Source organism: Tenacibaculum profundi (assembly GCF_057162725.1).
This window is the reverse complement of record NZ_CM169894.1, coordinates 1,499,460-1,557,130: the sequence shown is the minus strand read 5'-3', so window position 1 is coordinate 1,557,130 and position 57,671 is coordinate 1,499,460. Positions and strand designations below refer to the sequence as shown.

Genomic DNA, 57,671 nt, shown 5'->3' with positions numbered 1-57,671 from the left:
AAAGACACTTATTTTTAATTCGAATCCATTATTATGGCAAGAAAAAACGAAAAATACACTGTTAAGAAGTTTAACAAAATTTCAATAGGGTTAGCTTCTCCCGAGTCTATTTTAGAGGCTTCAAAAGGAGAGGTTTTAAAGCCCGAAACAATTAATTACCGTACCCACAAACCAGAAAGAGATGGATTGTTTTGTGAACGTATTTTTGGTCCTGTAAAAGATTATGAGTGTGCGTGTGGTAAGTATAAAAGAATCAGATATAAAGGAATTGTTTGTGACCGTTGTGGTGTTGAAGTAACTGAGAAAAAGGTTAGAAGAGATAGAGTAGGTCATATTAATTTAGTGGTTCCTGTAGCACATATATGGTATTTTAGATCATTACCTAACAAAATGGGGTACTTATTAGGGTTACCTTCTAAGAAGTTAGATATGATTATTTACTATGAAAGGTATGTTGTAATACAACCTGGTATAGCAAAAAATTCAGAAGGAGAACCACTACAAAAAATGGATTTTTTAACTGAAGAAGAGTATTTAGATATATTCGATGAACTTCCTCAGGATAATCAATATCTAGAAGATAGTGATCCTAACAAGTTTATTGCAAAAATGGGAGCGGAGTGTTTAATCGATTTATTAGAAAGAATCGATTTAGATGAGCTTTCTTTCCAATTACGTCACAAAGCTAATAACGAAACCTCTAAGCAACGAAAGAACGAGGCTTTAAAGCGTTTAAATGTTGTAGAGGCGTTTAGAGATTCTCAAAAGAATCGTGAGAATAAACCGGAATGGATGATCATGAAGGTTGTTCCAGTTATTCCACCAGAATTACGTCCGTTAGTACCACTAGATGGAGGTCGTTTTGCTACCTCTGATCTGAATGATTTATATCGTCGTGTTATTATTCGTAATAACCGTTTAAAGCGTTTGATGGAGATAAAAGCTCCAGAGGTAATTCTACGTAACGAAAAACGTATGTTACAAGAATCTGTAGATTCCTTATTTGATAACACACGTAAAGCTTCAGCAGTAAAAACTGAATCTAACAGAGCATTAAAATCTTTATCTGATAGTTTAAAAGGTAAGCAAGGTCGTTTCCGTCAAAATTTATTAGGTAAACGTGTTGATTATTCTGCTCGTTCAGTAATTGTTGTTGGACCTGAATTAAAATTATATGAATGTGGATTGCCAAAAGATATGGCGGCTGAATTATATAAGCCTTTTGTAATTAGAAAGTTGATAGAAAGAGGTATTGTTAAAACAGTAAAATCTGCTAAAAAAATTATAGATAGAAAAGATCCTGTTGTTTGGGATATCTTAGAGAATGTAATTAAAGGACATCCAGTTTTATTAAACCGTGCCCCTACCTTACACCGTTTAGGTATTCAAGCATTCCAGCCAAAGTTGATAGAAGGAAAAGCGATTCGTTTACATCCATTAGTATGTACGGCTTTTAACGCCGATTTCGATGGTGATCAGATGGCGGTTCACTTACCATTAGGGCCTGAGGCAATCTTAGAGGCTCAATTATTAATGTTAGCTTCTCACAATATCTTAAATCCAGCAAATGGTGCACCAATAACGGTACCATCTCAGGATATGGTATTAGGTCTTTATTATATGACTAAAGAGCGCAAGTCGACTAAGGAAGTGCCGATAAAAGGGGAAGGGTTAACTTTCTATTCTCCAGAAGAGGTAACAATCGCATATAATGAAGAAAGAGTAGACTTAAATGCTGGTATTACTGTAAGAACTAAGGATTTAAATGAAAATAAAGAATTAGTAACTAAGTTAATAAAAACCACTGTAGGTAGGGTATTATTTAATGAAGTTGTACCTAAGCAAGCAGGATATATTAATGCAGTACTTACTAAAAAATCGTTACGTGACATTATCGGTGGAATTTTGAAAGTTACAGACATTCCAGCGGTAGGTAAGTTCTTAGATAATATCAAGAATATGGGATATAAATTCGCCTTCCAAGGAGGATTATCGTTCTCGTTAGGTGATATTATTATTCCTGAAGAAAAATATAATATGATTGCAAAAGCCAACGAAGAGGTTGATGGGATCATAATGAACTATAATATGGGTATGTTAACCCAAAAAGAGCGTTATAATCAGGTAATTGATATTTGGGGTAGAACTAATAATCAATTAACCGAGCTATCTATGAAACGTTTACGTGAAGATCAGCAAGGATTTAATTCGGTGTTTATGATGCTTGATTCTGGAGCCCGTGGATCGAAAGAACAGATTCGTCAGTTAACTGGTATGCGTGGTCTAATGGCGAAACCAAAGAAATCGACAGCAGGTGGTGGAGAAATTATTGAAAATCCGATTTTATCGAATTTTAAGGAAGGGCTTTCAATTTTAGAATATTTTATTTCAACCCACGGTGCTCGTAAAGGTTTAGCAGATACCGCATTAAAAACCGCAGATGCTGGATACTTGACTCGTCGTTTAGTAGACGTATCTCAGGATGTTATTGTAAATGAGGATAATTGTGGCACATTGAGAGGGTTAGAAATTACGCCACTTAAGAAGAATGATGAAATTGTTGAATCAATTAGCGATAGAGTTTCAGGGCGTACTACATTATACGATGTATATTACCCTAATTCTGATGAACTGATCATTGCTTCTGGAGAATTAATAACTCCTAAGATTGCTGATGTTATCGAAGGCGCTGGTATAGATAAAGTAGAAGTTCGTTCACCTTTAACATGTGAATCTCAAAGAGGTATTTGTGCAAAATGTTACGGGCAAAGTTTATCGACAGGCAAAAAAGTTCAAATTGGTGAAGCTGTAGGTGTTATTGCAGCGCAATCAATTGGAGAGCCAGGTACTCAGTTAACATTACGTACTTTCCACGTAGGAGGTGTTGCTAGTAATACATCCTCTGACAATAAACTAATAGCTAATTTTGATGGTAATGTAACAATTGATGATTTAAGAACTGTTACAAGCAAAGATAATGCTGGAAATACAGTAGATATCGTAATATCCCGTACAACAGAAATTAAAATCATTGACAAAAAGACGGGAGTAACGTTGAGTACTATTAACATTCCATATGGTTCTATTATTTTTGATAAAGATCGTACAGAAATAAAAAAGGGTGATGAAATTTGTGAGTGGGATCCATTTAATGGTGTTATCGTTTCAGAATTTGGTGGTAGAGTAAAGTTTGATAACTTAGAACAAGGAATTAACTATACAGTCGAAATTGATGAACAAACAGGTAAGCAAGAAAAAGTAATTACAGATTCTAAAAATAAAAAGATTATCCCTTCATTGATTATAGAAGATGCTGATGGTAATGCGTTAAGATCATACAGTTTACCTGTTGGTGCACATTTAATGGTTAATAATGGGGATAAGGTTGAAGAAGGTAAAACTTTAGTAAAGATACCAAGAAAGGCAGGTAAAGCAGGTGATATTACTGGAGGTCTTCCTCGTGTAACCGAGCTATTTGAAGCACGAAACCCTTCTAACCCAGCTGTTGTAGCTGAGATAGACGGAGTAGTTTCTTTTGGTAAGATTAAAAGAGGTAATCGTGAGATTTCAATTGAATCTAAAACAGGTGATATAAGAAAATATCTAATAAAATTATCAAATCAAATATTAGTTCAAGAGAATGATTTTATAAAAGCAGGTATGCCTTTATCCGATGGAGCTATTACTCCTGTAGATATTTTAAATATCAAAGGGCCTTCTGCAGTTCAAGAGTATTTGGTAAATGAGATACAAGATGTATATCGTTTACAAGGAGTAAAAATTAATGATAAACACTTCGAAGTTGTTGTTAGACAAATGATGCGTAAAGTCAGAATTATAGATTCAGGAGATACTTTATTTTTAGAGAATCAGTTAATTCATAAGAATGATTTTGTCCAACAAAATGATGATATTTACGGTAAAAAAGTGGTTGAGGATGCAGGAGATTCTCAAAAACTAAGATCAGGACAGATGATAACAGCTCGTCAACTTAGGGATGAGAATTCAGCTTTAAGACGCGCAGACAAGGATCTAGTTGTTGCTAGAGATGCTGAGCCAGCTACAGCAGAACAGGTATTGCAAGGTATTACAAGAGCATCTTTACAAACCAGATCTTTTATATCTGCTGCATCGTTCCAGGAAACAACTAAAGTATTAAATGAGGCTGCTGTAAGTGGTAAAGTAGATAGTTTAGAGGGATTAAAGGAAAATGTAATTGTAGGAAAAAGAATTCCTGCAGGAACAGGTATGAGAACCTATGACTCTCTAGTAGTTGGACCTAAAGATGAAATAGAGAGAAGTTTATAATTTTTGTTTTTTTAATAAACAAGGAAATAATAAAAAGACCTCTACTTTGTAGTAGAGGTCTTTATTTTGTAATAATAAATAACTTATGGAAGATAGTAATAATAATAATAATAAGGAGCCTCAATTAAATATAGAGTTAGATCAAGATGTAGCTGAAGGTACATACAGTAATTTAGCTATTATTAATCATTCAACTGCTGAGTTTATAGTAGATTTTGTTAATATAATGCCAGGAGTTCCTAAAGCAAAAGTAAAGTCTAGAATAATTTTGACACCCCAGCATGCAAAAAGGTTGGCGAAAGCTCTTGCTGATAATGTCAGAAAATTTGAGCAAGTACACGGGGAAATAAAAGATTATGAACAACCACCCATCCCAATGAATTTTGGTGGGACTACAGGAGAAGCTTAATTTATTATTAACGAAATAAAGAAGAGAAGAAATATTTTAAATATTTCTTCTCTATACTACCTATTAAAACGAACTTTTAAATTAAAAAGTTTTAAAAGCCCTCTAAATTAGCGATAAAAGTAGTATGAAATTAAATATATTAGTTAATAAGTATAGTTTCATAGTTCAATTAAAAATATCAATCTATAAAGTTCCCTGAATAAAAAAAGCTCCCGAAGGAGCCGATAATACAAAGGGGAAATATCATTGTAGTGTTTATAAAACAAATATTATGAATCTTTCCCTACTAAATTAGAGTAGTGAAAAAGATAAAAAAATCTTAAAATTTTTTTATCTTTTTAAGATGTCTATTGGAATTAAGTATCAAATATTTAATTAAAAACAAAAATTCTTTTTGCTATAAAAAAAATCTATTTGACTTATATAGATTCTAAATACCAATACTTATCCTTTTTATACCGTGTTAAAACGGGATTTATTTATTATATAAATTAATCTTAGGCATAGAAATTATAGTTTTTTCCAAATTAAATATTCAAGATTATCCACACTTTTTATTGCATAAAAACCCATATGAATATAAAATAAATATTCTAAATTGAAATTTAGCTTTTAAAGCTAAACCTTTCACATAAGTATTACTGTGATAGTGTTAATACTACTTTAGTTAATAATTATTTTAGTCTTTATTGTCTGTTTTATCAGTAACGCTCAACTAAAGCTATAAAAAAATACCATAACAAAATATGATATTTATCAACTTTTATATTTTTATGCATCTCCAAAAATTAAAGTATGAGTCGTAAATGCGAACAATGTATCGCTAGTAAACTAAATTCTTTAAAATCATTGTCAAAAGAAGAGCTATTCAGAATATCAAATTGTAAAAAAACAAAGTTTTTAAAGAAAGGAGGAATACTATTTGATCAAGGAGTCCATATAAATGGAATATACTGCATTCAAAAAGGAGTATGTAAGGTTTCAAAAATGGGCGATAATGGAAGAGATCAGATATTAAATTTTGCCAAACAAGGTGATCTGATTGGTGAAAGAAGTTTAATAAGTAACGAGGTCTCCAATCTTAAAGCTATTGCTGTCAGTAACATGGAAGTTTGTTTTATACCTAAAGAGGAAATTATAAGAGATCTAGAAAAAAACACTAATTTTTCAATGTCAGTTTTAAAGAAAATGGCATTATCATTAAAAAAATCAGATGATATCATTGTTGATATGGCTCAGAAAACTGTAAAGCAACGTCTTGCGTCTATATTATTATTCTTAGAAGACCAATTTACAAAAGATGAAGAGGGAGAAGATATAGAAATAAACCTCTCACGTGAGGATATAGCTAGTATTGTGGGAACAGCTACCGAATCAGCGATTCGATTATTATCTGATTTTAAAAAGAAAAGGTTAATTGAGCTAAGAGGTAGAAAAATATTTGTCATTAATAGAAAAGGACTCCATAAATTAGCAAGAGGACTTTAGCCTATTTTGAGTAAACGCACGAATCTACTAAGGTTATTATCGTTTTGGTAACTATGCAAAAGTGTAATTAAACTTCTAAGTAGTTTTAATCCATAAGATAAGTTCAAAACTTTTTAAAAAGTGTTTTTTGATTTATAAAAATATACTTAGGTATATTTTTTCAATTTTTTAACATATGGTTCTATAACTATATTTTGATCTTTTAACCAATTATCATTATAATAAGTATTAAGGTAGCGATCACCATTGTCACATATCATGGTAACAATGCTTCCTTTTTGTTTATTTGCGACTAATTCTTCCGCTAAATTAAGTGTAGCATATACATTTGTACCTGTAGAACCGCCACATTTACGACCTAAAATTAACGATAACCACCTTAATGTAGCAATTGATTCAGCATCTTTTACTTTGATCATTTTATCAATAACATCGGGTTGAAAAGAGGGCTCAACTCTTGGTCTACCAATACCCTCAATTCTTGATCCTATTTTAGAGGTTAAATGTTTATTTCGAGTTTGGTAGTATTCAAAGAAAACCGAGTTTTCAGGGTCAGTTACTGCTAATTTTGTATTTAAATTGTATGTAGGATTATATTTTATATAACGACCAATTGTTGCTGAAGTTCCACCAGTACCAGCCCCAACAACAATCCAAGATGGAATTTTATATTCTTCTTTACTCATTTGTTCGAATATACTTTCCGCTATGTTGTTATTACCTCTCCAATCAGTAGCTCGTTCTGCATAGGTAAATTGGTCCATATAATGCCCGTTAATTTTACGAGTCAAAGATTCAGCTTCAGTATATATATTAGTTGAAGGTACTTTGATGCATTTTCCACCATTAAACTCTATAAGTTTTATTTTTTCTTCAGAAGTAGATTCTGGTAACACTGCAATAAATGGTAGTCCTAGTAATTTTGCAAAGTAGGCTTCTGATATTGCCGTACTTCCCGATGATGCTTCAACGATCGTTGTATTAGAGTTAATTTTACCATTACATAATCCATATAAAAATAATGATCTTGCTAAGCGGTGCTTTAAGCTTCCACTAGGATGTGTTGATTCATCTTTTAAATAGATATGTACGTCTTTAAAGTAAGGTAAATCTAATTTAATCAGATGCGTGTCTGCTGATCTATTATAGTCCGCTTTTATTTTATTTATTGCTTCACATACCCATTTTTTATGTTCCATTTCTATTTAATTTAATAGATTTAATATTTTAACTAGTAATTACAACTCTTACAGAAGAATAGATCTATGTACCAGATATCCAACTCCTTGATTTTGTAAATGTAATAAAACCTTTTTTTAATTCAATACATATCTAAAAATGAGGGGAACTTTATTACAATAATTTAAATTGTATAGGCTTTTTTATGCTTATATAAAAAAGAAGTTTCATGAAGTAATTAACCTGTATTTAAAACCATGAAAATTATAAGGCTATAACTTTTTTATTATTTCTTTTTCTTACTCATGTTTATCTTTTGTATTGAAAGAATTAAAAGCATATAATTAAATGAGTAACTAAAAAACAACCTGATGGGCTGTTTTTATATTAATTATTGGGAATAACGAAAGTTTATGTTATTTGGAAAATCCATTTATTTTTCATTACTCTTTACTTTATCAATAAAATTCTGTAATTTTTTTCCATAGTCAGAAGATTTTACTCTATTTGATAAACTATTGTTTATAGTATCTAGTAACTTAATATTTGCATCATATAATTCAGTAAGTGCAATATAAGGAGCGGCTTCACTGTTAGAATTTGCAATTGCAAAATTTGTAGCAAATAAAAATCTTCTTCGGATTATTTTTTTTCTTTCTTTATCTACTTCATTAAGTAATAGTTCATCATTATTTTTCTTAGCTTCAAATTCTTTTTTAATTAATTGTAATTTTTTATCATTAAATTTTTGATCAATTTTTCTAAACTTGTCCATTATGATTTGATTTTTAGATCCTTTTATAATAGGTCTAAAACCAAATTCATTTACCTTGTCTATTATCGAAATTTCTCCTTTTTCACCGAAAAACAAAAGTCGCTTATCGTTTGTATTTCCATCAAATGTCAAGTAGTACATTTCAGGATTATCGATATTATCAGTTAAAGTAAAGGTATCCTTACCTAAAAGAGAGATAGAATCTACAGTTACAAGTAGGGTGTCTTTCATTTTTTGTAAGTATAGCGTTCCTTTTTTTAATCCTTTAATTTGTCCCTTAACAATCATATTTCCTTTTTCTTTAGAAGAGCAACTAATAATTAATAATGATGTTACAAACGTTAAAATTAATTTTTTCATGTTTTGTTGGTAGTTTTTTGTATTTTGAGTTGACTTTTTATTAAATAGTTTGGCTACAAATATGCATAAAATTTACGGATTTTATGATAAATCAATTGTAGCATCGAAGTAAGTTGTTTTATTTATTTAGATAAAAATGAGTAATGTTTAGAAGAATTAACTTACCCATTTCATCATCAAAGCACAGGCAAAAGCTCCGTAGGTCCCCAGAGCATATCCTAGTACTGCAAGAAGGACACCAACCGGCGCTAGTGAAGGGTGAAAAGCACCAGCAACAACTGGAGCTGACGCTGCTCCACCGATATTTGCTTTTGAACCAACTGCTAAAAAGAAGTATGGAGCTTTAATAATCTTAGCAACCACAAATAGTAAAACAACATGAATAATCATCCAGACAAAGCCTATAGCAAATAAACTAATATTTTCGACAATGGCATTCAAATTCATTTTCATACCTATAGAGGCTACTAAAATATAAATAAAAACAGAACCTATTTTACTAGCACCAGCACCTTCGTATTTTCTTATTTTAGTAAAAGAAAGAAGAACGCCTATGGTAGTGGACATAATAATTAGCCAGAAAAAAGAGCTCCCTAGACCGAAGTCTACTAAAAAAGATAGATTATTTTTAATCCACCCACCAAAATTATCTCCTATAAAATGTCCTACAGAGGTTACCCCAAATGCAATTCCTAGTAAAATGATCAGATCATTGAACGTTGGTATTTTTGAAGATTCAGTAGTGAACTTTTCCATTTTATTTTTAAGATTAGTGATAGAAGAATTATCAGCTTTAAACCATTTATCAATAGCATCTGAATTAGCAACTCCCAGAAGCAAGAAAGCCATCCATACTTCAGCTACTAATACATCAACTACAGCCATAATACTAAATAAACTGTCTCCGACTTCCCATTGCTCTTTCATGGCTAGTTGATTAGCGCCGCCGCCGATCCAGCTACCAGCCACTGTTGAAAGACCTTTCCATAATTCAGTCCCTTCAACATTAGTTAAAATATCAGGAGCAATACTACTTAATAATAATATTGCTATGGGACCACCTATAATTACACCAATCGTGGCAGTTAAAAACATAATTAAAGCTTTCGGTCCTAGTTTAAAAACACCTCTTAAGTCTATGCTAAGTGTAAGTAATACTAAAGAAGCGGGAAGTAAAAATCGTGACGATATATAATAAATTTTACTACTACCAATAAATGAACTATACTGTTCAAAAGGTATATTATTTGATAAAATAAAATTCTTTAATCCTTTTAAATCATAAATTCCATTCATATTGTTGTATGTTTTCTTTAAATGAGCAATAGTCTCACTTACATCAATCCATTTGTCTGCTATAATATTTAAAGAACTAAAAATAGATGGAATAAAATAACATAAAAGTAATGCTGGAACAATTCTATAAAATTTAGTAAAACCATTAAGGTTTGATGTATAGAAAATTGTGGCTAAAATAATGCATAATATGCCAAATATCATGGTGTCGTTTGCAAAGAAGGGAATATCATTATTAATTTCAGAAATACTCATCAATAAAAAATTTAGGCTAATTTATATAAATTATTTAGTTATTTGGGTATTGAAAATTACTCCTATTTGAATTCTATTTAGTTTTATTGTTTTATCTGATATATGCATATAACCAGCTTTTAAATTTATAGAATTTGATAGTTTGTAAGTCAATCCCCCACCAACCCAATTTTGGGCATAAGTTTCATTTGGGAAATGAAAAAATATTTCGTCAAATATAAAAGCATTAATATTTTTTGTCAAAGGATAACTAAGTCCTATTTGGTATCGAATCCAATGTAATATGTCACCTGTGAAAAATCGATGTTCTATACGTAACCGATGAGCTAATTTTAATTTTGAGATTTTATGGTTGATGTTAAAGTCCTCATATATCCTGTGTTCATCTATATTACCACCATTTTCTTGAAAAGTATGGTCAGTATTCAGATAAGCGTAACCACCAGTAAAACTTATTTCTTTATTAAGTATTAAGTTAGCTCCAACACGAAAAAGATACTGTTGTAAATCATTAGTAAAGTCAAACATTCTAAAGTGGGCTAGCGATTTTAACTTCCAATTTTGCGAGAGTTGAAAATTACCACCGTACATATACCACACACCTAAGGAATTTTCAGGATTCTTTTGACTTAGTAAATTGTATGAACTAAATAAAAGACACAAAAACATTAAATTTTTCATTGTACTCAATTTATATTAACCTTTTATCATTAATCTAATTATTGACTTCTATAAGATGATCAATAATTTGAACGTCGTTTGTTATAGGCTAGTAATAACAAGTATTAATATAAGTTAATTTAATGAGAAAGATTTAGTTTTTTTAAATGGAGAAATTGTTATCTTTTCTATTTTTAACTTGTATTTATTCCATTCTTTAGAGAAAAAATTATTTGTTTTTTGTATTGCTTTGTCAAGGCTATCTTCAAGTTGATCAATTAATTGGCTTTCAGTTTTCGTTTGATTTCCCGGTCTACTTTCAATATACCTATTAGCCATATTTAACCTTTGATAAATAGAAATATTTTGATTCCTTGTTATCCCTTGTCTTTTATCAACTTTTCCAATATAAAAAATAAGAAGAGTATCTATTTTTTTTAATATGGATTTTGAATCACTAATAAGATTCTCATACTTTTTATCTTTTTCCTTAGCTAACTTATTTTCGTAATCAACTGTTATTTTTCTACTTTCGTTTAATTGATTTACAATTTCAGAGATCTTCTTTTTATACTTTTCTATTTTTTTTAAAGAAGTATATTTATCTTCTATTGCTTGTTTTGAAAAAGATAATCGTGGATCGTATTTGACATCTATATCTTGAATAGATATGTTATCACCATAAAACATCTTAATCTTATAGGTACCTGGCTTTACTGTAACACCAGAAGGTTCTATTTTAGAATTTTTTATTTCTCTTGAAGGACTTTCAACTCCTTTTTCGTCTAGAAACCAATTAATTTTATGAACACCATTTTCTTTTGGAGTTTTATTTTTGAGAGTCCTGATAAGATGATTCTCAGCATAAATCTCAAATTTTATGCTATCGAATTTAACTTTGATTTCCTTTTTCTCTAGATTTTTGCCTTTAATCTTTTTAGAAACATCTTCTTTAGGAACATTTAAAAAGTAAGAAATAATAGCTCCGTATTGTTTATTTTCTCCATTAAATTCAGCATCACCACCAAAACGACTTCCTGTTGGCTGTTGAAAAAAAGAGTTATAAGCTGTTTGAGGTTTAAACAAAGTTATATTACTTTTTAAGAGCTCTTTGTTTTTAGCTATTTCTCTAAGGGGGGTTATATCGTCTAGAATCCATGCTGCTCTTCCGAAAGTTCCTATTATCAAGTCATTTTCACGTGGTTGAATAGCTAAATCTTTTACAGGAACTGTAGGGAAATCATTTGTCCATTTTGTCCATTTTTTTCCTGCGTTTATGGAAACATAAAGTCCATCATCAGTACCTAAGAATAAAAGGTTAGCTGTGATTGGGTCTTCAATAATACAAAGAGCGTAGCTTTCTACATCTCCTTGTTCAACTATGCGCTCCCATGTTTTACCGTAATTTTTTGTTCTAAACACATAAGGTTTGTAATTAAAACGCCTATAATCATTTGCTACTAGTAAAGCTTCACCGCTATTTTTATTAGAAGCTTTTATTTGTGTAATCCAGCTGTTTTTCGGAAGTTCTTTAATATTGTCCGAGATGTTAGTCCAGTTAGTTCCTCCATCTTTTGTATAACTTATTTGACCATCATCTGTTGCTACCCATAACATATCTTTTTCTAGAGGAGAGGGTTCAATCACTAAAATTGTACAATGATTTTCTGCACCAGTAGCATCCATAGTTAATCCTCCACTTTCCGATTGTTTTAATTTGTTTTTATCATTAGTTGTTAGATCAGGAGAAATAATTTCCCAAGTCAAGCCTTTATCAATAGATTTGTGAACAAATTGACTTCCAAAATAGATAGTGGAATTGTTAAAAGGATCAATATTAATGGCAGCATTCCAGTTAAAGCGAAGCTTGGTATTTGGATCTGGATGAGTAGGGCGAACAGTGAAATTATTACCAGTAATATAATCATACCTTGAAACAAAACCTTGCTGACTCATGGCCCAACCATAACGTGAATTATCTTTGTCAGGCACAACATCAAAACCATCTCCAAAAGCTATTTCTTGCCAGTAAGAATTCCTAATTCCTTGATATTTCCATACGTAGGCAGGTCCTCTCCATGAACCGTTATCTTGCATGCCACCATAGATATTGTAAGGGAAATCATTATCAAAATTTATATGATAAAATTGAGCTACAGGTAAATTACCTATGAATCTCCATGATTTACCATAATCGTGAGTTATATTAAGGCCTCCATCATTACCGTCAATCATAAAAGAACCATCTTTTGGATGAATCCACCAGGCGTGATGATCAGGATGTATTCCATTTGAAACTCCATACGCAGGCATTAATTGTTCAAAGTTTTTTCCTCCATCCTCTGATACATTTACATATGTAAATATTGTATATAGTCTGTTTTCATTTTGTGGATCTACATAAATGTCTGAATAATAAAAAGGACGATTTCCAATGCCTTTTTTATCATTTATTTTTTTCCATTTAAATCCACCATCTGTACTTTTGAATAGTGCATTTTTTTTTGATTCTATTAAAGCGTAAATAACATTTGGATTTGAAGGGGATATAGCTATGCCGATTCTTCCTAGAGCTCCTTCAGGAATTCCTTCTTCGGAAGTTATTTTTTTCCATGAATCTCCTCCATCGTGTGTTATATATAATCCACTTCCTTTACCTCCTGATTTAAAAAACCAAGGGTCTCGTTTATGCTCCCACATTGCAGCGATTAGTTTGTTTGGGTTTGAGGGATCCATTACTAGGTCAGCTGCCCCAGTTTTATTGTTTTCAAATAAGATTTGTTTCCACGTTCTACCTCCATTTGTCGTTTTGTAAACACCTCTTTCAGAATGTACTCCCCAAGGAGAGCCTATTGCAGCTACGTAAATGATATCGGGGTCATTAGGGTCAATTATAATTCTGTGAATATGTCTTGTTTTTTCAAGCCCCATGGACTTCCAAGTTTTTCCTGCATCTAATGATTTGAATATACCAAACCCTCCGTTCAAACTATTTCTTGGGTTTCCTTCTCCAGTTCCAACCCAAATAATGCTTGGATTCGATTGTTGAATTGCTAAAGCTCCAATAGAAGCAGTCACTTCTTTTTCAAAAATAGGATTCCAGTCAATACCTTTTGAGGTAGACTTCCATACCCCTCCAGATGCGGTACCAACATAAATTATATCTGGGTTTTTCAAGACAACATCAATGGCTGTGATTCTTCCGCTCATACCCCCAGGCCCAATGTTTCTTGGTTTCATATTTTTAAATAATTCCAAGTTTAGTTCCTGAGATTTTGATATATAGCTTGTTATTAAGAGAGCAATAAAGAGAAGTTTTTTCATAATGTTGATTTTTATTGGTTTGAATTCAAAAATGATTGATAGCAAAAAATCCATTAAAAGTACAAATAAAACTTCTTAAAAGAAACATACGTTATTAGACAAAACTAATTACTAGTGCTTATTTTTGATAGATGAACTTTTTTTAATAAAACTAGTCCTGTTCTTTTTTAGGTTCTCTTTTTGCATCTTTCAACGTTTTCATTAACATCCATTCAATTTGTCCATTCGTAGAGCGAAATTCGTCAGAAGCCCACTTTTCAATTGCTTTGAGCATTTCTTCATTTATCCTTAACGCAAATGCCTTTTTCTTTGCCATGATTATTGTTCTAAGATGTTATTTTCTAATTCTTTTGAAATAAGCAAGCTTATGATCATTTTTTAATTCTTGTTAGAGCAGATGATTGAATGTATAGTGACTTGTTTCAATATGAAATTTCTTAACAAAAAAGTAATGAAATAATTATTTGAAACTAGACTTTTAAAAAGTAGGTCTAACGATTCTTATCTCTCTCTAAAATTATTCTAGTGGATTGCTCAGCAATATTAATAACTTTCCATCCTTTTTTTGCAAATGAGTTTAGGGTGTCTTCAAGTTTTTGATTATTACCACTTAATCCTATTTTCCAACTAATTACTTTATATTCCTTCATGATTATTTATTAATGGTTTAAAGTACCTGTGTTTACTACAGGAGAGGCTTCTTTGTCACCGCACAGTACTACCATTAAATTACTAACCATAGCAGCTTTACGTTCTTCATCCAATTCTACAATTTCTTTTTTACTAAGCTCCTCTAATGCCATTTCTACCATACTTACAGCCCCTTCAACAATTTTATGTCTTGCAGCTACTATAGCGGTTGCTTGTTGTCTTTTTAACATAGCACTAGCAATTTCCTGCGCGTAAGCCAAATAGCCAATCCGAGCTTCTAAAACTTCAATACCTGCTATTGCTAGACGTTCTTCTAGTTCTTTTTCAAGGGTATCACTAACCTCATTTAAACTGGACCTTAATGTAATATCTTCCTCGTGATTTTCATCTGCAAAGTTGTCATAAGGGTACATGCTAGCTAATTTCCTTACTGCAGCGTCTGTTTGAACACGTACAAAGTTTTCATAATTGTCAACATCAAAAGCAGCTTTATAGGTTTCGGTTACTTTCCATACTAAAATAGTGCTAATCATAACAGGGTTACCAAGTTTGTCATTAACTTTTAATCTTTCGCTGTCAAAATTACTCGCTCTAAGTGAAATTGTTTTTTTTCGATAAAGCGGGTTTGCCCAGAATAAACCATTTTGTTTGATTGTGCCTACATATTTTCCAAAAAAAAGAATCACTTTTGACGAGTTTGGGTTTACAAGAATAAATCCAAAGAAGAGTATGAAGCCAATAATTGTAGCTAGTAAATATATTGGATTACCTGCTTTTATGGTCATGAATATACCAGTTGTAAATAAAATAATGGCTATTAAGAATAATAAATAACCGTTTGCGGGTTTGATAATTTTTTCTGTTTTCATTTAGTAGTTGATTTATTATGATATCAAATTAATATTACAAATATATTATTATTTTTTGTTTAATATAATTTTTTATAGTTTGGGATTTTATAAATTTGCTAAAAATAAATTTAATGAGGAAACAGTTTTTAGTTGGGGTAATAAGTTTTTTTGCAATATTTAAAGCCTATTCATTCGAAGTTTGGGGGCCAACAGGGCATAGAGCAACAGGTGAAATAGCTGAAAAATATTTAACAAGGAAAGCTAAAAGAAATATTAATAAATTGTTAAAGGGGCAAAGCTTAGCTTTTGTATCAACATTCGCAGATGAAATAAAATCAGATAAAAAATATAATGAGTTTTATGCATGGCATTATATAAATATGTCAATTGATAAGACTTATGGTATAAGTGTGAAGAATAAAAAAGGAGATTTAGTAACAGGGATACAGAGTTGTATAGATGTTCTTAAATCTAAAAACAACTCGGTTAAAGAAAAAGCTTTTTATCTAAAAATGTTAGTTCATTTATTAGGAGATTTACACCAACCGTTACACATAGGTAGAAAAATAGACAAAGGAGGGAACTCTATTCGGTTAAAATGGCATGGTGAAGAAACTAATTTGCACAAAGTTTGGGATGAAAATTTACTTGATAAATGGGGTATGAGTTACTCAGAAATAGCCGATAATACGAAAAGATTAAATAAAAACCAACTAAATGAAATACAGAAAGGAACGGTTAAAGATTGGGTTCATGAAACGCATGAGCTGACAAAGAGAATATACAGTTCAGCAGATACAGGAGATAACCTAAAATATAAATACTCTTATGAATATATGCCTGTAGTTAGACAGCAATTGCATAAAGGAGGAATCAGGTTGGCCATGATTCTGAATAAAATTTTTGGTTAATGAGGTTTATCTAGTCAACTTAATAAAAACATCCTTAAACTTAAATTTAAGGATGTTTTTTTTGTTAACTATCTTTTAATTAGTTATTTTAGGTTGAGCAAGAGTTTAGCATGAAAAAAAAATATATTTGTTTTTGTTTACTATTTGTCTTTGTTTGGGAGCTTAAATCTCAGGAATATGGTTTAAATATAAAAACGCTGAATTATGAAGAGTTAAAACCTATTTTGAATAGACAAGATGATAAAATTTATGTAATTAATTTTTGGGCGACTTGGTGTATACCGTGTGTTAAAGAGCTTCCAGCTTTTGAAAGATTAAGGGAGGAGTATAATGATAGAAATGTTGAAGTTATTTTAGTAAGCCTTGACTTATCAAGTCAAAAGGATAATGTAGTTATTCCTTTTTTAAAGAGAAAGAGAATTAAATCTCCCGTTTTTATTTTTAATGATTCTAACGAACAAATTTGGATTGAGGATATATCCAAAGACTGGACAGGGTCAATACCAAGTACTTTAATATATAATAAAAAGCAAAGAATATTTTATGAGAGAACATTCAGTTACAAAAAATTAAATGAAGTATTACAAGCTTTTGTAAATTAAAAGTCATGAAAATTATCAAAAAAATCTCAATAATTTTAATTTATCTAACGTGTATGTCTTACACATCAAAAAGTGTTAAGCTCAAAGGATATAATGTAGGAGATGTTGTCACGGATTTTTCTTTAAAAAATGTTGATGGTAAAATGGTGTCTTTGAAAGATTATAAAAACTCAAGAGGTTTTATAATAATTTTTACATCTAATACTTGCTCTTATTCAGTAGCGTACGAAGATAAGATTATCAATCTCGATAAGAAATATAAAAATAAAGGTTTTCCTGTAATAGCAATAAATTCAAATGATCCAGTTGCTTCACCGGGAGATAGCCATGAAAAAATGCAAGAACGAGCAAAGGAAAAAAGTTTTACATTTCCTTATTTATTTGATGAAGATCAAAATGTCTTATTAAAGTTTGGTGTAAACAAAACACCGTATGCCTATGTTTTAGAGAAAAGAAATGATAGGATGATCATACAATATATTGGAGTTATTGATGATAGTTTTTTAGGTCTAAATAAAGTAAAAAGATCTTTTGTAGAAGAAGCGATTGTATCTATTTTGAATGGTAAAAAGCCAATAATATCAAACACGGAAGTTCAAGCTGATGGTTGCACTGTCAAGACAAAGCTTAAATAAAATAACTTTAATTGTTTAGTATAAGGATTGATATAGTGTTATTTATTTTGTGTAATAACAGTTGAAAATTAGATGTTTTTGTTGTTGTAAATCAAACATATAAGAACAGAAAAAATAGTATGACCTTAATTATTTATAAAATTTTATTATGAAACTTTTATCCCCCTCATTGCTCTTTTTAATACCGCTACTTTATATTTATTCTTTTCAAACTCCTGATAAAAAGGGATATGAAATAGGAGGGGTAGTATCTGATTTTTCATTAATGAATGTTAATGGAAAAAAAGTATCCATGTCAGATTATAAGGATGCCGAAGGCTTTATACTCGTATTCACATGTAATACGTGTCCTTGTTCTCAAGCTAATGAGAATAGACTTAATAAGTTAAATGAAAAGTTTAGTGGTTCTGGTTATTATGTTATAGCTATCAATTCTAATGATCCAGAAGTTTCACCAAAAGATAGTTTTGAAAAAATGAAATTAAGAGCCGAAAAAGAATCGTTTAATTATCCATATTTAGATGATGGTAAACAAAAAATTTGTGCAAAATACGGTGCTTTGAAAACACCTGAGGTTTTTATCTTGAAAAAGGAAAATAATAAATTAATACTAAGATATAGGGGCGGTATTGATGATAATGTTCTATACGAAGAAAAAGTAAAAGAACATTTTGTAGAAGATGCTGTGATAGCTCTTATAAAAGGAGAAAAATTAAAAAAAACAACTACAAAAGCCCATGGATGTAGAATTGCGTGTAAGGTACTTTATTGAATGACCATAATATGCTTTAGGCTATATGAAAACTTAGTTGTTTTTTTGTAGTAGTAGTTTTACTATAGGTTACACTTCGTAAAAGAATATTAATTTTATTAACTTATTTTTTTATTCGTATTTAAGTTTCATTAACCTTTAAACGAGCTTTGGCAGTTACGGAGATATCTGAATATTCTTTATTTAGAAATTTTAAATGTCCACTTATAGCAATCATAGCAGCATTATCTGTTGTGTATTCGAATTTAGGAATATATGTGGACCAGCCCAATTGTTTTTCGGCTAATTTTAGACGTTTTCTTATCTCAGAATTTGCTGACACACCTCCTGCTATGGCAATGTGTTTAATTTGTGTTTTTTGAACAGCATTTTTTATCTTTTCCATTAATATTTCTATAATTGTGTGCTGGATGGAAGCACAAATATCAAAAAGATTTTCTTTTATAAAATTAGGGTTGTCTCTTAAGTTTTTTTGAAGAAAGTATAAAATTCCTGTCTTTAAACCACTAAAACTAAATTCTAAATCTTCAACTTTAGGTTTACTAAATTTATAGGCTTTTGGGTTTCCTTTTTGCGCATACTTATCTATTAAAGGTCCACCAGGGTAGGGTAAGCCAAGAATTTTTGCAGATTTGTCAAAAGCTTCTCCAACTGCATCATCAATTGTTTCTCCTAGTATTTCCATATTAAAATGATCAGAGACCTTAACAATTTGAGTATGCCCACCACTAATAGTTAGACAAATAAAAGGGAAAGGAGGTGTTCTTCCATTTTCTTCCTTGATAAAATGAGCCAAGATATGCGCTTGCATATGATTAATACCTAACAAAGGAATACCTAAACCAATTGATAATGATTTAGCAAAAGATGTGCCTACCAATAATGATCCCATCAACCCAGGTCCTTTTGTAAAGGCTATAGCGTTTAAATCTTCTTTTGTTATATTGGCTTGTTCGATAGCTTGTTGTACTACTGGAACAATATTTTGCTGATGAGCCCTCGAAGCTAATTCGGGAACGACACCACCATATTTTGCATGAACCTCTTGATTGGCAATAACATTACTTAGGACTTCTCCATTACAAGTAATAGCTGCACTAGTATCATCACATGAGCTTTCAATCCCAAGTATGTAAATTTTATTATTACTCAAAATCTTAAATATTTCTAGCAAAAATATTCATAATGTGTTAGAAATTCGTTAAAAACTCATTTTCTTTGTAGCTAGGCAGGTTTTTTGGAAGTAGGTAGTTACTTTTGTTAATTCACAATGAATAAAAAATATAGTATTAGAAGGTTTATAGTTAGGGTTTTAAAGGTTGTAAAATATCTAACAATTTTCTTGTTGTTATTGGTGCTTTTGCTCTCAATACCATTCATTCAAACCAGAATGGGGAGGTATGCTACGAATTATATCAATAAGAACTTTGGCACCAATATAGTTGTCAAAAAAATTGATTTATCCTTGCTATCTAACATTCAATTCAAAGGAATTGAAATAAGAGATCATCATAAAGACACTTTGATTTTTGTCGATAATTTTAAAACTTCGCTATTAAATGTAAAAAATGTTCTTGATAATAAGGTTGATCTTGAAAAAGCATCGTTGTCGGATGTTCAATTCTACTTAAAAACATATAAAGGTGAAAAAAATGATAACCTTTCAATTTTCATTAATAGCTTCAATACGAAATCTCAGAAAGATAGTCTATCAAGTCCCTTTGTCATGAAATGTAAGGGGGTTGTTTTAAGTAATTTAGCGTTTAGATTTTTAGACCAAAATCAAAAAAAAGCGCTACAGTTTGCGACTATTAATACTTCCGCCGATTTTAACGACTTTTTAATAAAAGGTTCAGATGTTTCAATGAAAATTCGAAACATGAAATTTATTGATAATAGAGGACTCGATATACAAAAGCTTAATACCGATTTTTTGTATACTAAAACGCACATGCAATTTTACAAGACTGTTATAGAGACCAATAATCATACTAGAATAAATACAGATATTAAATTATCATACAAAAGAGAAGAATTAGTTGATTTTAATGATAAAGTAAAAATAAAAGCAAAGTTTCATAAAAGTGATTTGTCAGTTGTAGACTTGAATAAGTTATATGAAGAGCTTCAGGGTAATGATATGATTAAATTCTCTGGAAAGGTTAATGGTGTTCTTAATAATTTTAGCACAAATAATGTAAGAATGAGATCTAAAAAAGGTCTGAGAATTGATGGGGATTTTGGCTTTGTAAATGCATTAAATATTGAACGAGGATTTATTTTTGATGGAGAAATTAAAAATATTACCTCTAATTATTATCAGTTAAAAAGAGTTTTACCAAATTTACTTGGAAGAACATTACCTACTGAATTTCAAAGACTAGGTAACTTTACCATGGCTGGTTTGGTCAAGGTTACACCAGACCAAATGGATGCAACACTTACAGTTAATTCAGATATAGGTACAACAGTTTCAGATTTACAATTAACGAATATAGATAATATAGACAATGCAAATTATGAAGGAGAAGTAGTTTTAGATGATTTTGATATCGGTGTTTTTGCAAATGATCCGTTATTAGGAAAAATATCTTTAAGTGCAGATGTGAAAGGAAGCGGCTTTAATATAGATAATATAAACACTTCAATTTTAGGAACAATAAGTAGTTTGGAATTTAATCATTACGATTTTAATGATTTAAATGTTAATGGACTTTTTAAAAAAAGGAAATTTGAAGGGGAACTCGATTCAAGAGATGATAATTTTATAATGAGCTTTAAAGGCTTAGCAGATTTTTCATCCGAAATTAATAAGTTTGATTTTGAGGCTAATATGACTAAAGTAGATTTAAATAAAATTAATCTATTTACAAAGGATTCAGTATCCGAAATAAAAGGAAAATTAGTTCTTGATATTTCTGGAAATACTTTAGATGATATAGTAGGTAAGGCTACTTTCGAAAATTTTAAATATCAAAACCAAAGAGATAATTATGATTTTCAAAAATTTATTGTTAATTCTTCAATTAAGGATAGTATTAAAAGTATTGAAGTTAATTCTAAAGATATTGTAGAAGGAAGCTTGGAAGGAAAGTTTTTATTTAAAGATTTATTACCAATAACTCAAAACGCTCTTGGAAGTATCTATACCAATTATGAACCGCATAAGGTATTGGGTGATCAATTTTTGAAATTTGATTTTAAGTTGCATAATAAAATTATTGATGTTTTTTTTCCAGAAATATTTATTGAAGAAAATACCCACATAAAAGGTCGGGTTAATTCTAGTAATAACTCAATTAAAATGAGTTTTTTATCCCCTAAAATAAAAGCAAACGAGAACGAAATTGAAAAAATAGTTTTAAAGCTAGATAATAAAAATCCGATATTTAATACACACCTAACAGCAGATAAAATAAGTTTGGGTAACTATGAAATTGAAAAATTAAATTTATTAAATAGAACAGAGAGAGATACATTATTTTTTAAATCTGAATTTAAAGCGGGTAAAAGTAAAAGAGAAAACCTCGAACTCAATTTATATTATACAATTAATAAAGATAAAAAGGGGGTTTTAGGAATTCAAAAATCTAAGTTAAGTTATCAAGGCTTTGATTGGGTTGTAAATCCTAATGAGAATAAAGAAAATAAAGTAACTTTTAATGTTCAGAATAAAAAATTTATAATAAGCCCTTTTCTTTTGGTGTCAGGAGATCAAAAAATAGAATTTCAAGGAAGTGTGCTTGGTGCATTTGATAAAGATTTTAAAGTACGTTTTCAAAATGTAAAATTAGAGAGTATGTTGCCTTCAATAGATAGCTTAAAGTTAAATGGAAATATTAATGGAAGGCTAACCTATAAACAGTCTAAGGAAAAAATAAACCCAAAGGCAAATGTTACGGTAAATGATTTTAAAATAAATGGTTTTAAGCAAGGAGATCTTACTTTACAAATTACTGGAGATAATTCTTACGATAAATTCGATTTGAATATGTCACTCAGTAACGAGAAAGCTGAAAGCATATTTGCTGAAGGAAGTCTTGATTTTTCTCCAAAGCGTCCTGAAATAGATCTTCAAGTTTTACTAAAAGAATATGAACTGAATGCTTTTAGTCCATTAGGTAAAGAGGTATTATCACATTTAAGAGGAAAAGTTTCAGGAGAATTTAATGCAAGAGGTATCATTAGTAACCCTGATTTTAATGGTGTTTTAAGATTAGATGAAGCAGGTTTAAAATTTCCTTATCTGAATGTAGATTTTGATTTAAAAGGAAATACAGAAATAGCTCTTGAGGGACAGCAATTTAAGTTAAATGGTGTTGTTTTAGAAGATACTAAGTATAAAACAAAAGGAGACCTTAAAGGTTATATTGCACATCAAAATTTTGAAATGTGGTTTTTAGATTTAGATATTACTACAGAAAATTTATTGATTTTAGATACAAAAGAAAGTGAAGAGATATCTTACTATGGGACTGGCTTTTTGAAAGGAGATGCTGAAATTACAGGATTAACAAGTAATTTAGACATTGAAGTTACAGGAAAAACACAACCAGGAACTATTTTCGTAATACCATTAAGTGATATAAAAACCGTAGACAATTATAAATTAATACATTTTGAAAAAAGAGTAAACGAGAAGGAAGAAAAAGAAAGATTAATAGAAGATATTAAAGGATTAGATCTAAGAATCAAATTAGATGTAACTAAAGATGCAGTAGCTCAGGTTGTTATAGATAAGGTGTCAGGAAGTGAATTAAAAGGAAGTGGTCAAGGTAATTTATCTATTGATATAAATACTCGTGGTAAATTTAATATGGTCGGAGATTTTAAAGTGGATAATGGATTGTATAATTTTAGATATGCAGGAATAACGAAACCATTTGTTGTGCAAAAAGGAGGTACAATCTCTTGGAGCGGTAATCCTTTTGATGCAGAGCTTGATATTACGGCTGTTTATAGTACTAAAGCAAATCCGGCACAAATACTCGATAATATTAGTTCTAGTCGAAAGATTCCTATTGATCTATATACAAAAATTACTGGCGGATTATTTAGCTCTAAGCAAGAGTTTGATATAAAAATACCATCTGCGAATTCTACAACTAGTTCTGAACTGGAGTTTATATTGAATGAAAATGATTTAAATACAAAAATGCAGCATTTTTCATTTTTATTAGCTTTTGGAACTTTTTACAATGAAGAAAACATAGCCAATAGCGCAACAACAGGTTTAACAGGAACAGCTTCAGAAATTGCTTCGGGTATACTTTCAAATATGTTAAATGGTGAAGATGATAAAGTTCGTTTAGGAGTTGGGTATGTTCAAGGGGATAGAGGTAATATTGAAAATCAAAATACGAGTAATGATCAACTTGATGTTTCTATAAGTACACAATTAAGTGATCGGGTTCTGATAAATGGAAAAGTAGGTTTGCCAGTTGGAGCTAATAATCAAACAAACATCATTGGTGAAGTAGAAGTAGAAGGTTTAATAAATGATGAAGGTAATTTAAGATGGACTATTTTTAATAGGCCTAATGATTTACAATATTCCATTTATGAGGAAGGATACACTCAGGGAGCAGGGATATCATATCAAGTGAATTTTAATAATTTAAATGAATTGAGTCAAAAATTAGGATTAAAAAAGAAAATTAAAAGAAAAAAAGACACAATAATAAAAAAACAAGAGAATCAAATACATTTTAAATCAAAAAAAACTAACTAAACTTATGAAAAGATCGTTAAAAGACTATATAATAATTGGTATAAAGGGAGTAGCTATGGGAGCAGCAGATGTTGTGCCTGGGGTTTCTGGTGGGACAATTGCCTTTATTTCTGGAATTTATGAAGAGTTGTTGATGTCAATTAGTAATATAAATTTAAATCTTCTTCAAACTCTAAGAAGTCAGGGGGTAAAAAAAGCATGGACTTTGCTAAATGGTAATTTTTTAATCTCTCTTTTCTTAGGTGTTTTTTTGAGTGTTATATCTTTAGCAAAATTAATTACATGGTTGTTAAATAATCATTCAATACTATTATGGTCTTTTTTCTTTGGGCTAGTATTAGCAAGTATTATTTATGTTGGAAAACAAGTAAGACAATGGAATATAGTATCAATTTTTCTTTTCATTTTTGGTTCGTGTTTAGCCTATTTTATAACAATGTTAACTCCAATAGTGTCTGAAAATCCTTCTTTAATTTTTATGTTTTTTGCTGGAGCAATTGCTATTTGTGCCATGATTTTACCTGGAATTTCAGGGTCCTTTATCTTGGTTCTTTTAGGTGCTTATAAACCTGTTTTGAATGCAGTAAATGAAAGAGATATCTCTATAATTTCAACTATTTTGGTGGGAGCCCTAGTAGGGATTCTGATTTTTTCAAAATTATTAAAATGGTTATTTGAAAATTATAAAGATTATACTCTTGCTATTTTGACGGGATTTATTTTTGGGTCTTTAAATAAGATTTGGCCCTGGAAAAAAGTTCTAACTTATAGAATAAATTCTCATGGAGAAAAAGTGCCTTTCAATGAATTATCAGTATCTCCTTTTAGTTTCGGAGAAGACCCTCAATTATTTTACGCAATAATTTTAAGTATATTAGGTTTCAGTTTAATAATTTTATTAGAGAAAATAGCAAGAGATAAGAGTTAGAAATACTTAAATTCGTTATTCTAATTTTTAATTGATGTATCAAGAACGAACATTTATAGAAAAAGTAAATCTATTCCTTAAAGGTTTGACCATGGGTGGAGCTAATAAAATACCTGGAGTATCTGGTGGCATGGTTGCTTTTGTATTGGGTTTTTATGAAGAACTCATTTATACGTTTCAAAGATTAAATTTAAAGGCTCTTAAACTTCTTGTTAATGGTCGTTTTAGAAGTTTCTCTAGATATACAAATTTAGAATTTCTTGTTTTAGTTATGACTGGAAGTATGTTTAGTTACTTCAGTATTTCTCTAATTCTTGATTATTTTTTACATAATTTCGAAATTTACGTTTGGGCATGTTTTTTTGGAATGGTAATAGGTTCTATTTATTATATTTCAAAAGATTTTGGAAATTGGAAACCAGTGAATGTTTTGGCTCTTCTTATAGGAATTTCCATTGGTCTTATTATTAGTTTTATGACTCCTGCTAAAGAAAATGATAATTTATGGTTTGTTTTTCTTTGTGGGATTATAGGTGTATCAGGTATGACTTTACCAGGGCTTTCAGGGTCTTTTATTCTTATCTTATTAGGTAATTATGTACTACTGTTAGTTGATAGTGTAAATGTTTTAGGGAATGTCGTTTCAAGTATTTTTTTAGGGAATTATGACTTTATAAATGACACAATAAAAATTAGATATTTGAAAATTATTGGTGTTTTTTCAGCAGGTTCGTTATTTGGTTTAATTTCAATATCTCATATTTTGGGATATGTGTTAAAAAAATGGCGTCAGATAGTTACAGCACTAATTATTGGTTTTATAGCGGGGTCACTTGGTAATTTATGGCCATGGAAAAGGATAATCTATAAAAAAGAAGACATTTTATATTTACTAGATAAAAAAGGAAATAAAATAGTTGAGTATTACGAACGTTATATTCCTAATATTGAAGAAGCTGAAACCTTAGTTTCAATAGGGTTTGTTTTTTTGGGAATTACAATCATCTTAATCATTGATTTTTATGGAAGAAAAAGAAAATAAAAAGCTTTTTGCACTAATAGGTAAGAATATTTCGTATTCTTTTTCAAAGAAATATTTTTCAAAAAAATTTGAAACTTTGAAACTTCATGATCACGATTATGTAAATTTTGATCTGAAAACTTTAACTGAGTTGAAGCAAAAATTGAAAGATAATAAAAGGGAGTTAAAAGGAATGAATGTAACTATTCCTTATAAATTAGAAATATTTGATTTTTTGGATGAGCTAGAAATAGAAGCAAAAGAGATAGGCGCTGTAAATACCATAAAAATTCAAAAAGACGGAAAGTTAATTGGTTATAATACAGATGTTTATGGGTTTAAAAGATCACTCGAGCCATTATTAAAAAGGCATCATAAACATGCACTTATTTTAGGGACAGGAGGCGCTTCGAAAGCGGTAGCTTATGTTTTAGAAAAACTGAATATTTCATTTGTTTTTGTTTCTAGAAGTAAAGTAAATAAAGCAAATAGCCTTACCTATGAAGATTTAAATGGAGATTTGCTTGATAAGTACACGTTAATTATAAATTGTACCCCTTTAGGTACTTATCCAAATACTGAAAATGCACCTAAAATACCTTACACTCAATTAGGAAGAAATCACCTCTTATATGACTTAATCTATAACCCACCATTGACTAGTTTTTTAAATCAAGGAAAATTACAAGGTGCAACAATAAAAAATGGATTAGAAATGCTTGAAAAACAGGCTGAAAAAGCTTGGGAAATATGGAATAAATAATTTATTGAAAATCAAAAGAGTGTGCACATTTGTGCAAGAATGCTTATATTTAATCCCTCATAAAAAGGAACTTAAACATTGTAGATATGTTAGAAAACAAGGAAGAAAAAATTGAAGAGCCAACAAAAAACGAAACAATAACAGATGCTGAAAAAGCTGTAAATGAAGTTGAAAATGAAGTAGCTAATGAGTCTGAGAAGTCTGTTGAAAAATATGAAATTCCAATGCTAGATTACGAAGCAATGGAGTTAGATAAATTAGTTAATGAACTAAAAAAGCTTTTAAAACAACACCCTATTCAACATCTTAAAAACAACGTTGATGCCGTTAAAAATTCATTCAATTCTAAATTTGGAAAGCTTTTAGCAGAAAAGAAAGAGACTTTTCTTGCAGATGGTGGTAATTCTATAGATTTTCAGTTTTCTAGTCCTATTAAAACTGAGTATAATAAACTTCTAGCAGAGTATAAGAAAAAAAGAGATGCTTACTACTTGCAGTTAGAAAAACAGTTAAATGAAAACCTCGAAGCAAGAAATGCTGTAATTGAAAGCCTTAAAGTACTTATAGAACAAGGAGATGTAAAAAATATGTATAATGATTTTCAGGAAATTCAAAAGAAATGGAAAGAAATCGGCCCTGTACCAAAGACAAGGTACAATGATACATGGAAAACATATCATCATCATGTTGAACGTTTTTACGATCTTCTTCATTTAAATAAAGATTTTAGGGAGCTTGATTTTAAACATAATTTAGAAGAAAAATTAAAGTTAATTGAAAAAGCAGAAGCTCTCGATAATATTCAAGATGTAAATACAGCATTTAAAGAATTACAAGAATTACATCGTCTTTGGAAGGAAGAAATAGGCCCTGTGGGTAAGGAGCATAGAGAAGAAGTTTGGAATAGGTTTAGTGAGGCTACTAAAAAAATTCATGATAGACGTCACATACATTATAAAGAGCTTAAGTTAAAGTATCAAGAAATGATCGATGCAAAGCTTAATGTTATTGAAAAAATAAACAACTATGATACTTCGGTAAATAAAACTCATAATGATTGGCAAAAAAGTATTGTTGAAATTGAAGTGCTGCGAAAAAAATATTTTGAAATCGGTAAACTTCCTTACAGTAAAAGTGAGGTAATTTGGCAACAATTTAAAGAAGCAACAAAGCTCTTTAATACAAAGAAAAATCTTTTCTATAAATCTGAGAAGAGTGCTCAAAGTGATAATTTAAAGAAAAAAATGGAGCTTGTAGAACTGGCTGAAAGCTTACAGGATAGTGATGACTGGGACGTTACAACTAATATAATGAAGCGAATTCAAGCAGATTGGAAAAAAATAGGTCATGTACCAAGAAAGTATTCTGATGAAATATGGAAACGTTTTAAGAAGGCATGTAATCATTATTTTGATAAATTACACGAACGAAAGAATGAGTTAAATAAAGAACAGTTAGTTGTTGTCGAGCTTAAAAAGAAATTTATAGAAGAAGTCAAAATATTAGAAGCAGTATCTTTGGAACAGATTCAAGAAGTAATCTCCAAATGGAGAGACTTAGGCGTTCTTCCAAGAAATGCGCGACATTTAAATGAGAAATTTAATAAAGCCATCGATACTCATTTAGGTAGTTTAAATATGGGAAGAGCGGATATTGAATTAATGAAGTTTAAAAATATTATAAATGGATATTTTGCCCAAGAAGACTATAGAAAGTTAGATAATGAACAATTATTCATTAGAAGAAAAATTGATGAAAATGTGCGAGAGATGCAGCAACTTGAAAATAATTTGAGTTTTATTTCTAATGCTACGGAAGATAATCCTTTGGTCATGAGTGTAAGAAAAGGAATAAAAGGATTTAAAGATGAGCTTGATATCTGGCAGCTGAAGCTTGATTATCTAAAAAAAATGAAATATTAAAAAAGGTTGGGATTTAAATCCCAACCTTTTTTAATATTTATAAACAGAGTTTAAATTCAATGTTTTAAAATATTTTATTGAACAGCTTTTAAGGCATTGATATTACCATATCCAAATTGTGGATCTTTCGAAGGATAATAGTGTGATGATTGTTTCATTCTTTCTAATACCTGTTCTCTAGACCAATCAGGATTCTTTGACCAAATTAAAGCTGCAATTCCTGCAGTTGTTGCCGTTGCAATTGAAGCACCTCCTTCGTAATGTGACGCTCCATCATAATAATTTAATACTGGTATTGTGTTTTTGGTGCCATTTGTACGTTGCATTTGAATAGTAAAATCTATTTCTTCACCAGCGTGACATTCATCACAGCTCTCATAGACACCTTCCTTTACTCCAGTGACAGCAACAGTTTCTCTCATTGATGCAGGAAAAACAACTCCAAACCAGGTTGTAAATGGTGTTGAAGTTCCTCCAGCAGCAATGATCATTTTACCTTTACTATAAGCGTATTTAATAGCGTCTTCAACTCTTTGAATGCTAAAAGGGGAGCCAATGGACATTGATATAATTTTTACATCACTTCTATTACCAAGAGCAATTAAAGCTTCTGAAACACCTTTCTTTTCATTGTATTCGTTGATTATAACATCTCTAACGGCCCTGTAAGAGACTAAATTAGCATTATATGCAACACCTACAGGTAAATTATTGTCATTTCTTGGAGCAGTGGCCACTGAGGCCATATGAGTTCCATGACCGCATTTGTCATTTACACCATCATAATAGTTGGATAGCATTGAAGAAGAATCAACAAAAGTTCCAAATTTTTGAAGGCTTCTTCCTTTTGAATGTCCATCATTAAAATTTTGATTCATTAATGTTTGTTCACTGGAAATACCTGTATCTATCAAAGCAATAGTCACACCACTACCTGTACTATAATCCCATGCTTCTGGAATTTTATGCAAATCAAAAGCCCAAGGTACTCTTGCTCCTGGGACAATTGTTCTGTAATCATTAGTACTGATTTTCATTCTTTCAGAACAACATACTTGTTGAGAGGAGCTTTTTGAACTATTTAAATACAAAGACTCCTCATGAGATTCTATAATACGTTTTAAATGGTTTGAGTTTTTTCTTCTGTAATATGCTTTTTCAGAAATGGGGTCAGGGACATTTTTAAAAATATTATAATTATTGTTTCTGTTTATGTAACGTTCATCTTCCATAAAACCATGAGAGTGAGAAGTGTTTCTTGGGTTTGCTAAGTTATTTTCAAAAAAACAATAATCAGCTGGTTCTATGTATCGAACTCTATTGTCATTTAAAAGAGCCTCTACGGTCTCTTCATTTTTTACTTTTACGTCTATTAAATTTAGATTGTCGTTAGAGTAAAAATTATTAATGGCTTTTGAAGATATTTTTTCTTTAGAGCGAATTAAATTTAAAAGACCGTCTTTTATTTTTTTTGAAGAGGGATTTTTAGAGCGACTTTGATTTGAGTGGTAGCCGACAGTTAAAATGTTATTACCATGCCTAAGTGCACTAAATAATGTTTTAATATTTTGATCAGACCAGTTAAAGTTTCCAGTTTCTCTTAAAGATTTTTTGATAATAGAATTTATTTCTTTTTTAGATAATAGTTCTGTATGGTGAAGTACTGATTCCTCAATTGTTTCCTCATGCGAACATGAAAATAGAATAAGAATTATTCCAATATTAAATAAATAATTTTTCATAATTAGAAAATTTATGTTAGTTGGTTTTATGCGAAGATAAAAAAACTCAATTGAAGGTAAACGCCTAAAATCAAGTACTAAATTTGTAAAATTTAGCAGAACATCGTTACTGAGAGTTTTTTACTAAATTAAATTAACCGTATGTTTTTGAAAGTGAGTTGTTAAAGTTGTTGATGCTTAAGTTTTAATATCATTATGATAAAATATTATTTTTTTTCGCAAAAAAGTTAAGATCTATGTATTGATAATGATTGATCTTATTAACAAGCTAATGAAGCTACAAATTGCAACGCTTTTTTATTGTTTATAAGCATTTTCTATTTGTATATAAAAAAGAAAAGCCTTGTTTTTTCAAGGCTTTTGTTGATAACGTAAATTTTATTGGACTGCTTTTAGAACATTAATATTGCCATAACCAAATTCGGGATGTTTTGCTGGATAAAAGTCAGAAGATTTCTTTATCTTCTCTAGTACTTGCTCTCTTGTCCAATTTGGGTTTTTAGACCAAACAAGTGCTGCAATTCCAGCTGTTGTAGCTGTTGCTACCGATGAACCTCCTTCATAGTCTGAATTATCATTATAATAGCTCAATATAGGAATGTTATTACTTGTTCCATTAGTACGCTGCATTTGAATAGTGAAATCAATTTTTGATCCAGTATGACAATCATCACATTTTTCATAAATATTTTCTTTTACTCCAGTCACAGCAACAGTTTCCTCCATAGAAGCCGGAAATATTACTCCATACCAAGTAGTATAAGCTGTAGAAGTACCTCCAGCAGCCAGAATCATTTTTCCTTTTCCATATGCATATCTAATAGCGTCCTTTACACGACCAATACTAAAAGGGTATCCTAAAGACATAGAGATAATTTTTACATCGTTTCGATTTGCTAATGCCGTAAGGGCCTCTGAAATCCCTCTTTTTTCGTGATAATCATCGATAACTACATCTTCAACAGCTCTATATGATATAAGATTAGCATTATAGGCAACCCCCATTGGTAAATTGCTATTGTTTCTCGGGGCAGTAGCAACAGAGGCCATACTTGTTCCATGTCCACATTTGTCATTTACACCATCATAATTGTTTGACCAAGGTAGCCATGAGTCTACAAATGTCCCGTATTTTTGAACAGTTCTTTCACTAGAGTCGCCACTATTGAAAGATTCATTCATCAACTTTTGCTCAGGTGAAAGCCCAGTGTCAATTATGGCGATTGTAATGTTTTTTCCAGTACTATATTCCCAAGCTTCTGGTATTTTATGTTTGTCGAAAGACCATGGAACTTTTGCATTTGGAGTGATTATTCTATAGTCGGCCTCTTTAATGTCTTTTTGTGAGCGATCACAACCTTTTGATGATCGTATTTGATTGTTTTCATTGAAATTGTAGTCGGCAGGTTCTATATATCTGACGCTCGGATCATTCATTAGTGCTAATAAAGTTTCTTCTTTGTTTACCTTTATGTCAATAATATTTATATGATCGTTGGAGTAAACTTTATTTGTAGATTTCGAAAGTTTTTCTTCATTTTTATTTACCAAAGAAATTATATGTTTCTTGATATTTTCAGAAGAAGAACTTCTTGTAAAGTCATTTTTTGCCGAACCGTATCCAATTGTTAAAATATTGTTACCGTGACTCAGTGCGCTTAGAATTACATGTGTGTCTTGCTTCGACCATTGAAAATCACCTGTATTTTCAATTTCTTTTTTAATAATACTATTAATTTCTTTTTTGGATAGTATTTCTTTCTGTTGAATTACTGATTCTTTAATAGATTCTTTTTGAGAGCAAGAAATCAACGAAAAGATAAATGCAACGATAAGTATTCGTTTTTTCATAATGAGAAGGGTTTTATATTATTGGTTTTTAGCAATATATGTAAAAATGATTTATATTAAATGAATAAAACATGTTTTAACATCAAACTGTCTAGTTGTTCAGTTTAAAAAATGAAAAATTTGGGAAGTAGATTACTGTTATTAAAAGCTGATAAAGTAGTGCTGTTTTTTTATCATTTTTGAACTTTTAGAGTAAAGTTATTTGAAATAAAATTTCAAGTAATAATATTTAGATACATGATTTTATTTGAATATTTTGACATTGAAATAAGCTAAAATTATTTCTTATTTTTGCGATAAACCAAAAAATATGCACCTATCAGAAATACCAAACGTAAAAAATAATAATTCAGATAATTTTTTTCTTTTAGCAGGACCCTGTGCAATTGAAGGGGAAGAAATGGCTTTGGAGATAGCAGAAAAAATTATTAAAATTACAGATAAGCTAGAAATACCTTTTGTTTTTAAAGGAAGTTTTAAAAAGGCAAACAGAAGTAGGGTTGATAGCTTTACAGGAATAGGAGATGAAAAAGCTTTGAAAATTTTAAGAAAAGTATCTGAAACATTTAAAGTTCCTACGATTACTGATATTCATGAGGTTTCAGACGCTTCGATTGCTGCAGAGTATGTTGACGTGTTACAAATACCTGCTTTTTTGGTTAGACAGACGGATCTTGTTGTAGCGGCAGCTAAAACTGGAAAAGTTGTAAATCTTAAAAAAGGACAGTTCATGAGTCCAGAATCAATGGAGCATGCGGTGAAAAAAGTACATGACTCAGGAAATCGTAAAGCATGGATTACTGATAGAGGTACAATGTTTGGTTACCAAGATATGATTGTTGATTTCAGAGGAATTCCTACAATGAGGAAGATTGCACCAACAGTACTTGATGTAACACATTCTTTGCAACAACCTAACCAGATAAGTGGTGTAACAGGTGGAAGGCCTGATATGATAGAGACGATTGCAAGAGCGGGAGTTGTAAATAATGTTGATGGTTTGTTTATAGAAACACATTTTGATCCTTCAAAAGCAAAAAGTGATGGTGCAAATATGTTGGATTTAAAGTATCTTGAAAAATTACTTACTAATTTAGTAGCTATTAGAAAGGTAGTTAATTCATTATAGGCACGGTTTTTGAATTTGTTTTATAAATACCCTTCTTTAAAATGATAAAACAATTTTTAATTGCCATTATGTTATGCTTTCTGTCAGCGAAAGGACAGGTAAATAAGGATTATAGAACCATAATGGCAGGTTACCCTAAAAGTCTTTCTGCTAAAAGTTTAGCGGCAAAAATTTTGAAAGATTTTTCAACTGATAGAGAAAGGTCAGAGGCTGCTTTTTATTGGGTTGCGAACAATATTAAATATAATTTGAATGTTTATCATAATTTGAGCCCTAAAATTGGTTTTAGATATAGTGATGAAGAGGATAAAAGAAGAAAAATATTAGCAATCAAGGACAGCATTATAAATCATACTCTACAAACTAAAACAGCTGTTTGTGAAGGATATTCGCAAACTTTATCTGCTATTTATACACATTTAGGATTTGAAAATATAGTCATAAATGGATTCGTAAGAAATTCTATAATAGACATAGGAAATATAAAAAAGGAAGTAAATCATGCCTGGAATATGGTAAAAATAGATGATGAATGGAAAATTGTAGATGCTACATGGGCGGCAGGTTCTGTTATTAATGGACGATGGCAGCAAAATTATAATGCCTATTATTATGATATTCCGAAGAAACATTATTTGAAAACTCATTTTCCAAAAAATAGAAAGTGGAAGTTTGGAAATAAGCTTTCAAAAGAAGAGTTTTATGATCAGCCTATTTATTCAACAGAGTTTTTACAAACGAATCTTGAATTAATTACTCCTTTAAAAGGGGTAATAACCAAAAAAGAAAGTAAAGAGTTAACTTTAAAAATAAAGAATTTAGGTACAGTTCATAAAATTTTATATGTTACAAGTACTAGTAGGTATGCTCAAAAACCAGAGGTTAATTTTAATGAAGGAATTGGCTATGTTAAAATAAAATCTTTGAGAGAAAGTAATCGACTTTTTATAGTTATTAATGGTGAAATTCACATGCAGTTCAAATTACTTATTTAAAAAGTAATTTATTATAATATACTAATTTGACATGTTACATGAATATGTCTTTATGTCTCATTTGGTTATTATTGTTAAATAGTACTAATGTATTGCGTCACTCTTTTAATTTTCTCAAAATATTTTCTAGACCATTTAGTTTCAATTCGTAAACAAGCTCCATCATTTTTCCTAATTTTCCTTTAGGAAAACCCTTATTCTTATACCAAACTAAATAGTATTCGGGTATTTCACTTAAATACGTGTTTTTGTATTTTCCAAAGGGCATTCTCATGTTAGCAGTATCTAACAAGAATTTCCTATTATTGCTTGAATCCATAGAAATTAAAAAAATAGAAATACTTTATTCTTTGCCATCAACATAATCTTGAAGATAACTGTAGCGTTCAGTAAGTTTTCCGTTGGAGGTCATTTGAGCGCGGTCTAAAATACCATTAGTATCGTTGTTATAAAAAGCAGGAATGACATGTTCTAAAAACATGTCACCAAAACCTTCACTAGCATCTTTGGGTAGTTCACAGGGTAGGTTATCAACAGCCATTACAGTAATAGAATTTTCATTTTTGAAGTCTACTTCGTTTTCAGTTATAGGATCATACCCATAGATAGGATCAGCAATGGTTGAAGGGCGAATTGTTGAAGCAACTGGACCATTTACATCACACGAAATATCAGCTACATATTTAATATTAAATTCCTTTTTCTTTGCATCTTCACGGGTAAACAAATAAGGAGCGCCATCTCCATAAAAGTGACCTGCAATAAAGAAATCTGTTTCTTTAGCGTAAGGCATAAAATTACTTATATATGATGAAGGGTCTTTATAAAATGCAAATTTATCACCAACTTTGCCATCTGACCGTTTATTATATTCCATTACATCAATAAGGCAATATACAGGTTCTGTGAATTTGGAAGTTAAATAGAGGGCATCACTTACTTGTTTAACACCTAAATGATCTAAAACCTCCTTAGCACCATAAGCCACTTTACCCGAGCCAGAAAGCGTTATTTTTATATTAGGAAGTGTAATTTTATCCAATTCATTTTTCATTTCATCTAAATCAGCCAGCGTTTCTACCTTAGGTAATTCATACAGATCTTCTTTTAAACCGATAGCTCTAAAACCGTTATAAGCACCTACTAAACCAGCATACCTGCCAAAACCGATGAGTCTAGCACCATTTTCTTTGATGATTGTTTCATGGTCTAGTAAATCGATTTTTTTTTCAAGAATAGCTTGTAATAACTTACGATTATAAGGTTGTTTTTTAATAGTATGGGAAAAGAAAAAATATTTTTTATTAGGAATTAAATAATCAACAGGAACTTCTTTCACACCTAAAAGAACATCGCAATCTGAAAGATCATTAGTAACCTTAAACCCTGCGTCTTCATATTCCTTGTCTGAGAAAACTCTGATATCAGAACTTTCAACAATTATTGACGCGTCTGGGTATTTTTGTTTAAATTCTTGTAGTTTCTGTGGAGAAAAAACGACTCTTCTATCGGGTGGGTTTTTACGTTCTCTTATAATTCCAAATCTCATGTTACTGTATTAAAATTAAACAAATAAGGTATTAATGTTGTTTTTTATAACAAGCTTGGCGAAAATACTTTTTTTAAAAGTATTTTACAAATAGTATTTTTTTATCTTTGCATCCGCTTATTTCTGCTTTCAATGAAAGTTAAAAAGAGATATTCGATTAGGTTTTTGTTTATTTCTAAAAACAAAAGCATCTTTGACATAATTGGGGACGACTGGTTTTGACAGCAAGATCAGTGAAAATGTAAGCATGTCGAGGAGTGAAATGATGACTCGTAAAACTTATTTCAACTTTTTAAACGGCGAAAATAATTACGCTTTAGCTGCTTAATCTGAATTATAGTAAGATTTCAAGCCACGTCCCGCTAGGCGGGAAAGCTAAATGTCCACGAAAAGCCTTGGTTTACGGCGTTTTATTTATGGGCATCGTAAAAGTAAACATAGAAAACGTAGCACTTCGATAGGTTTTTGAAATTTAAGAAGATAAGCCATTAGTAGGTTGTTTTGAATCAGCTTTTGGTCGAAAATTAGTTCAAAACTAAGCATGTAGAAAACCTTTGAGCTGCTTGTTTGGACCCGAGTTCGATTCTCGGCGTCTCCACATCCTAACCCTGTTAGTGTTATTCTTACAGGGTTTATTTTTTTTCTATTCTGATAAAAAATAACTTAATCCCGTTATTTTACAAAAAATAAAACCCCTAGATATATTTGTCCTTTTAGTGTTTTGAAGAGTTAAAATTAAAAATCATACTTACACTAGGTTTTAAGTATTTCTGTAACAAAACATAAAGATATAACTTAATATGGAGTATGTTTTTTTAACTATTTATAAAGATATTTTTACTTTTTTGGATTCTATTTTTGAGCTATAAAACCAACTTATTTAAAGTTACAAAAGAGAAAAAAATGATTAAAAGTACAGATAAGCTTGTATTCATATGTAAGAAAGATTTATTGTGGAATTGGGATGCTTTCAAAATAGTTTCTAAGTATTTTGATAATATTCATTTGTTGACTTGGGATGCTTATAGAGACAACAAGCAGGAAGCAGATGAAGAGTTAGCAAATATGGAGTACGATTACATTATTTCGTTTTGGAGTGAATACATTATTCTTCCAGCACAAATAGAAGCAGCTAAAAAAGGAGCGATAAATGTTCATCCTGCACCTCCTGAGCATCCAGGTTTAGGTATGTTTTCGCACATATTTGCTTTCCCTGAAAATAGAATGTTCCATGGAACTACTGTCCACGAAGTGGATAGTAAATTAGATAGCGGTCAAATATACATAACAAAAGAGTTTCCTTGTTTTGGAATGACGCCTGCTGAGGTATGTAGATGCAGTGTTATGGATTCTTTAGAGCTACTTGAAACTGCTTGTAAGTTATTGTATAAAGGGGAAAAAACCGATGCACTTATAAAGTATTATAATCCTTTAAGAAAATGGAATCCTCATCTGTATACAAGTAAACAAGAGTTGAAATGGTTATCTGAATTACCTGCTCATCATATTGCACACGAAGCAGAAACTTATGCTGTAACTTTAGCAACCAATGAACAATTTTTTGAGCATAATAAAAATAATTTTGACATATACTTCGAGAAAGTAGATCAAAATGAAATAGTCTTTGCTTAATTTAATGGTACATAAAATAAACTTGATTAAAAGTTTATTTTATGTACTGATCTTATTTTCTAAGATCATCTCAATAAGCTTCAAGTTTTTTTTAGATACTTTTATTAATTGTTATCTACAATAATTGTAAGTGGCTGATAACTATTTTTTATTTATTTTTTGCTTACTAAAATTTTAATTCTTTCTTTTTTATTTAAAAAAATCTTATATTTAATTTGTTAGATCGATTAGTTTTTGAAAACTTTAAACATCATAATTTCGGTTATTGTTTCAAGTAATTATATTCTTGCTTTTTTACGTAAGATGAAGCTGTATTTTGTGTCTTTTTAAATCAAAATACACACTAATTACTTTTTGTTTTATTCATGAATGGAGGAACATGTTCTTTAAAAACATAATCAATAAAATCATAAATCGAACAAATGAATAAATTACACTTTTTACTACTACTAATTTTCCCTTTAACTTTATTTTGCCAAATAGAACACAGTACCTATGTGCCTATAGATCCTTTGCCAGTAAGACTAATTGTTGATAAGAATTATGAATATACAAATAAAGATGTCCTTGAGCAGCTTCCAGATGAAACAGCAAAATTTGCTTCAAGAGATTTAAGCAAAAGTATTGATGGTGGGTATATAAGCTTTATTGCAACCTCAAGCAAAGATAACAGGTATGAAGTTATTTTTGATTGGATTAAATATAGTGCAGTGAATGCTTTGGTTATTAAAGAGGGAAAAGCTGAGTTAATAGTTCAGCCAGAAGATTTTTTTAAAACACATTCTCTTCAAGATTTAAACGGAGATGTTTGGCTGCATAAGAATGATTCTCTAATTAATTCAATATCTAAAAAAATACCTTATGATGGAGATATTATTAAGGTTATTATGGGGGTTGGTGTTAGGATGATTGCGAAAATAAAAACAAAAAAGAAAAACGTAAAGATAACAGATGTTTTTGGATTAGGTATCGCGGCTTCAAATAACCAAATAGAAGGAAGTATAGAAATAAATACTCTTGGTATAACTGGAGAGTCTGTAACCTCCTTGATACCACTACCTACAGAGATCAACAAAGGATCTATTCAAAATTTGTTGTCAAATGTAGCAGCAGTTAGAGAAAAAATTTACACTATCGAAAAAAATAAAGAAGATTTTTTGAAGGTAATGATTACTCCAAGGGTTATTGGATACCAGAATCTTTCGTCAACAAAATATACTTTAAATCAAATTTCATCTTATTTGTACAAATCTATTCCATATATGATTATTAACGATAAATCTTTTCATAATTCATTTAAAAAAAATAAAGAAGAGAAAAATAGGGTAGTAAGTGAAGGGCTTAAGATGACAGATTAAAATTTCTACAATAAATATGTAAAATAGTATTGTTTTATTTTTCTACAATAGAAAAACATTTTATGTTTTGTTTTTAATGGAATAATTTTTTTGTTTAGCCGTATTCTATGACTACAGAAAAGAGATAATTATTTGAAAGTAATAAGCTTTTTTAAAAGTTTATCCTAAAATTTATAATAAAGAATTTTGCATTGCAATATCTAATATTAAAATCTTTTTATTTTCTTAATCACTACTAAATACATATAAGTAATTCTTCTAAGAAGGTTATTTGTTTAAAATAATTATAAGTAATTTTACTGAACAAAAAATACGGAAACCCGTATAAAATTTAGCTGTTTTTATACCTAAAACGTTTAGATGGCTTATTTTTTATCTTATAATTTTGTTAAGTAACTGAATTTATGAAAAGAATTAGAGTTCATATTGCAGAAGACCATGATGTTGTCAAAGACGGAATCCTATCACTTTTGAAAAATGTCAATATAGATACTGTAGGTTGTACTAAAAATGGTGTTGACTGTATCGAGTGGTTTCAAACGAATGTAGCAGATGTATTGATACTAGATATTGATATGCCTGAATTGGATGGAGTTGGTGTTTTAAAAAAGCTTAAAGAAAGAAATATAGATGTTAAGACTTTGATTTTATCTTGTCATTCAGAAGATATTTTTATAAAAGAATCTTTTAAACATGGAGCTTTAGGCTATATATTGAAAGATGATTTGAGCTATGATTTGTCTGAAGTTATTAGAATCATAAATAATGGAGAAACATTTTATTCTGAAGGGGTTAATCAAAATCTTTTATTGGAGGCACAAGATGAATTGGCTTTGTTAGATGGATTAACCCCAACTGAAGTAGAAGTGCTCGCTAATTTAGGTTATGAAGGATGTTACGTTAAAAACAAAACGATTAAAACCAGTACTTTAAGGGTTCATTTGTTAAATATTAGAAGAAAACTAAACTTAAAAACGAATGCGGGCCTGGCAAAGTTTGCTTTATTAATACAGAATAATAGATAATAAATACTGAAATTGTTTAATTCGTAATTTTATAGGTTAATTTAATCTATAAAATCATGAAATATTTAAATTTATTAGCATTATTAATCTTTGTTTTTGTATTAACATCTTGTACTGATAATACTGAAGAAAATGTCAAAATCATCGAAGACCAACAGTCGATCACTAAAGACGACTACGACAGAGATGGAGATGGAGGGTATTCCCCAACGAACCAAGATTAAAAATGTATTAATTTATTTTATTGCAATAATATTTTCATTAATATATTTTGTACACGCTTTTTTACCTCACCGCAGCGAGGCGTATTTATCAGCTTTAAATAGTCATAAAAAAGAAATGGCTAAACGCGCTAAAATAAGATCAGAAGTTGTAGAGCTATCAAAAGGGACTCCTCTTTATGAAGAGTACTTAAAACAAAAGAAAATCACAGATAAGGCTTGGAATATTTTCTTAAAAGCTCAAAAAGAAGAGAGAGTTTTTGGGTTTAAAAGTTTTAGAGTCTTTATTGAAATTTTCTGGTATAGCGTAATAGTTCTAATTTTTGCTGTCTATTTCTTAGTTCGATCATTTTATTTTGATTATGAAAATGTTGGTGTTAAGGTTGTTTGCGGAAGTGTGATTTCAATTGCCGTTTTTAAATTATATTGGTTGTTTCAAAAGTTTCAAGATTTAAGTCCTATAGCTTATGTTTTTGTTTCCGTTATAACAGCATTTTTTATTGTGATGGGGATCTATTTATTAACAAAACGAAAAGAACTTTACGTTGATAAAATGAATAGGAATCTCATGATATTGGGAGAGAAAGCACTTGTCAATTCGAGACCAGAGAAGCGCAGTGAAATGCTTGAATTTATTAAGCAATTATTTAAAAAATAAACCCTTCTCTTTATTTTTTTAAGAGGTGTTTTTTATACCTCTAGGGTATGTTTTGCCTAAAAAAACAGACTTTTATAAAACTTATTTATATTTCATTTGATATTATTTTTAAAATAAAAAAGAGCTCTTTTACAGAACTCTTTCTATGACAACTTGGGTTTAGAGGGAATTAATTTTCTAGGGTTTACATTCGTATTTAAAGTAAATTTAAAAAGTTACTTACTGTTGTGTCTTGTTTTTAGGTATTTGACTAATTTTCTTCTTTGAAACCCTATTATCTATCGATGAGTGGTTTTTGAATTTTATAAATAAGACTTTTCAGAAGGAGTTATGATTAATTTTATTTAAAGGATAGTATGATTTTATAATTAGTTGCATTATTTAAAGAAGGTATTATAAAAAAGAGCCCTTATAAATGGACTCTTTTAATATTAAGGGGAAATAAATATTGGAAGGGGGAACAAATTTTATTAATTGTTGTTTTACTCTAACAAAGGTACTTTAATAATCTCTTTTGAATCTTGATTTTAGTCGACTCGTATTAATAAGGCTTTGAAATATAATTATCTGTAGATGAGTGGTTTTTTGTGTTTATATAAACATAAAAAACCTTTAAGTATGCTTAAAGGTTTTCGAATAAAAAAGATTTTTTTATGTTAAAATTGATAACGTATTGATAGTCCAAAATCGGATTCGAAACCATCATAGCTATTGCTAAAACCTAATTCTGGTCTAAAATCTAATGAAATTAACAGAGGAATATCAAAATTATATTCAATACCCAAAACGCCTGCACCAAAAATAAAAGTATCTGAATTATTGGTGACTTTTGTTTTCCAGTTACCTAATCCGCCACCAACACCAGCAAACCAATTGAAACGATTTTCAAGTTGCCATATCCATTGATATAAGCCAGCGACTTTGAAAGCACTGTATGAATCATTACCTCTAATGCCAAGATCGATTTCAAGACGATTATTATGGCTTAGTTTTCTTTGATAAGATAATTCACCTCCAAATCCATTATTTTCTCCAAATCGAATACCTATTGCATTTTTAGACATTTCTTGGGCGTTAATATTGGGTACTAGTAGCATTGTAAAACTAAAGAATAATAGCAGTTTTTTCATGTTTTTAAAGTTTAATAGTTTTATTTATAGGTTTTTAGATGTAAATAATATAAAATAGATATTATTTTATATACAATTCAACGAAGGAACTACAAGTAAATTGCATTCAATAAGAAATAACATCTTTTTTTATCTTTCGATCAAATACTACTTAAACTCTATTTACTTTTTTATTGAAATAGTACTACCATTAGAATGGCTCGTATATTCAGGAGCGTACATATTTTGTATACTCGTTATACCGTTACTAAATTCACCAGCATTATTTGCTCTAATATCATATTCAAAAACGTAAGACCCTTTGGGTAAGTTGCTAAAAAAGAAATCAGTGGAAGCGTTTTTGGTACTCTGATAGTATCCTAAACCATCTTGCCATTTATACTCTGAAAGTACTGAAACCGGTTCAACACCACTAGCTCGCATATCTTTCATGTGAATAAACTGCATATCTCTATCTGAATAAAGTTCTATTCTAACTGTTAATAAATCACCAACTTTAATGATTGTGTTTTTAGTAATCTCAATTAACTGCTTTCCTTCATTGGTATTTATTTTTTTAAATACTTTCTTTGTCAATTCTAATGGGGTTTTAGCCTTTGTAATTTTATTTAAGTCTTCGAAATACTGCCAATACAAGCCCCCCCATGCAACAGTGCTACCTTTTGAGCTAAGTGTAACACTTCCCATATTTTTTTTAATAGCTTTCGCTTTCCAAGATGTTTTATAATAACCTGATCCTGCTTCAAGCTTAATTTCAGGTTTTTCTTTGGGGTCTATTATTTTGTTTCCAATTTTTACATTAACCATTTCCATTGATGGAAGCCACTGGCTACCTTGTAATAATAGAGAATAAATAGCTTCTGTAGTTGCTTTTGTAGTTTCCCATCTATTTATCTGTTTGTTTTTCAGAAGCCAAATTTTAAGATTGTCAATTGTTTTTGTATCGTTTTCTATTTCAGAAAAAGCTTCAATTAATAATGCTTGAGTTTCAATAGGTGCCTGATACCAACCCCAGCCAGATTTATTGGACTTCCAATACATTCCCATTTCATCAGAGCTAATACTTTGTTCTTTTAACGATTTAAGTATTTTATTAGCTATTTCTTTTTTATCGTAACGATAATTTATTATGGCCATCAGCCCTTGGCTATATAGGTCAGTTTTTTTCCAAAACTCTGATGCTTGTTTCGTGTAAAATGAAATTGCTTTTTTTGTTTCTGAATTAATATCTAAATCGTTATAAAAGCTGCGCATGTATATATAATGTAAAATAAAATTATTGAGATGGTTTTTTAGTAAGTATTTCTTGTACTCTTTTTCGCCATCTTTTTCTTTTATTTTTAAGGCTTTCTCAATTAACTCGTTATGTATAGAAACTATTTCTTTGTCAAGAAAGACAATCGATTTTTGAATAATATCATTAGCCATATTGTCAAAATTTGAAATACCTAGTTTTTTCAAGTGTCCAAATCCGCTAGCAATATGAAGAGTTATATTTATGTTAGGAGAGTAACTTCCTTTAAACCAAGGGAAACCGCCATTGCTAAACTGCATGTCGTTCAATTTACGAAGTGCTGATTTTTGTTCGCTATGTTGCTTGTTCATGTCAAATAATAATGCAATTCGTTTTTTCTGCTCGGTTTCAGATAAGGCATCACGTAACCAAGGAGTTTCTTGAATGATTAATGATTTTAGTTCTTGATTTTTTTCAAGATTACTTATTAGTGCATCCGATGATTTCCATTGATTAAAAACTTGTTGAATTCTGGGATTAGAATTAGCAATGTAATTAGCCAATATATTAGCATAGTATCTAGAAAATAGCTGTTCGCTAGATTCATTTGAAGATTCCATAAGATACGGAAGCGCTTGAACTGCATACCAAGCTGGATTTGAGGTAACTTCAAGTGTTAGTTGATGATTTTTTAAACTTGCAGATGTGTAGTTTTTAAGTTTACTTAAATGAAACGTTTTGCTTTCTTTTGATCTAACCCACATAGGTAGACTTTCTGTTACCAAAATTCTGTTTGATAGTACGGGTAGGATATTTTGTTCACCATCAGAGAAATTATCTGCTTTAGCTAATATTTTATATTGTATTGCGTTGACTGTCTCAGGAACGTATAAATTCCAAGAGACTTCTGTGTTTTCATTTTTATTAACTAAAAAAGATTTTTCTTGTGCTGAATCTTTAATTATATCAATTTCTTTTCCAGAAATAGGATCAATTAAAATGAGTTTTGCTACACCATCTAAATTTTTCTCTGATAAATTAGAAATTTTAGCGCTAATTTTAATTTTATCTCCATGGCGCAAAAATCTTGGAGCATTTGGGGTAATCATTAATTCCTTTTGCGTTATTGCTTCAAGGGTTTCAACAGAAGAGTTTAGTTCTTTGTTATGCGTTAATAATTGCAGTTTCCAATTGGTCAATGCTTCTGGTACAGTAAAACTAAATGAAACATTTCCTTTGGGATCAGTAATTAAGTGCGGATAGAAGAAAGCTGTTTCCTTCAAGTTAGTTCTTGTTTCTATCGTGCTGAAATTGTTTTTAAATTTAATAGTATTTTCTTGTTTAGAATCGGACTCAACATTTAATACTGTTTCAGGTTCAGTCTCTATATTATCTTGAATGGCCATACTTTCGCTCATTCTCGCCATTCTTCTTACGGGAGCATTTCTGTTTATTCCATAATTTGAAGGATTCGTTTCTATTGGGTTTTCACTAGCTTTCAATGTTACAATCATTTCACTGAAATCTGTCACTTGTTTTTTAAAAGGTTCCATGCCTATAAAATCGAAAAGCAACAAGTCATTTTTATTTACGTTTAGTGTGAATTTTCCTTGAGAGTCTGTTTTTGTTCCATAGTTAGTCCCTTTGATAATTACTGATACACCTGATAAAGGTCCTGATTCATCTTTTACAACTCCTGATAGTTGTTTTTCAAAGTTGCTTTTCTGAAATTTTATGTTTCTTACATATTCTTTTTGAGCCCATTGTTGACTATTTAAGCTTAACCCAAACCAATTGTATTTGGTATAGAGAGGTTTATAGTTAATTGGTATTTCTCTATTTTGATTTACAACATTAAAGTTTGTATTACCAAAACTAATCCCCGCACTTACATCATTAAATGACCGATAAATTGGTTTTTGTATTGGAGAAAAATTCCATTGATGAGGTTTAAAAGCATCTAAAGAAGCATCATACATTCCAGCTAATAATTCTGCTGCCACTTTTTCTTTTTTATTACCTTGAATAGTGAAACTCCATGTTTCCTTTTTTCCAGGCTGTAATTTATTTCTAAAGGTATTCGTTATAATTTCTAAGTCAGTTTTAGGGTAAGGTACTAGAATATTAATATTTCCCTTTTCAAAGGTATTGTGGTTGACAAAATACCATTTTACACCAAAGCCACCGAGGTCACTTTTATTTACAGGAATCAATATTTTTTTTTGTCCCTTATTCAAGTGAATACGATGTTTTGAGAAGACTTTATGTTTTTTTTCTATAAGAAGAACTAAGCTAATATCCGAAGCATTACTACTTACATTAATAACAGCAGTATCACCAATTTTATACTCTTTTTTATCTGTAGAAACTGAAATTAATTGTTGATCAAAAGGTAGTTTATCTTTAGTAGAGAAAACTGTAAAATACTGTTTAGCTTTAACTGTTTGGCCAAATTTATCTTTTGTATTTAACGTTACTAAATACTTGCCTGAAGTCCATCTTTTTATTCCTTTTACAATTAATTCGCTTTTTATTGCTGTGTTAAAGTCAGAAGAGAAAACTTTGGTGCTTTTTTTCCAGTTTAAAAAATTATCTTCATTGGTATAAGCCTCATTTGGGTATTTAGATTTGAATTCGGCTTCAGGAATTTCTTGAAAATCTGGTGCTTTCCAAGGTCGTTTTCGTAAAATTCTATTTGGTGATTTTAGTTTATAAATTTCTATTAGACCAGTATTTTCAACATTTTCGTCGTTGAGGTTTTTAGTTGAAATAATTAATTTTATTTCATTATCTAGTTTATTAATGTTACTGGGGATTTCAATATCGGCTACTAAAGCGTGATATCCTGCTTTTACCTCGTATATAGCGCTTCTTGTTTCACCATTAATATCGGTAACATCTGCTGTGACTTCATACGTAAAAATCGGAAGTGTTTCTTTACTTACACTATCATCAGGGCTAGCATTAAAGTTAATACTAAAATTTCCTGATTCATCTGTAACAGTTTTTCCTTGAGTAATTTCTTTTGGACTTGAATTTAAAAATGGATTGTATGAATACCACCACCTAGGATAGATAATTTTTCTATGTACCCTGTAAACTACTTTTGCACCTGAAATAGGAGGACCTGAAAAAGACTCTGCAAACCCTTTGATGGTAATATTATCATTTACTTTGATGGTTTCTGTTACAGGTTTGAATTCTGCCTTAAATTTTGGACGCTTGTATTCTTCTACAGTAACATAAGTACTTGTTTTTCTATCTTCAAAAGAAGATTCAATTATAAATTGACCAGTCAATCCTGAGCTAGGAATAATAAAGTTTGAAGAAAATGACCCAAACTCATTTGTTTTAATTTTAAGTTCTTTTAGCGTTTGGTAATTAGGATCTTTTAGGTGTATTGAAACAATCTCATTACTTTTAATTTTCGCGTTTTTTTTGTTGCTTTCCAATAAAATTCCTTTAAAATAAATTGTTTGGCTTGGTTTATAAATACTTCTGTCAGTGAATAAAAAAGTTTTAATATTTGGACGATTTGTATTGTTGTAATTTTCATATTTTGGATTGATATTAAACCCAGAAAAAATAGCTTGATCATTTTTATAGTTGATAGTAGCGGTAACATTAGGGTAATATTGATCGATTGCATTAAAAGTAAATTCGCCGTTTTTATCAGTTACAAAATTTTTATCGATGGAAGCATTGTAATGTTTTCTTGTTTGATTTGAAAGATTGACTTTAGCGTTTACGATAGCAGCCCCGTTATTTCTATCAACAATTTGATAGTTGTGTTCCTTTAGCTGATTTAAGATAATAGCAATATCTGTTACTTGAATATTAGTGTAAGCAAATGTTACATTTTTATTAAAACTCTGCTCAGGGATTGCTAAAATTATATAGCTACCAGATTTCAATTTTGGAACTCCAATTTCAATTGTATGTTCTTGATAATCATTTACTGATTTGAGTGTAGATTTCCACTCTTTAACCTTTGAAAGTTTTTTAATAAAGCTATATTGCTTCTGAGAGTTATAGATCTTTTTTAGTTGATCGTTTTCTTTTGAAGTAATTTTATGAATTGAAAAGCTTAGGTCTGAGATATTTTTATATTTAACTAGAATTTTTGAATATTTTAAAACAGGAATATGTTTTTCTGAGGTAATATTTAGCTTTTTATTTTCAATATTTGATTTCAAAAAACCGCATTTTTTTGCACCTAAACTTTCAGGGAATTTTTCAATAACTTCACTACAGATATTTAATGCTTTTTTGTTTTTGAATTGATTAGCCGTATTTTTTGTAGGCTTATATGTTTTAGCTAATTCATTATATATTTTCGCAATTTCATACGCATATAAGCCCATGACTTTTTTGTCTTTAAATAGTTCTTTTGAAGACTTCAGTATTTTAATAAGTAATTCTTGCTTATTGTTATATATAGCATGTTTATTAACGAAAGATAACCGCTCTATATCATAGTTAGCTAATGCTAATAGATTATTTCTTTTTAAGTGTAGTTGAATTAGTTTTTGATAAATTTTTAAACTATTAAATTGAAGAGATAAACTGTCAACTGATTTAAGAGTCATTTTAGAGAAATCAAGATAATTGTCAAGATATTGCTTGCTGTTTATCTTAAACTCATAAGTAGGTTTTGAAATTGTAGTCTCAGAAGTTTTGTAAAAGTCTAATGAATTGTATGCAAGGAAATCAAATAAGGTTGGTTGTAAAGATTTAGTATCCTTAGTCATTTGTAGGATGTCTGAAAAATCATTAATATTAATGTTTTGTAGTTTATTTGAGTTCTTTAAAGAAGATTGGAAATACCAGCGTATTTGACTAAATAAGGTAGTTAAATCCCAAGTCCTAAAGTCATTTTTATTTACTTTTATTTTTGTTTGAGTTCTATTGTAAAACTTCCACCTGTTTTGATTAAAATATTGCCAGTATAAATTAGCTAAAATATTTTCAAGTATGTTTTTTGTAGGAAAGCTACTTGATTTTATATTTTCTTTAAATTGATTTATGATTTTAAGTTGCGCATTCTCTTCTAGAGTTAACGAAAATTTACTTTTGTAGAGTAAGCTTTTAATTAATTGAGAGGTATTGTTTTGTTTCTGTGCTTCTTTGTAAATTTGATCTACTAATTTTAGTGCGGATTTAGGAAGATTTTCGGCTTCTAATCTATAAATATCATCCCAAGACTTTTTAAAATCTTTTTGAGCATTTATAGAGGTTGAGAATAAAAAAATCATTGTTAAAATATAGATTAGTCTTCTTAGCTGTTTCATTTCTTTACATTTTTATACATTTGAATATCAATGCGAACTATACAAATGATATTAAACAAAGTAAGTAATTATTTCTGGATAGTTATTTTATAAACGAGTAAAAATCAGTTTCTGTATAATAAATATGTATTCTTATTTGGTATACAAAACAATAAGTGAGCCAAAGAGGCTCACTAGATATAGTTAATTAGTTAAAATGAATAGTTTTTATAAAGCAAAACAATATTTTATTAAGAATCTATAAGTTAGTATATTCTCTTAATTACGAATTCACACCTCCTGTTTAATTCATGTTCTTCTTCAGAACAAGCTTCTTCCGTTTTACATTGTATAACAGGTTTTTCTTCACCGTAACCAATAGCAATTATTCTCTCTGGATCAATTCCTTGATCAATAAGATAAAGTCTTACTGAATTCGCTCTTTTTTGAGATAAATCTTTATTATATTTTGAATTTCCACGCATATCAGAATGTGTACCTATTTCCACAATCATTGCAGGATATTTTTTCATTAAATCAATAACTACTTTTGAAGCTTTTTTAGAGTCTCTTCTCATATACCAAAGTTTATAATCGAAATTTACCTCAGGTGTTTTAATGAGTAGTATGCTATCTTGTTTTTTTATATTATCTTCTTTTGTTATTGTCGTTTCAATTTTTTCTTTCTTATCGATTTCAAGTTGTAACGCTTTCTTTAATCTTAAATCGTGCTCTTTCTGCAATTGTAACGCAAGAGCAGCTTTTTTTTCTTTTTCTTGTATAAGAATTGATTTTAAAGCTAAAGAGGCATCGTTGTTTTTTTTACGTTCGTTTTTTAATGAAAGTTTTGCTGTTTTCTTTATGTATTTTTCTTTAGATGCAGTTATTAAATAAGAGGTGTTACATTTAGCATTAAATTTAAAGCGTCCCAGATTATTACTAGTAGATTGAACAATAATTTTATTGTTACTACTGAGTGTCACCGTTGCATTGGAAAGAGGTTTTTTAGTATCAATATCAGTAATTACACCTGATATATATTGAGCACAATCTTCAATAATAAGAGGCTTTTCCTCTTTTATTTCGTAAATATCATCATTTCCTTTACCTGTTGGACGATTTGATGAAAAATATCCTATTTTAGAGATTGGATCAATAAAAAATGAAAAATCATCGTACCCTGAATTAATGGGTAAGCCTATATTGTCAGGTTTTGATGCGGTATAATTATTTAATTTTACTGTAAATACGTCCATTCCTCCAAAGCTAGGATGTCCATTAGAAGAGAAATATAGGTTATTATTACTATCAACATATGGGAATTGTTCTTTTTTGTTCGTATTTATTTGAGGTCCTAAATTTTTAGGAGTACCAAGTCGTTCATTAGTTAATAAAGCTACTTTATAAATGTCAAAAGATCCATAACCTCCAGGCATATCGGACGCAAAATACAATGTTTTTTCATCAGGACTCAAAGTTGGATGTTCTGTAGAATAGTTAACACTGTTTATAGGTAAAGAAGTTATTTCACTCCATTTTCCGTTTATAAATTTAGCTTTAAATATTTGAACATGCGTTATTTTATTCTTGTCTTTTTTACGTTTACCGTTTGAATAATTATTTCTAGTAAAATATGCTGTTTTTCCATCACGGGTAATAATAATATTTGATTCATGCAGCTTACTATTCACTTCAGTAGAGAAAGAATATATTTCCGATAAGTTTTTTAATGAAGTTTTATATATATCTAGATACTGATCTCCTGTCCAACCATATTTTTTTTGCACACCATCTTGGGGTTTCCTTGGAGAAGCAAATAGCAAGGTATCTCCTTTTCGAAAAGCACCAAATTCTGATTGTTTGGTGTTAATTTCTAAGTTTTTTATAGAAAATCGATTACCTATTGCTTTTACATTTTCTAAATATTTTATTGATTTTTCTAATGTTGCAAGTTTAGTTGTATCGTTGTCTCTATAGTATCTTTTTAGAATGTTATAGGATTTTAAATATTCATTTTGAGATTTGAGTGTTTCAGCATACCTAAAATAGGTAACTTCATCTAATAAACTAGCATAATTATTTACTAAATACTTGTAGTACTTTGAAGCACTACCATATTGAGCAACATAAAAATAAGCGTCTGCGATGTTTTTTAAAGCGTTGAAATTGTAATTATTGTTTAATGACTTTTCATAAAGAGGTATGGCCTCGCTAAAGTGAGATCTACTGAAGTATTTGTTTGCCCTTACAAGGTCTCTATCAATCTGCGCATTGATACAAGTCATGTAAAATATGGTTGAAATGAATAAAATCTTGTTCATGATAAATTTTTTTAGAAAAATCTTGGGGATTTATCAAATCCTTTTTTAAATCCAAAAGTGTCTAAATCAAAAAGAATAAATACCTCATGGCTTCCTGAATTAAAGTTACTTAAGTTTGATGTTGTAAAATCATAAGCATATCCAAAAGACAAGTTATTAGTAGCTCGAAGATTTAACATAATACTAAAAGAATCATTAGCTCTATAAGATAACCCACCTTCAAAACGATTATTAAAAAGGGCGTTCAAAGAAGTGTCGATAACAAACGGAGATCCCTTTACACTTTTTATTAAGAAAGAGGGTTTTAGTTTTATTTTGTCAGTTAACTGATAGACGTATCCAGCGTTTAAGAAAATATGAATTTCTTCACCACCGATGCTTCTTAGACCATTTTTTTCCTGTATGTGTTTTGCATTTATTAAATTGGGTATAGCTAAGCCAATGAAATATTTATTGGTGAAATAAAAGGCTCCGAGACCAAAGCTAGGAAGAATCGAATTTTGATTAATAAAAGCAATATCGTTCGAGAGAAAACCATTAACAAAGTCGTCATCAGGAAACTTAAAATCATTAAAGTTAGTAGCTAAACTTGTGAAACCTGCTTTTAGCCCTAATGAGAGTTGATGTTTATCATTTATTTTTAAAACATAGGCAAAATCAGTATAAAAATTGGTTTCTTTTAAAGTTCCATCACCTATGTTATCACTTATTAAAGAGAAGCCGATTTCTATTTTTTTTGATAAAGGACTATGAGCAAAAAAGGTATAGGTTTTGGGAGCTCCAATAACATTAACCCACTGCGATCTATGCATGAAGCCTAAATTAATAACGCCTAATTCATTAGTAGCGTAGGCAGGGTTAAACACACTCTGATTTAATGTATATTGCGTGTATTGTGGGTCTTGCTGTGCTCTTATTGTACCAATGGCACTTAAAATTACAGTGATCAAAAATATAAACTTTTTCATACTACTTACTTAAATATATTTTTCCTTGCTTCTCCGGTTTATTATCTTTGTTATATCTTAAAATATAGTAATATACTCCACTAGTAGCGTTTTGTTGTGTTGTTGAGTTTTTACCATCCCATTTTGGTGAACTTTTGTTTCCTTGAAATAAAATTTGACCATACCTGTTATAAATTTCAAATGTATAATTTGGGTAGAAGTAATTAATATTAGGTATGAAATAATTTTCATTAACGCCATCATTATTTGGAGAAAAGCCATCGGGGATAAAAAAGTAGTGCTCCTCTGCAGAACAGTTTTCTAATGAAAAAGTGAGCGGAATTCTATTGCTTTCACAGTTATAAGTAATGTTAACATTAGCAACGTAATAAGTAATGCTTTCTTTAATTAAAACTGAATTATCCAAAGTAGTTTCCTCATCGGGTGAAGTATACCATACAAGTTCATGATCTGTATTGCCAGTAATATTATTTTCAATATCCATTAATGTAATATTGTCAAGAGCACAAAGCGCTGTTTCACCAGTATAATTAGGTGTGGGAGGGGTTAATACAGTTGGAGTAACTTCTAGTCGATTAGCGTTTTCACAACCATTAATATTTTCAACAGCGAAGTAAGAGGCTTCGTTCACCAAAACTGTAGTATCAGCTAGTTGGTTGCCTCCTTGAATGCTATCATACCAAACTACATTTTCCGGATTAACTGAAATAACCTCTAAATCAGCTATGGTTGGTATGTCTTTATCACAGAAAATAGGTCGTGTATTATCACTTCTAACTTCCTGAGGATTTATAAGAGCAACAGTTACCTTTGATCGTTCTGAACTCCTGCAATTATTATCAGTATTCTTTGAGCTTACATAATAGGTTACTCCGTCTTCTAAATTTATTCCACTGCCTAAAGGTACGTCAGAAGTTTCGCTTTCATACCATTCTAAATTCGTTCCCTGGGTAACTACTAAATCTGCAATGGTAGGTAAATTAGGAGCATAATCAGGTAAACAGAAAGACTGATTTACTTCGAGTACAGGTTTTTCAGGATTTCCGCCTATTGAAAAGTTTTTTCTTGTTTCAAATTCTGTTTTTTCTCTACAAGGGGTCACGTCATTTTGAGTACTTTGCAAAATGATTTCGTAAGAGCCATCTTCTAAGTGTCCTAAACTTAGGTTAAATTCAGATAATCCCCCTGCAATGTCATTTGTATTATCAAATACAATTTGATTTGTTGTTAAGTTTCTAATATTATAGGATATTTTATAATTACCATTGCTAAGAAGTGGAGCATCAATTGAAACTCCGATATCAGAAGCGTCACAAGAATTATCGATATTAAGATCAAGTACAATATCGTCAGGAACTCTTCTAACGATGAAGTTTTGATCTATACAACCAGTACCATTTTCGGGAGTAGCAGTAAATTCAATCTTATAATTATTGCTTGTTTTTGGAAAGCTAGACATATCAAGATCAAGAATACCCTCACCGTTATTAAAATTTACACTTTGATTTGAAACAACAGACTCTTGATTGGTTGTCATGTCAGTAATGATATAATTTACTAACAGCGTATCATTTGATAAGAATCCATTGTTATCTGTCAGATTAGTTATTTTCGCTTCTATTATATTATTCATATAACAGATGTCTGGAATTTCAATACTTGGATGAAAGATTGTAAAAATATCTTCTGTGGCTATCAGATTATCGCAGCTTATACCTCTGATATTTGTAATTTCTTTTGTTCTTATGGTGTAATTTCCAGGAGCTAGGGTGTTGTTAGGAAGTGATACTTCATGGTTAATTGTAACACCTTTTGAGTCAGCCATTTCTATATTATTGATAATATCTGAAAATACGACAGAGTTATTTGAGTCGAGAATTTCATATTCTAAGTTATAAGTGATAAAAATAGAACCAGGTCTTTGATGTTGAATTTCAAAATTTAAAGATTCATCAAGGCATTGATTATCTACAAAAAAATTGGCAGATATATCAGGGATTTGAACAACAACTGAACTTTTTCTTTCGGAACAATTACCGTGAGTAGGAAATACTGTATATTCAAAAATATATTCACCGGAGCCAAAACTATTGAAAATTTCTTCTATGTTAATAATGGAGTCATCGAAAGAAGTAATTTGCCCTACTGAGCTAACATCTTCCCAAATTCCATTTGAGTCCTCTCCACTTAAATAATCTAGTAAATCAACCTCTCGATAAGCGGAAAAGTCTTCGGTTGAACATATGGTTAAATTCTCCGGATTACCAGGGTTAGGTGCTCTATGAACTTCAAGTATTACATCGGCGGATCTTTCCGAACATGTATCGACAGAACCCACAGTGTATGTGAGTGTATAAGTTCCAGGTCCTGCAGCAGAAGCATTAAAGAATTTTTCGTTAACAAACATAGCAACACTTGAGTCTCTAGCTCCCCAAGTACCATTAATGTCAGCAGTTAAGCTTGTTAGTTTGTTGTCAAGAAAAATAAATAAATCGACAGCGCTATCATCACTACAAGCGTTAGCTCCACCAGCTACATTATCTTCGCCAGGATATCCGCCTAATGACACAGTAACACTCGCCTTTTCGATACAGTTTGGATGTGAATAAGTGAATTCATAAGTACCAAATTGATTTATTGACCAGAGATTTAAAATACCAGTATCGCTTGAAAGGGCATTCTTTATAACTGGATTTACAGATATCCAAGTACCGCCTAGTTCAGGTGATCCATTGAGGTGATCAAAAAGATTGAATGTTTGATTGTTGGGATCATTATCTTTCTCACAAATAGTTATAAATCCATCGCTTCCTGTACATTGAGATTGAACAAGCAAAGGGAGATGAAAAAAGATTAGAAAAATGAAAGAGACATATTCGTTTTTCTTAACCGGGTATATCATGTCTTAATAATCTTAAAGATGAGTGGATTTTAATTAAATCCTTTACAAATAACAAAAAAAACATTTAAAAATTGTAACTAAAATACAATTTTTTATTGTATTTAAGTGGTTGTTTTGCAGTTATTTAATTGTTTTTTTATGGTTTTTTTTTAAGCAAAGAATTTAAATAAATCATCTTGTCGCCTTTTTCTTCAGTATATTTACCCAAAATAAAGTGGAATGAGAATACATTTTATAGCCATTGGAGGAAGCGCAATGCATAATCTAGCAATAGCATTGCATAAAAAAGGGTACGAGATCACAGGAAGTGATGATATTATTCATGAGCCGTCAAGTTCTCGATTGAAAACATTTGGCCTTTTACCTAAAAAGTTTGGTTGGTTTGAAGGTAATGTTACTACAGATTTAGATATCGTAATATTGGGAATGCATGCAAAAAGTGACAATCCAGAACTATTAAGGGCTAAAGACTTGGGACTTAAAATATATTCTTATCCAGAGTTCCTTTATGAGCATTCACGAATGAAAACTCGCGTAGTTATTGGAGGTTCTCACGGAAAAACAACGATAACGTCCATGATACTGCATGTTTTGAAGTACCATGAGGTAGACACAGATTATATGGTAGGAGCTCAAATAGAAGGCTTTGAAAACATGGTTCATTTAACAGATTCTAACGATTTTATAGTTTTAGAAGGAGATGAATATTTAAGTTCTCCAATTGATATGAGGCCCAAATTTCATCTCTATAAACCGAACATAGCTTTACTAAGCGGTATTGCATGGGATCATATAAATGTATTTCCAACCTTTGAAAATTATAGAGAACAGTTTGCTATTTTTACAGAGTCTTTAACTAATGGAGGTATAATGGTTTATAATGAAGAAGATGATAATGTGGTTAAAGTAGTAGAAACTTCCCAGAATTCGATTAAAAGATACCCCTACAGTACGCCAGATTATTCAATCGTTGATGGAGTAACTTATATTGATACTTCTGATGGTCCTATGCCGTTGCAAGTTTTTGGAGAACATAATCTGCAAAATTTAGCAGGAGCAAAATGGATTTGTCAGCATATGGGAATTGATGAAGATGATTTTTATGAAGCTATAGAAAGTTTTAAGGGAGCTAATAAAAGATTGGAAAAGTTAGCAGAAAGCAGAAAAACTTTGATTTTTAAAGATTTTGCTCATAGTCCGAGTAAGGTAAAAGCAACAACGTTGGCTGTGAAAAATCAATACAAGTCAAAGTCAATACTTGCATGTCTGGAACTTCATACTTACAGTAGTTTAAACAAAGAATTTTTAAAAGAGTATCAAGGAGCCTTAGATGAAGTAGATGAAGCGGTTGTATTTTATTCTCCAGAAGCCGTTAAAATTAAAAGGTTGGAAGAAGTTTCTGTAGAGCAAATAAAAAAATCTTTTAATATCAAAAATCTTAGAGTTTTTACCAATCCTAAAGAGTTTAAAAGCTTCTTGTTTAGTACATCGCTGGAAGATAGGGTTTTATTGTTAATGAGCTCAGGAAACTATGGAGGACTAAATCTAGAAGAGCTTAAAGTTTTAGTTTAGACTTCATAATATAGTATTCGTTATTTCTTTTTTTAATTTAGTTTTTTGACTATGATGGCTTAATATATAATTTTTAGAGAAGTGAAAATATTTATAATCAAATCATGTAACTTATTGATTGGTATAAAAATGTATACGTTATTTAATATTTTTATAAAATAGATATTATTTTTGTTTTATGTATAATAAAAGAATAACACTAGAGGAAGAAGATTATTATTTTAACAGTCAGGGTTATAGGGTTTTTACGAAGAAATTTCATTTGAAAAGAGGATATTGTTGCAAAAGTGGTTGTAAGCACTGTCCGTATGGTTATGATAAAAAAACAGATTCTTTTTTAAGAAAATAATAATAAATAAAAGATTATCAAATAGGATGCACATGAAAAAAATAATTGTATTACTTGTTATGTTTCAATTTTTAGGATGTCATGAGTTACAAAAAGTTGTCAATCAGATCCCGGTTAAGGAGTTGTTGTCTCAGGAACAAATAGGTGAAGGGTTGCGTCAGGCTTTAGATAATGGGATAAGAAATCAAGTGAGTAAATTAACTGCTATTGATGGTTTTTATGGGAATAGTTTGGTTAAAATATTGTTACCTAAAGAATTAAATGATGTAGACAGAGGTTTAAGAAAGATAGGACTTGGGAACTTGGCAGATAAAGGGATAAGAGCCATGAATAGAACAGCTGAAGAGGCAGTGAAAAAAGCAACACCTATTTTTGTTGATGCTATCAAAAATATAACTTTTATGGATGCAAAAAACATACTCTTAGGTAATCAAAATGCAGCAACTAGGTATTTAGAGGGCAAGACAAATGAAAAGCTATATGTTGAGTTTCATCCAGTGATAAAAAAATCATTTATAAACGTTGGTGCTGATAAGATATGGAAAAATTTAATTTTAAAATATAATAGCATCCCTTTTGTAGATAAGGTAAATCCTGATTTAACAGATTATGTAACAAAACAGGCATTGAATGGAGTTTATACTATGATTGCCGTTGAAGAGAAAGGCATACGAGAAAAAGTCGGTTTAAGAAATACAACACTTTTAAAAAAAGTATTTGCTTTGCAAGATTAACAATTATTTTGAGTAACTAAAAAGTAATCTTGAACATTATTTCAAATTAAAATAACTTAGAAATAATATTTCATTAATTAAATCATTGCTTATATTTGAGTAAATGATAGTATAAAAATGTTACGAATAAACCAAATACAATGTTACAAAGAGTATCTCGAAGAGCGTTATGATAGGCTTATTGAGAGAT

General features: G+C 30.1%; 41 protein-coding genes and 1 other RNA gene (1 of these 42 only partly in view). 24 read left to right on the top strand and 18 right to left on the bottom strand.

Going from position 1 to position 57,671, the window contains the following annotated elements:
- Nucleotides 1-33 precede the first annotated feature (33 nt).
- The 3 genes from rpoC (at nt 34) to AC2GW8_RS06295 (ending at nt 6,205) form a co-directional block, all read left to right on the top strand.
- Nucleotides 34-4,308: a DNA-directed RNA polymerase subunit beta' gene (gene rpoC, locus AC2GW8_RS06305; protein WP_440881924.1), complete on the top strand. Its 4,275-nt coding sequence runs from the start codon at nt 34-36 to the stop codon at nt 4,306-4,308.
- Nucleotides 4,309-4,393: 85 nt separating this feature from the next.
- Nucleotides 4,394-4,717 carry a DUF3467 domain-containing protein gene (locus AC2GW8_RS06300; protein WP_440881923.1) on the top strand — a complete coding sequence of 108 codons (324 nt, stop codon included), beginning with the start codon at nt 4,394-4,396 and terminating at the stop codon, nt 4,715-4,717.
- A 795-nt stretch (nt 4,718-5,512) separates the two neighbouring features.
- The gene (locus AC2GW8_RS06295; protein ID WP_440881922.1) at nt 5,513-6,205 is read left to right on the top strand and encodes a Crp/Fnr family transcriptional regulator; all 693 of its coding nucleotides are present in this window, start codon (nt 5,513-5,515) and stop codon (nt 6,203-6,205) included.
- 146 nt (nt 6,206-6,351) lie between these two features.
- Here the strand turns inward: AC2GW8_RS06295 and AC2GW8_RS06290 are convergent, their stop codons facing one another.
- The 8 genes from AC2GW8_RS06290 to AC2GW8_RS06255 form a co-directional block, all read right to left on the bottom strand.
- On the bottom strand, nt 6,352-7,404 hold the full coding sequence (locus tag AC2GW8_RS06290) for a PLP-dependent cysteine synthase family protein (RefSeq protein ID WP_440881921.1): 1,053 nt from the start codon (nt 7,402-7,404) through the stop codon (nt 6,352-6,354).
- Between the two features lie 413 nt (nt 7,405-7,817).
- Nucleotides 7,818-8,519: a DUF4369 domain-containing protein gene (locus tag AC2GW8_RS06285; protein WP_440881920.1), complete on the bottom strand. Its 702-nt coding sequence runs from the start codon at nt 8,517-8,519 to the stop codon at nt 7,818-7,820.
- A 156-nt stretch (nt 8,520-8,675) separates the two neighbouring features.
- Nucleotides 8,676-10,070 (bottom strand): DUF819 family protein, encoded by a 1,395-nt coding sequence (locus AC2GW8_RS06280; RefSeq protein ID WP_440881919.1) that lies wholly within the window; start codon nt 10,068-10,070, stop codon nt 8,676-8,678.
- Nucleotides 10,071-10,100: 30 nt separating this feature from the next.
- The gene (locus AC2GW8_RS06275; RefSeq protein WP_440881918.1) at nt 10,101-10,751 is read right to left on the bottom strand and encodes a DUF2490 domain-containing protein; all 651 of its coding nucleotides are present in this window, start codon (nt 10,749-10,751) and stop codon (nt 10,101-10,103) included.
- A 114-nt stretch (nt 10,752-10,865) separates the two neighbouring features.
- Nucleotides 10,866-14,054, bottom strand: a complete 3,189-nt coding sequence (locus tag AC2GW8_RS06270) for a VPS10 domain-containing protein (RefSeq protein WP_440881917.1) — start codon at nt 14,052-14,054, stop codon at nt 10,866-10,868.
- Between the two features lie 151 nt (nt 14,055-14,205).
- A complete protein-coding gene (locus tag AC2GW8_RS06265) occupies nt 14,206-14,370 on the bottom strand; it encodes a type II toxin-antitoxin system antitoxin (protein WP_440881916.1) in 165 nt (54 codons plus the stop codon).
- 175 nt (nt 14,371-14,545) lie between these two features.
- Nucleotides 14,546-14,704: a DUF4177 domain-containing protein gene (locus AC2GW8_RS06260; protein WP_440881915.1), complete on the bottom strand. Its 159-nt coding sequence runs from the start codon at nt 14,702-14,704 to the stop codon at nt 14,546-14,548.
- Between the two features lie 9 nt (nt 14,705-14,713).
- On the bottom strand, nt 14,714-15,574 hold the full coding sequence (locus AC2GW8_RS06255) for an SPFH domain-containing protein (RefSeq protein WP_440881914.1): 861 nt from the start codon (nt 15,572-15,574) through the stop codon (nt 14,714-14,716).
- 113 nt (nt 15,575-15,687) lie between these two features.
- Here AC2GW8_RS06255 and AC2GW8_RS06250 point away from each other — a divergent pair, with 113 nt between their 5' ends.
- From AC2GW8_RS06250 to AC2GW8_RS06235, 4 genes are all read left to right on the top strand, one after another.
- Complete coding sequence (locus tag AC2GW8_RS06250; RefSeq protein ID WP_440881913.1) at nt 15,688-16,467, top strand: S1/P1 nuclease; 780 nt, start codon at nt 15,688-15,690, stop codon at nt 16,465-16,467.
- A 110-nt stretch (nt 16,468-16,577) separates the two neighbouring features.
- The gene (locus tag AC2GW8_RS06245; RefSeq protein WP_440881912.1) at nt 16,578-17,069 is read left to right on the top strand and encodes a TlpA disulfide reductase family protein; all 492 of its coding nucleotides are present in this window, start codon (nt 16,578-16,580) and stop codon (nt 17,067-17,069) included.
- 5 nt (nt 17,070-17,074) lie between these two features.
- Complete coding sequence (locus tag AC2GW8_RS06240; protein WP_440881911.1) at nt 17,075-17,704, top strand: thioredoxin family protein; 630 nt, start codon at nt 17,075-17,077, stop codon at nt 17,702-17,704.
- A gap of 148 nt (nt 17,705-17,852) precedes the next feature.
- Nucleotides 17,853-18,476, top strand: a complete 624-nt coding sequence (locus AC2GW8_RS06235) for a thioredoxin family protein (RefSeq protein ID WP_440881910.1) — start codon at nt 17,853-17,855, stop codon at nt 18,474-18,476.
- A gap of 121 nt (nt 18,477-18,597) precedes the next feature.
- Here the strand turns inward: AC2GW8_RS06235 and tsaD are convergent, their stop codons facing one another.
- Complete coding sequence (gene tsaD, locus AC2GW8_RS06230; RefSeq protein ID WP_440881909.1) at nt 18,598-19,629, bottom strand: tRNA (adenosine(37)-N6)-threonylcarbamoyltransferase complex transferase subunit TsaD; 1,032 nt, start codon at nt 19,627-19,629, stop codon at nt 18,598-18,600.
- Nucleotides 19,630-19,746: 117 nt separating this feature from the next.
- On the opposite strand from tsaD, the gene AC2GW8_RS06225 reads away from it, so the two are divergent.
- The 5 genes from AC2GW8_RS06225 (at nt 19,747) to AC2GW8_RS06205 (ending at nt 28,841) form a co-directional block, all read left to right on the top strand.
- The gene (locus AC2GW8_RS06225) at nt 19,747-24,207 is read left to right on the top strand and encodes a translocation/assembly module TamB domain-containing protein (protein ID WP_440881908.1); all 4,461 of its coding nucleotides are present in this window, start codon (nt 19,747-19,749) and stop codon (nt 24,205-24,207) included.
- Between the two features lie 4 nt (nt 24,208-24,211).
- Nucleotides 24,212-25,135, top strand: coding sequence for a polyprenyl-phosphate transporter (locus AC2GW8_RS06220; protein WP_440881907.1), 924 nt, complete (start codon nt 24,212-24,214; stop codon nt 25,133-25,135).
- A 34-nt stretch (nt 25,136-25,169) separates the two neighbouring features.
- Complete coding sequence (locus AC2GW8_RS06215) at nt 25,170-26,177, top strand: DUF368 domain-containing protein (RefSeq protein WP_440881906.1); 1,008 nt, start codon at nt 25,170-25,172, stop codon at nt 26,175-26,177.
- Complete coding sequence (locus AC2GW8_RS06210; protein ID WP_440881905.1) at nt 26,158-26,919, top strand: shikimate dehydrogenase family protein; 762 nt, start codon at nt 26,158-26,160, stop codon at nt 26,917-26,919. The genes AC2GW8_RS06215 and AC2GW8_RS06210 overlap by 20 nt, the downstream gene beginning before the upstream one ends.
- Nucleotides 26,920-27,005: 86 nt before the next feature.
- Entirely contained in the window at nt 27,006-28,841 is a 1,836-nt protein-coding gene (locus AC2GW8_RS06205; RefSeq protein ID WP_440881904.1) for a DUF349 domain-containing protein, read from the top strand.
- Between the two features lie 74 nt (nt 28,842-28,915).
- Here the strand turns inward: AC2GW8_RS06205 and AC2GW8_RS06200 are convergent, their stop codons facing one another.
- Both AC2GW8_RS06200 and AC2GW8_RS06195 read right to left on the bottom strand, forming a co-directional pair.
- The gene (locus AC2GW8_RS06200; RefSeq protein WP_440881903.1) at nt 28,916-30,583 is read right to left on the bottom strand and encodes a S8 family peptidase; all 1,668 of its coding nucleotides are present in this window, start codon (nt 30,581-30,583) and stop codon (nt 28,916-28,918) included.
- A 378-nt stretch (nt 30,584-30,961) separates the two neighbouring features.
- Complete coding sequence (locus AC2GW8_RS06195) at nt 30,962-32,434, bottom strand: S8 family peptidase (RefSeq protein WP_440881902.1); 1,473 nt, start codon at nt 32,432-32,434, stop codon at nt 30,962-30,964.
- Nucleotides 32,435-32,744: 310 nt separating this feature from the next.
- On the opposite strand from AC2GW8_RS06195, the gene kdsA reads away from it, so the two are divergent.
- Both kdsA and AC2GW8_RS06185 read left to right on the top strand, forming a co-directional pair.
- Nucleotides 32,745-33,563, top strand: a complete 819-nt coding sequence (kdsA, locus tag AC2GW8_RS06190) for a 3-deoxy-8-phosphooctulonate synthase (RefSeq protein WP_440881901.1) — start codon at nt 32,745-32,747, stop codon at nt 33,561-33,563.
- A gap of 41 nt (nt 33,564-33,604) precedes the next feature.
- On the top strand, nt 33,605-34,558 hold the full coding sequence (locus AC2GW8_RS06185) for a transglutaminase domain-containing protein (protein ID WP_440881900.1): 954 nt from the start codon (nt 33,605-33,607) through the stop codon (nt 34,556-34,558).
- A gap of 97 nt (nt 34,559-34,655) precedes the next feature.
- On the opposite strand, the gene AC2GW8_RS06180 is transcribed toward AC2GW8_RS06185, so the two are convergent.
- Both AC2GW8_RS06180 and AC2GW8_RS06175 read right to left on the bottom strand, forming a co-directional pair.
- The gene (locus tag AC2GW8_RS06180; RefSeq protein WP_440881899.1) at nt 34,656-34,877 is read right to left on the bottom strand and encodes a DUF3820 family protein; all 222 of its coding nucleotides are present in this window, start codon (nt 34,875-34,877) and stop codon (nt 34,656-34,658) included.
- A gap of 24 nt (nt 34,878-34,901) precedes the next feature.
- Nucleotides 34,902-36,107, bottom strand: a complete 1,206-nt coding sequence (locus AC2GW8_RS06175) for an NAD(P)-dependent oxidoreductase (RefSeq protein ID WP_440881898.1) — start codon at nt 36,105-36,107, stop codon at nt 34,902-34,904.
- A 204-nt stretch (nt 36,108-36,311) separates the two neighbouring features.
- On the opposite strand from AC2GW8_RS06175, the gene ssrA reads away from it, so the two are divergent.
- The 6 genes from ssrA (at nt 36,312) to AC2GW8_RS06145 (ending at nt 41,001) form a co-directional block, all read left to right on the top strand.
- Nucleotides 36,312-36,708, top strand: a transfer-messenger RNA (tmRNA) gene (gene ssrA / locus AC2GW8_RS06170).
- A 302-nt stretch (nt 36,709-37,010) separates the two neighbouring features.
- The gene (locus AC2GW8_RS06165; protein WP_440881897.1) at nt 37,011-37,739 is read left to right on the top strand and encodes a formyltransferase family protein; all 729 of its coding nucleotides are present in this window, start codon (nt 37,011-37,013) and stop codon (nt 37,737-37,739) included.
- Between the two features lie 422 nt (nt 37,740-38,161).
- Nucleotides 38,162-39,097, top strand: a complete 936-nt coding sequence (locus AC2GW8_RS06160; protein ID WP_440881896.1) for a hypothetical protein — start codon at nt 38,162-38,164, stop codon at nt 39,095-39,097.
- 404 nt (nt 39,098-39,501) lie between these two features.
- Entirely contained in the window at nt 39,502-40,122 is a 621-nt protein-coding gene (locus tag AC2GW8_RS06155) for a response regulator (RefSeq protein WP_440881895.1), read from the top strand.
- 56 nt (nt 40,123-40,178) lie between these two features.
- A complete protein-coding gene (locus AC2GW8_RS06150) occupies nt 40,179-40,346 on the top strand; it encodes a hypothetical protein (protein ID WP_440881894.1) in 168 nt (55 codons plus the stop codon).
- Between the two features lie 115 nt (nt 40,347-40,461).
- Nucleotides 40,462-41,001, top strand: a complete 540-nt coding sequence (locus tag AC2GW8_RS06145) for a hypothetical protein (protein WP_440881893.1) — start codon at nt 40,462-40,464, stop codon at nt 40,999-41,001.
- 656 nt (nt 41,002-41,657) lie between these two features.
- On the opposite strand, the gene AC2GW8_RS06140 is transcribed toward AC2GW8_RS06145, so the two are convergent.
- The 5 genes from AC2GW8_RS06140 to AC2GW8_RS06120 form a co-directional block, all read right to left on the bottom strand.
- The gene (locus tag AC2GW8_RS06140; RefSeq protein ID WP_440881892.1) at nt 41,658-42,131 is read right to left on the bottom strand and encodes a hypothetical protein; all 474 of its coding nucleotides are present in this window, start codon (nt 42,129-42,131) and stop codon (nt 41,658-41,660) included.
- 162 nt (nt 42,132-42,293) lie between these two features.
- Nucleotides 42,294-48,656, bottom strand: coding sequence for an alpha-2-macroglobulin family protein (locus AC2GW8_RS06135; protein WP_440881891.1), 6,363 nt, complete (start codon nt 48,654-48,656; stop codon nt 42,294-42,296).
- Nucleotides 48,657-48,901: 245 nt separating this feature from the next.
- Entirely contained in the window at nt 48,902-50,956 is a 2,055-nt protein-coding gene (locus AC2GW8_RS06130) for an OmpA family protein (RefSeq protein ID WP_440881890.1), read from the bottom strand.
- A gap of 11 nt (nt 50,957-50,967) precedes the next feature.
- On the bottom strand, nt 50,968-51,924 hold the full coding sequence (locus tag AC2GW8_RS06125; RefSeq protein ID WP_440881889.1) for a PorP/SprF family type IX secretion system membrane protein: 957 nt from the start codon (nt 51,922-51,924) through the stop codon (nt 50,968-50,970).
- A gap of 1 nt (nt 51,925) precedes the next feature.
- Complete coding sequence (locus tag AC2GW8_RS06120; protein ID WP_440881888.1) at nt 51,926-54,760, bottom strand: T9SS type B sorting domain-containing protein; 2,835 nt, start codon at nt 54,758-54,760, stop codon at nt 51,926-51,928.
- 285 nt (nt 54,761-55,045) lie between these two features.
- On the opposite strand from AC2GW8_RS06120, the gene AC2GW8_RS06115 reads away from it, so the two are divergent.
- The 4 genes from AC2GW8_RS06115 to AC2GW8_RS06100 all read left to right on the top strand — a co-directional run.
- Nucleotides 55,046-56,398: a UDP-N-acetylmuramate--L-alanine ligase gene (locus AC2GW8_RS06115; RefSeq protein WP_440881887.1), complete on the top strand. Its 1,353-nt coding sequence runs from the start codon at nt 55,046-55,048 to the stop codon at nt 56,396-56,398.
- Between the two features lie 178 nt (nt 56,399-56,576).
- Nucleotides 56,577-56,747 carry a C1orf53 family protein gene (locus AC2GW8_RS06110; RefSeq protein ID WP_440881886.1) on the top strand — a complete coding sequence of 57 codons (171 nt, stop codon included), beginning with the start codon at nt 56,577-56,579 and terminating at the stop codon, nt 56,745-56,747.
- A gap of 32 nt (nt 56,748-56,779) precedes the next feature.
- Nucleotides 56,780-57,481: a DUF4197 domain-containing protein gene (locus tag AC2GW8_RS06105; RefSeq protein ID WP_440881885.1), complete on the top strand. Its 702-nt coding sequence runs from the start codon at nt 56,780-56,782 to the stop codon at nt 57,479-57,481.
- Between the two features lie 117 nt (nt 57,482-57,598).
- Nucleotides 57,599-57,671: the 5' portion of a Lacal_2735 family protein gene (locus AC2GW8_RS06100; protein ID WP_440881884.1), read on the top strand. 125 nt of this gene lie beyond the right edge of the window; only the first 73 of its 198 coding nucleotides appear in the window; the start codon lies at nt 57,599-57,601; the stop codon falls past the right edge of the window.

Bases quoted from the DNA above. Each gene is read 5' to 3' on its own strand.
- rpoC (WP_440881924.1), top strand. From the start codon at position 34: ATGGCAAGAAAAAACGAAAAATACACTGTTAAGAAGTTTAACAAAATT.
- AC2GW8_RS06300 (WP_440881923.1), top strand. From the start codon at position 4,394: ATGGAAGATAGTAATAATAATAATAATAAGGAGCCTCAATTAAATATA.
- AC2GW8_RS06295 (WP_440881922.1), top strand. From the start codon at position 5,513: ATGAGTCGTAAATGCGAACAATGTATCGCTAGTAAACTAAATTCTTTA.
- AC2GW8_RS06290 (WP_440881921.1), bottom strand. From the start codon at position 7,404: ATGGAACATAAAAAATGGGTATGTGAAGCAATAAATAAAATAAAAGCG.
- AC2GW8_RS06285 (WP_440881920.1), bottom strand. From the start codon at position 8,519: ATGAAAAAATTAATTTTAACGTTTGTAACATCATTATTAATTATTAGT.
- AC2GW8_RS06280 (WP_440881919.1), bottom strand. From the start codon at position 10,070: ATGAGTATTTCTGAAATTAATAATGATATTCCCTTCTTTGCAAACGAC.
- AC2GW8_RS06275 (WP_440881918.1), bottom strand. From the start codon at position 10,751: ATGAAAAATTTAATGTTTTTGTGTCTTTTATTTAGTTCATACAATTTA.
- AC2GW8_RS06270 (WP_440881917.1), bottom strand. From the start codon at position 14,054: ATGAAAAAACTTCTCTTTATTGCTCTCTTAATAACAAGCTATATATCA.
- AC2GW8_RS06265 (WP_440881916.1), bottom strand. From the start codon at position 14,370: ATGGCAAAGAAAAAGGCATTTGCGTTAAGGATAAATGAAGAAATGCTC.
- AC2GW8_RS06260 (WP_440881915.1), bottom strand. From the start codon at position 14,704: ATGAAGGAATATAAAGTAATTAGTTGGAAAATAGGATTAAGTGGTAAT.
- AC2GW8_RS06255 (WP_440881914.1), bottom strand. From the start codon at position 15,574: ATGAAAACAGAAAAAATTATCAAACCCGCAAACGGTTATTTATTATTC.
- AC2GW8_RS06250 (WP_440881913.1), top strand. From the start codon at position 15,688: ATGAGGAAACAGTTTTTAGTTGGGGTAATAAGTTTTTTTGCAATATTT.
- AC2GW8_RS06245 (WP_440881912.1), top strand. From the start codon at position 16,578: ATGAAAAAAAAATATATTTGTTTTTGTTTACTATTTGTCTTTGTTTGG.
- AC2GW8_RS06240 (WP_440881911.1), top strand. From the start codon at position 17,075: ATGAAAATTATCAAAAAAATCTCAATAATTTTAATTTATCTAACGTGT.
- AC2GW8_RS06235 (WP_440881910.1), top strand. From the start codon at position 17,853: ATGAAACTTTTATCCCCCTCATTGCTCTTTTTAATACCGCTACTTTAT.
- AC2GW8_RS06225 (WP_440881908.1), top strand. From the start codon at position 19,747: ATGAATAAAAAATATAGTATTAGAAGGTTTATAGTTAGGGTTTTAAAG.
- AC2GW8_RS06220 (WP_440881907.1), top strand. From the start codon at position 24,212: ATGAAAAGATCGTTAAAAGACTATATAATAATTGGTATAAAGGGAGTA.
- AC2GW8_RS06215 (WP_440881906.1), top strand. From the start codon at position 25,170: ATGTATCAAGAACGAACATTTATAGAAAAAGTAAATCTATTCCTTAAA.
- AC2GW8_RS06210 (WP_440881905.1), top strand. From the start codon at position 26,158: ATGGAAGAAAAAGAAAATAAAAAGCTTTTTGCACTAATAGGTAAGAAT.
- AC2GW8_RS06205 (WP_440881904.1), top strand. From the start codon at position 27,006: ATGTTAGAAAACAAGGAAGAAAAAATTGAAGAGCCAACAAAAAACGAA.
- AC2GW8_RS06200 (WP_440881903.1), bottom strand. From the start codon at position 30,583: ATGAAAAATTATTTATTTAATATTGGAATAATTCTTATTCTATTTTCA.
- AC2GW8_RS06195 (WP_440881902.1), bottom strand. From the start codon at position 32,434: ATGAAAAAACGAATACTTATCGTTGCATTTATCTTTTCGTTGATTTCT.
- kdsA (WP_440881901.1), top strand. From the start codon at position 32,745: ATGCACCTATCAGAAATACCAAACGTAAAAAATAATAATTCAGATAAT.
- AC2GW8_RS06185 (WP_440881900.1), top strand. From the start codon at position 33,605: ATGATAAAACAATTTTTAATTGCCATTATGTTATGCTTTCTGTCAGCG.
- AC2GW8_RS06180 (WP_440881899.1), bottom strand. From the start codon at position 34,877: ATGGATTCAAGCAATAATAGGAAATTCTTGTTAGATACTGCTAACATG.
- AC2GW8_RS06175 (WP_440881898.1), bottom strand. From the start codon at position 36,107: ATGAGATTTGGAATTATAAGAGAACGTAAAAACCCACCCGATAGAAGA.
- AC2GW8_RS06165 (WP_440881897.1), top strand. From the start codon at position 37,011: ATGATTAAAAGTACAGATAAGCTTGTATTCATATGTAAGAAAGATTTA.
- AC2GW8_RS06160 (WP_440881896.1), top strand. From the start codon at position 38,162: ATGAATAAATTACACTTTTTACTACTACTAATTTTCCCTTTAACTTTA.
- AC2GW8_RS06155 (WP_440881895.1), top strand. From the start codon at position 39,502: ATGAAAAGAATTAGAGTTCATATTGCAGAAGACCATGATGTTGTCAAA.
- AC2GW8_RS06150 (WP_440881894.1), top strand. From the start codon at position 40,179: ATGAAATATTTAAATTTATTAGCATTATTAATCTTTGTTTTTGTATTA.
- AC2GW8_RS06145 (WP_440881893.1), top strand. From the start codon at position 40,462: ATGGCTAAACGCGCTAAAATAAGATCAGAAGTTGTAGAGCTATCAAAA.
- AC2GW8_RS06140 (WP_440881892.1), bottom strand. From the start codon at position 42,131: ATGAAAAAACTGCTATTATTCTTTAGTTTTACAATGCTACTAGTACCC.
- AC2GW8_RS06135 (WP_440881891.1), bottom strand. From the start codon at position 48,656: ATGAAACAGCTAAGAAGACTAATCTATATTTTAACAATGATTTTTTTA.
- AC2GW8_RS06130 (WP_440881890.1), bottom strand. From the start codon at position 50,956: ATGAACAAGATTTTATTCATTTCAACCATATTTTACATGACTTGTATC.
- AC2GW8_RS06125 (WP_440881889.1), bottom strand. From the start codon at position 51,924: ATGAAAAAGTTTATATTTTTGATCACTGTAATTTTAAGTGCCATTGGT.
- AC2GW8_RS06115 (WP_440881887.1), top strand. From the start codon at position 55,046: ATGAGAATACATTTTATAGCCATTGGAGGAAGCGCAATGCATAATCTA.
- AC2GW8_RS06110 (WP_440881886.1), top strand. From the start codon at position 56,577: ATGTATAATAAAAGAATAACACTAGAGGAAGAAGATTATTATTTTAAC.
- AC2GW8_RS06105 (WP_440881885.1), top strand. From the start codon at position 56,780: ATGAAAAAAATAATTGTATTACTTGTTATGTTTCAATTTTTAGGATGT.